Source organism: Klebsiella sp. 141240 (assembly GCF_050600805.1).
GTDB classification, from domain to species: domain Bacteria; phylum Pseudomonadota; class Gammaproteobacteria; order Enterobacterales; family Enterobacteriaceae; genus Klebsiella; species Klebsiella aerogenes.
The window spans coordinates 1-55,704 of the sequence record NZ_JAQIRK010000017.1; the positions used below are offsets into that span (position 1 = coordinate 1).

Here is a 55,704-nt window from a genome sequence, read left to right on the forward strand (position 1 = left end):
TGAGTAAGCAGAGATATTCCGGCATGGGCATTCTTCAGGCTATAGCCTTACAGGATCAATCACCACCTCCCTAGGAGGTGGTTTAGGGATGACAAGAAAATCACTGCCTGTCAGGCAGTGATTTGCATAACGCGCTAAAATTTTAGTGTTATTTTCTGCTTTATACTTTATTGAGTCGTTTAATTCTAAATCCTTTACTTACTTTAACAATGTTTCTCTCTATCAATATATAGAAGATATACCCTGAAACAACGGTAAATATCGTAGCTATGAGAAAGACGAGCAAACCACTCAAGTTAAAGCCTAGCTTTACCATTATTTTAGTTATCAGCGGAATTGAGAACACTTGGACCAGGTAGATTGAGTATGAAGCATTACCAATCTCCGTGAAAACATTATTTTTCACATCACTACAAAGTACAGCAACAAACACAATAAAAAATGAAATCCCCCCCGCAAATAAAGGTCTTTCGATGGAGTATAAATCAACTGGGATTGATAGAGAATAAAATAAAACCATCCCGATTAACGTTGTTACAAGGAGTAGCCTGATGTTGGCCTGGATTGATGATATTCTTTTGCTGGTATAGTATGCAATGATACCAAACGCAAACTCCATAGAAATGGGTTTAATTACCCCCAGGATAGATAGCACAAGTATTATTCCGACAAGAGAAATTATTTTAATATTGTGATTTTTAATAAATAAACACAATGAAAAAATAGCATAAAAAAACATTTCTAACTCAAGACTCCAACCAACGTACAGAGTGGGGTAATTGAAGCCTAAATAACTACTAACAAAAAACAATGATGCAATATTTTGATATGTTGTATATATCGTATCCCTAAATATTTCTGGCATGACCGATTGAATTAATATCAATGTGACAGTCATCATCCAGTAAATGGGGATTATTCGCAACACTCGATCTTTCGCAAAAACATAAGGGGATTTTCTTTTATTATCATCTATCATCGCCATAATAAACCCAGAAATAACAAAAAATATATCAACCCCCAAAGCCCCCCACCTTCCTATTAACGTATGGTCTACAAACCCAAACCCATATTTATTGACTATACCGACAGAATGATATGCTACCACCATTATTACAGCTAAAGCCCTTAGCATTTGTATGTTATTAATCATTTGACCATTCCATTTTATTCAACCACATTATATTTATATCCTTTTCATATAGCACAAGAAATAAATTGTCACAAGGAAAACATAAAAATTTCATCTGCAATGGAATTTGCAGCGTTGACATCATGAATGTATGATGATTCGGAAGTCTCCAATTATCGTTAAACAGGAATTTGAATGGGAACGAATGTTGCGTAAAGGACCTGGCAAAAGGATGAAGAGTTTCTAATTAGGAGAGGAAACAAAATATAGATATGAAATCAAAAAAACACAATACAAAACAAAGAGTTTTAGTCACTATCCTGTCTCCAGCATTAAATGTAACATCGCTATCAAGACAAATGCCACAACGACGAAGAATACAACGACCTGAAGCCACATCATAAAAAACTCGCTAAACAACACTTCATATTCTTAACTAATGAAATAAATAATTCATAATTCCATTTACACCTTATTAATTCACAAATTAATTATCTTCGGGTAAATAAAAAGTTATCGTCTATATCATCGACGGAATCGATGTTGTTCTTGGCGGTATGCAGGTTATCGGAGGTTTTGGAATAACGGCTAGCTCATTAATGACAGGAAACGTTATTGGCGTTATTGCTGGTACAACATTGATGTTTCATGGCTTTGGCGCAATAGCTGAAAAGTTAGATGGTGTTAATTTTACAGAAAAATATTATGAAGATGCATCTCAATTTTTAGGATTTAGTAGAGAGTTGGGAAAGCTTTCATATCAGGTAGTCGATCTTCCAACCTCTTTTATGGCCTTGTCAAACTTACCTTAAAACCAGAAGCGTGGCGCTTATTTTATTTCACTGGACCAGATTTTTACCGAAAAGTAACAGCCATGAGTAAGCCAGTCATGGCGATAAAAGGGATATCATCAACGGTAAAAGGGATACAGATAGGTAACACGATGTATGAAGTTAAAGATAGATGACTATCTTTTCTTTAGATACAATTTATATGCCTTGAGAGCCACAGGAAGCGGAGTTAGTTTGTAAACCACTAAAAAACCGAATAATAAAATAAAAGAATATGCAAAATGATTAGTGGTTTTATAATTATAAACCCAATGGATGACCACTATAAAAATAATAAAAAAACCTAAGACTCCAGCCCACAGTCTTTTGCGAAGTTCATCGATTAAATCAAAGTAGTTTTTGTTTTGGCTTTCTTGTCGCGTCAGGATTTCACGTAAGCGGGCAATCTCTTTATCGGTGAGGCCATGTTCACGAAGATCATCTTCTGTTAGCTGCTTTCCCACGTCAGGCTCCTCCATGCTGGTTATATATTTGTCCAACGTTTCCGACTGAACATACCCATTGCGTTGCTCAGCCAAATGCTCAGATATAATGCCACTGCCGGGGTTACCACAGTCTGTGGAATATTGCCCCTGAAGTTGCCAGGGGTCAAGCGCGCGCGTTCATACCCTACAACGGTTTCACGCCTGATCCGCCAGAATGCTGTCAGTTCAAAGGAAAAACGTCACGCTAGCGCCCCGCCTTCATCCTCCCAACGGCAGACCATATGGTACAACTCCCGCTCGTCGTATTCATCGTGGAATCTATTCACAACAACCTCCGGACGATTGTTAGACACGATCTAAGTTTAGTTGTTGGTAAGGAGGGGGCATATCAAGAAGAGTAAAAGCGGCGATTACTCGCTATCCTGTCGCCAGGTTTCATGAAACATCGCTATCGCAACAAAAGCTAAAACGACAAAAAATACAACGGTCTGAAGCCACAGCATAACGCCTCCGCGGAGCAAAATTTGCGCAGATTATTTGCTACAGAGCCGAGAAACGATAGTGAATTACCATCCAAATTTAAATTTTCACCTTACCCCGATAACACAAAAATGCCTCTCTTCTGGCTGACAAGCCGGTAGTTCGGGCTAAGCCAACACTAAGGCCACCATCGTCGCTATCGCTCCCCAAAAGACCAACAGACCGAGAAAAATCCCAATCCACACCTTACGCCGCAATTGATGGTCTACTTTTTCGGACATCTGCTATTCCAAATTAGAATTATTTTGGCAAGACCATACAGTTTGTAGTGGTAGTAGTCAGATCGTTTGTATCGATCGATGAACTGCTATTGATCTGCATCCCCTATCAATTGTAGTGATATTTCAGGATCATTCATTCACCGGTTGATGGGTCCAAATCAAGGTAGAGGCGAGCAGTTTTTTGCCGTTGTCGCCGTAAATAGACAAAACCGCCAGCGTTAAGCATAGCGGTTTGCACGAAGAAATTGCGCCGAGATTTTATGACTAAACCGGCATATTCATAATATGACCATTCAAATTTTGTAACTTATCAGGACCGTCCAAGAGCACACCAGACAACAGTTAGTTACACACAACGATTTCCCCCCACCTCCCAAGCTCATCTAAGTTTGGATGCGCTTTCATGTCCCATATATGCCCTATTCACATTACCGGGAAATCATCATCTACCTGAGTTGCGCAGTTGGTAATGAAGGTCACTACACTGGACACCACAATATCGTTAAGTGCTTCCCCTTCGATAGCTTCCCCCTCCCTGGTGATTAGCGAACGGCCCATTACTTTTGTGAAGTCTATTTTCCCGTCGTAAGTCATCATCACAGTACTATCTGGCGCGGTCTTCATTGATACATCGCAGATAAGATCGACGGTTAACGCCCTCACGGTGTAATCAGTCGCCGACGAAGGATAATCCATCAGATAACTCTCCCATGTTACGCATCAGCCAGAGGCTGGCTTTCACCCTCCGAAGTTGACTTGTCCACAAAGTAGAGCTGATTGTCTGAGAATGCTCTATAGCTCGTTGAGTGCTGGTTTTATATACAGTCATTTTGATGTATTTTAAATTAAAGACATGAAACAAAAAACGTAATTTATTGTTTTTATTATCTTTTTTTTGGTTATCTTTTCATGCTATGGAGCTATGAAATAAAACTGGTATTACAACATCATATTTGTGATCCAAGTCATTTACATTTTATCAATACCGATTTATCTCAAAAAAATTGTACTACAATTACACATTAAGAAGAATATTCATATCTATATGATACATAAAGATAAAAATGAATTTACACACACCTTTTTAGCCATTATATTTACATATTCATACATAAAATAATTATATTTACTCGTTTTTACACACATACTGGTGGAGCAAATGAAACACATAAAAGAACTCGACGGCCTACGTGGTCTGATGGCTCTTTGGGTCGTTGCCGGGCATGCTTATGAAGCAATCCCACCTCTTTCAGGCATGATCCCTATGACCCTAATGAATGATTTCGCTGTGGATGTTTTCATCATTCTTAGCGGCTTTGTGATCTTTAACTATTTAAACAAAAACCCTTTAGTGCCTTACAAAAAATACATACAGCAGAGAGCATTAAGATTATTTCCAATATATTTAGTTGTTATGGCCTTAACAATTTCAAGCATATATTTCTATAGAGATATATTGGTCACGTCACCGTTATCACCATCTACTGACTTTAGGATCCATCAAATAGACACCTTTCTTGACAATATGATTCAACACATTGTCCCGCATCTATTCCTCTTGCAAGGTATTGTCCCTGAGAAAATGTTACATCTCTCCGGAACAACGATTGTTGGTCAGGCATGGAGCGCTTCTGTTGAGTGGCAGTTCTATCTGATTGCCCCGCTGCTTTTTATGATTTGCAATAAGGTAATACAGTCCCCAACTGTAAAGAAATCCATCATCATAATCATCTCAATTTTTTTATTCTTAGTAATTAGCAGGATGATTAACAACAAGGCATTCATTGGGACTGGTGCAGCGGCATTTTTTATTGGCTTTATGTCATTTTACTATCTTCGTGATATTTTTCCAAAAATAACAGACCGCAACATAATTCTAACTTCCTTATGCCTGTGCGTTGCAATAATTCTTATTTTGAAGAAAGATTGCATTGGTTATCTGATTTGGATTATTGTATTCTCTGCGACATTAATTAAAAGCAAAAGAGAAAAAGATAACATCATCACAAAAATATTCATCAACAATCTATCTCAGACCATTGGAAAAGTTTCATATTCAGTATACATGGTTCACATGTTAGTTATCTACATCATTCTTTATACAATGACTTCATTGCAGCTACCTTTAAACATGTATTTTATGTTAGTTCCCCTATCGATTGCATTATCTCTAATTATTTCAGTTTACACATATAAGTTCATAGAACGACCTATGATGAATTTAGGTAAAAAAGAAAAAATAGCTCACAATTAAGAACTTCCCTCACCCGTTGATGGGTGAGGTTTTCATATTACAAAATTCTAATAAACAGCATTTGCAGAAAGTCCGAATCCGCTCACCGAGTGACGGCTTTTCATCTGAAAAGATGTAATCGAAATAGCTCTGCTCAAGTGCAGTTACCGAATCGGCAATAGCGTACAGCGTGGCAACATCGATGCTGACCACATCCTACTTACCTATAACCACCCATTCATGCCGTTCGGCGTCGGTAAAGAAACGGCCCGGACACAGCATGTAGTCAATCTGGCCAGTAGCGCGAACATAGTTGATGGTGTGACGCTGAGCGAGCCTGTTGTATTTATGCTCGCGGTTGCGCGCCCTTTAATAGTCACTTTGGCACTCGTATCGTCAGGATAAACAATATTGACGCGGGTGTTTACCGCATCAACCAGCTCCTGGACATCCTTACTGGCGACGTAACAACAAACGACACCAACAAACTCTTCGATACCGTGGCCGCACAGAGAAATAACTGGCTGCCCGGTCTCTCTGTTGAACTTTGGTGCGCCAAACTCATCGGTAGGCAGGCGATGTGGTAAAACTCATGCTCCACCGGCGGACACTGCACTGTGAGCAGTAATCGACCGTTAGCATAATGATGAACTTCGGTATGTGTCCGAACCATTCATGCATCTGCTGTTCCATTCTGGCTTTCTGCCAGCCGCCGGCGCGAAGCATTACGACATCTCTCTTCAATATTCCGGCCTTATCCAGATTGTCCAGCCCCAGCGCAGAGTAAAGCTTCGCGTTTAACTCCAGACTGGCCTGCCACGTGAACGGTACTGTAGTGACACGCAATAGGATAATACTGACAAAGAATAGATATTATATAGAGTTATCACACTAAACCGGCATATTCATGATGTCCTGATAGGCCGCCACCAGCTTATTGCGCACCTGCACACCCATCTGCAATGAAACTGAAGATTTCTGTAAATCGACCATCACATCATTGAGGCTGATGCCCGGCACGCCCAGCTCGAAGTTCTGCGCCTGTTGACGCGCGGCCTGCTGGGTATCGCTGATTTTACCCAGCGCGGCGGTCAATTCACTGGCAAAACTGACTCCCTGCGGTACGCTATTCTGCCCGTTATTTCCCGCCTGAATCGCCATCGCCTGCATCTGTTGCAGTACGCCTTCAATACCCTGAATCGACATCTTTTCCTCAATACTATCGTGATCGCCAGGCGCTATTTCACCCTGTACTTCTCCAATGCTGCACACCCTAACACAGCGATTTTTACTTAAAGCGGTTAATTAGCTGCAAAAAACCCGGCTTATCGGGCAATCAGAATCATCTGATAAGACGAATAATGGCCTGCCCAGAAATGGGAGCGCCGCTATTGAGAAAAGATGTGTATCAGGGAGTCTGTTTTGTCACATAACGCTATCCATACCGTTCGTCAGCACGCCAGCGCGCGTCGCCGCCTGAACGCCAGCGAAGGATACCGCCAACCATGAGTGCCTCGTTATCCGCCGGCGAAAGCCGCGACAACGGCCTGCAGGCCATCTGGAGCCGTCTGCGCGCCAATCCAAAAATACCGCTGCTGGTCGCCGCCTCCGCCGCTATCGCCATTATCGTCGCGCTGCTGCTGTGGGCGAAAAGCCCGGATTATCGCGTGCTGTACAGCAATCTGAACGATCGCGACGGCGGCGCTATCGTCACCCAGCTGACGCAGATGAACATCCCCTACCGCTTCGCCGAAAACGGCGCGGCGCTGATGATCCCGGCGGAGAAAGTGCATGAAACCCGCCTGCGTCTGGCGCAACAAGGGCTGCCGAAGGGCGGCGCCGTTGGCTTCGAACTGCTGGATCAGGAAAAATTCGGCATCAGCCAGTTCAGCGAACAGGTTAACTATCAGCGCGCTCTCGAAGGCGAACTCTCACGCACTATCGAGTCGCTGGGGCCGGTGCAGAATGCGCGTGTGCACCTGGCGCTGCCGAAACCCTCGCTATTCGTCCGCGAGCAAAAATCCCCTTCCGCCTCTGTCACCCTGACGCTGCAGCCGGGTCGTGCGCTGGATGATGGCCAAATCAACGCTATCGTCTATATGGTATCGAGTAGCGTCGCCGGCCTGCCGGCGGGCAACGTCACCGTGGTCGATCAGGCCGGACGCCTGCTGACGCAGTCCGACGGCACCGGACGCGACCTCAACGCCTCGCAGCTGAAATATGCCAACGAAGTGGAAAACGGCTATCAGCGACGCATTGAAACCATCCTGGCGCCGGTGGTCGGCAGCGCCAACGTTCGCGCTCAGGTGACCGCGCAGATCGATTTCGCCTCCCGCGAGCAGACCGACGAACAGTATCAGCCGAACCAGCAGCCCGAGAAAGCGGCGATCCGTTCGCAGCAAACCAGCAGCAACGAGCAAATCGGCGGGCCGCAGGTGGGCGGCGTCCCTGGGGCGTTATCCAACCAGCCGAGCGCGCCGGCCACCGCGCCGATTGAAACCGCTAAACCGGCGGCCAATAACGCCAACAACGCGACCAACACCCGTAGCGCCGCGGCCAACAGCGGCCCGTTAAGCACCCGACGCGACGCCACCACCAACTACGAACTCGATCGCACGATCCGTCATACCCAACAAAAAGCCGGGACGGTGGAGCGTCTGTCGGTCGCCGTGGTGGTGAACTACAGCCTCAACGCCGACGGCAAAGCGCAGCCGATGAGTAAAGAACAACTGGCGCAGATTGAAGCGCTGGTGCGCGAAGCGATGGGCTACTCCAGCACCCGCGGCGATAGCCTGCAGGTGGTCAATACGCCGTTTACCGACAATCAGATGACCGGCGGCGAGCTGCCGTTCTGGCAGAGCCAGGCGTTTATCGATTTGCTGCTCGAACTGGGACGTTATCTGCTGGTACTGCTGGTCGGCTGGGTATTGTGGCGCAAGCTGATTAAGCCACAGCTGCAGCAGCGTCAGGCCGCACAGCAAGCCGCGGTCGCCGCCGCCAGCGCGCCGGTCGCTAAAGCAAACGACAGCCATAAACCAAGCAATGAGGAGCTGGCGCTGCGTCGTAAATCGCAGCAGCGCGTCAGCGCAGAAGTCCAGAGCCAACGCATCCGCGAACTGGCGGATAAAGATCCGCGGGTCGTCGCTCTGGTAATCCGCCAATGGATGAGTAACGAACTATGAGCCTGACCGGAACCGATAAAAGCGCCATTTTACTGATGACGCTGGGCGAAGACCGCGCGGCGGAGGTGCTCAAGCACCTCTCCTCCCGCGAAGTCCAGCTTTTGAGCGGCACCATGGCCGGCATGAGCCAGGTCTCGCATAAACAGCTCGGCGAGATCCTGTCTGAATTTGAAGACGATGCCGAACAGTTCGCCGCCCTGAGCGTCAACGCCAGCGACTACCTGCGATCGGTGCTGGTGAAAGCGCTGGGCGAAGAGCGCGCCGCCAGCCTGCTGGAGGATATCCTCGAGTCCCGTGAAACCACCTCCGGGATGGAAACACTCAACTTTATGGAGCCGCAGAGCGCCGCCGATCTGATCCGCGATGAACACCCGCAGATCATCGCCACCATCCTGGTACACCTCAAGCGCGGCCAGGCGGCGGATATTCTGGCGCAGTTCGATGAGCGCCTGCGCAACGACGTGATGCTGCGTATCGCCACCTTCGGCGGCGTACAACCAGCGGCGCTGGCGGAGTTGACCGAAGTGCTCAACAACCTGCTCGACGGCCAGAACCTCAAGCGCAGCAAAATGGGCGGAGTGCGTACCGCCGCCGAGATTATCAACCTGATGAAAACCCAGCAGGAAGAAGCCGTTATCGACGCGATGCGCGAATACGATGGCGAGCTGGCGCAGAAGATCATCGACGAGATGTTCCTGTTCGAAAACCTGGTGGAGGTCGACGATCGCAGTATCCAGCGCCTGCTGCAGGACGTGGACAGCGAATCGCTGCTGATTGCCCTGAAGGGCGCCGAACAGCCGCTGCGCGAGAAGTTCCTCAAAAACATGTCCCAGCGCGCGGCCGATATTCTGCGCGACGATCTCGCCAACCGCGGGCCGGTGCGCATGTCGCAGGTGGAAAACGAACAGAAAGCGATTCTGCTGGTGGTAAGACGGCTGGCGGAGAGCGGCGAAATGATCATTGGCGGCGGCGAGGACACCTATGTCTGATCGCATTAATTCCATGCCCTGGCAGCCCTGGTCGCTCAACGACCTTGGCGACGCGGCGCCGGCTTTCGAACCGCCGCTACCGACGCTGGATAACGAAGCCTTGCAGCCTGACGCTCAGGCGGAACTGCAGCAGCAGCTTGCCGCCCTGCGCCTACAGGCCGAGCAGCAAGGTCAGCAATCCGGTTATGCCGATGGTCAGCAAAAAGGCTATGAAGCTGGATTTCAGCAGGGGCTTGAGGAGGGTCGCCAGCAGGGACTGCTGGAAGCACAGCAGCAGCAACAGCCGTTGACCGACCACTGGCAGCAGCTGGTGAGCGAGTTTCAGCACACCCTTGACGCGCTCGATTCGGTCATCGCCTCACGCCTGATGCAGCTGGCGCTGACCGCCGCGAAACAGGTGCTTGGCCAGCCTCCGGTCTGCGACGGCACCGCCCTGCTGACGCAAATTCAACAGTTGATCCAGCAAGAGCCTATGTTCAACGGCAAGCCGCAGCTGCGCGTACACCCGCAAGATTATGAGCGCGTTGAGCAGCAGTTAGGCACCACCCTCAGCCTGCACGGCTGGCGGCTGCTGGCGGACGGCGATCTACACCCCGGCGGCTGTAAGGTCAGCACCGAAGAGGGCGATCTCGACGCCAGTCTCGCCACCCGCTGGCATGAATTGTGTCGCCTCGCCGCGCCGGGAGCGCTGTGATGACCGCCCGTCTCGGCCGCTGGCTGAATTCGCTTGAAGCGCTGGAACAGCGTATCGCCCGAACGCCGACCGTGCGACGCTACGGTCGGCTGACCCGCGCCACCGGCCTGGTGCTGGAAGCCACCGGCCTGCAGCTGCCGCTCGGCGCGACCTGCCTTATCGAACGCGACGGCGGCGACGGTGTGCAGGAAGTGGAGAGCGAAGTGGTCGGCTTTAACGATCAGCGGCTGTATCTGATGCCGCTGGAAGAGGTCGAAGGGATTGTGCCGGGAGCGCGGGTTTACGCCCGCAGTGCGGCGGACGGCCAGCACGCCGGTAAACAACTGCCATTGGGCCCGGCGCTGCTGGGACGCGTGCTCGACGGCGGCGCCAGGCCGCTTGACGGCCTGCCCGCGCCGGAAACCGGCTATCGCGCGCCGCTGATTACCGCGCCGTTTAACCCGCTGCAGCGTACCCCTATCGAGCAGGTGCTGGACGTCGGCGTGCGCACCATCAACGGCCTGCTGACCGTTGGACGCGGCCAACGTATGGGACTGTTCGCCGGCTCCGGCGTCGGTAAAAGCGTACTGCTGGGCATGATGGCACGCTACACCCAGGCCGACGTTATCGTCGTCGGCCTGATCGGCGAACGCGGCCGGGAAGTCAAAGACTTTATCGAGAATATTCTCGGCGCCGAAGGCCGCGCGCGTTCGGTGGTGATCGCCGCCCCGGCAGATGTATCGCCGCTGCTGCGCATGCAGGGCGCCGCTTACGCCACCCGCATCGCTGAAGATTTTCGCGATCGCGGCCAGCACGTGCTGCTGATCATGGATTCGCTCACCCGCTATGCGATGGCGCAGCGCGAAATCGCGCTGGCGATCGGCGAACCGCCGGCTACCAAAGGCTATCCGCCCTCGGTATTCGCCAAACTGCCGGCGCTGGTTGAACGCGCGGGCAACGGTATCAGCGGCGGCGGTTCGATCACCGCCTTCTATACCGTACTCACCGAAGGGGACGATCAGCAGGATCCGATCGCCGATTCGGCACGCGCGATCCTCGATGGTCACGTGGTGCTGTCCCGACGGCTGGCGGAAGCCGGTCACTACCCGGCTATCGATATTGAAGCCTCGATCAGCCGCGCGATGACGTCGCTTATCGATGACGAACATTATCGCCGGGTACGCACCTTTAAACAGATGCTGGCCAGCTTCCAGCGCAACCGCGATTTGATAAGCGTCGGCGCCTATGCCGCCGGTAGCGACCCGCTGCTGGATAAAGCCATTACCCTGTATCCGCAAATGGAGACCTACCTGCAGCAGGGAATTTTCGAGCGCTGCGGTTATGACGAAGCCTGCCAGCAGCTACAGCAGTTGATTGTATAACGCCATCGGAGACGCCACGCGATGAAAGCACAGTCCCCTTTGATTACCCTGCGCAATCTGGCCCAGGAGGCCGTTGAACAGGCGGCGCAGCGCCTGGGTCAGGCGCGTCAGGCGCAACAGGCCGCCGAGCAACAGCTGACGATGCTGCTTAACTATCAGGACGAGTACCGGCAGAAGCTCAACAGCACCCTTTCCGGCGGCATGGAAAGCTCCCGCTGGCAGAACTACCAGCAGTTTATCGCCACCCTCGAACAGGCCATCGAACAACAGCGCCAGCAGCTGCTGCAGTGGGGGCAAAAGGTGGATCACGCCGTGAAGCAGTGGCAGGACCATCAGCAGCGGCTGAACGCCTACGATACCCTGCACACGCGCGCGCAAAACGCCGAGCTGCAGTTGGAAAACAAACGTAATCAAAAATTGATGGATGAGTTCGCGCAACGCAGTACACAAAGGAATACCGCTTCATGAATCTCAATGCTTTGCCCGCCCTTAGCCTGCCCGGCGACGCTAGCGCCCTGCCGGATCTGGCGCTCGATGACGTTCAGCTGTCGTCGGCCTTCGCGCAACTGCTTGGCGCGCGCTTCACGCCCGCGCCAAGCGGCACGCTGCCGCCCGCTGCGCTGAGCGTCGACGATGAAAGCGCCCCGCCGCTAAGCCGTAACCAGCTTAACCAACTGCTGGCCGCGCTCGGCGAACGCGGCGCACTGCTGGTCAATGCGCTACCGGCATCGGCGGAAAACGCCGTCGACGCGACAGTGAAAAAAGAGGATGCCGACCCGGATACGCCGCCGCTCAGCGAGGCTAAAACCGTAGATCCGGCGACGCTGCAGGCGCTGTACGCCATGCTGCCGGCGACAATCGTCGCTCAGCCGCCGCAGACCGCGCTACCGCAGGATCAACAACCTGCGCTTACCGGCGATAAAGCCGCGCTCCGTATCGGCAACGCGACTACTCAGGATATCGGGAATCTGCCGCCAGGCGAGCCGGCGGCGAAATTGCAGCCGGGCACGGATCCCCTTAGCGGACAAAATCTGCCTTCCCCTGTCGCGCAGGCCGCGACCACGCCGCAGCACGATATGGCCGAACGCCCGGCGGAGAATACTCCAGCGCAGCCAGCCGCCGTCGCTTTCGCCGCCGCCAGCCCCAGCCAAAGCGCTACGCCCGCCAATGCGCTGGTGACCGCGCCGCCGACACCGCAGCTTAATGCCCAGCTCGGCAGCCCGGAATGGCAGCAGGCGCTGAGCCAGCAGGTGCTGATGTTCCATCGCAACGGCCAGCAGAGCGCCGAACTGCGCCTGCATCCGCAGGAGCTGGGCGCGCTGCAGATCACCCTACAGCTCGAGGATAAACAGGCGCAGCTGCATATCGCTTCCGCACACGGTCAGGTACGCGCGGCGGTCGAGGCGGCGATGCCGCAGCTACGTCACGCGCTGGCGGAAAGCGGAATCAACCTCGGTCAGAGCAGTGTTGGCGGCGAGGCGACGCCGCAGTGGCAGCAGCAAAACGGTAATGGTGAAGGCCGCGCCAGCTACGCTGAACGCCATGGCGGCGGCAGCGATGCCGCACCGATTGAGCCAATCAGCGCCCCGGCAGCCCTGCAGCGAATGGCCAACCACCTCAACGGCGTCGATATTTTCGCCTGAGGACGCTAAACGGCCAATCTGGCCCCCATTTGCCCGTTTATTCCGGCTATTGCCTCGCGCATTAGCCGCGATAATACCTTTATATGTCATACGTGCGGCGCCGCCGCGCGTGATGCCCGTCAGCAACGCGGCGGGCGGAACAACAGGAATTTGATTTGGCTATGTCTCAAAACTCCCTTCCGGCAACCGCGCCCAAACGCCCCTTACTGATCATCCTGCTGACGATCGTCGCCGTGGCCGCCTGCGCAGCCGCAGGCTACAGCTGGTGGCTGCTGCAACAGCGCGACAGCGGCGCGCAAACCGCCATCGAAAAGGAAAAACCGCCCGCGCCGCCGGTATTTATGCCGCTCGATACCTTCACCGTCAATCTGGTGACCCCGGACAACGATCCGGACCGCGTACTGTATATCGGCCTGACGCTGCGCCTGCCGGATGAGGCAACTCGCCGTCAGCTTAATGATTTTCTGCCGGAGGTGCGCAGCCGCCTGCTGATGCTGCTCTCGCGTCAGGAGGCCGGTCATCTGGCCAATGAACAAGGCAAGCAGCAGCTGGTCGCGCAGATCAAAGAGACGCTGAGCGCGCCGCTGGTTAAGGGACAACCGAAGCAGGTGGTCAGCGATGTGCTGTTCACCGCCTTCATACTGCGGTAATCACCATGGGCGATAGCATTCTTTCACAGGCAGAGATCGACGCCTTGCTCAACGGCGACAACACGGGCGACGAGCCCGAGACGGTTGTCGGCGGTAAAGAGAGCGAGGTTAAGCCTTACGATCCGAATACCCAGCGCCGCGTGGTGCGTGAACGCCTGCAGGCGCTGGAAATTATCAACGAGCGTTTTGCCCGGCAGTTCCGCATGGGATTGTTCAACCTGTTGCGCCGCAGCCCGGACATCACCGTCGGGCCGATTAAAATTCAGCCGTACCACGAGTTTGCCCGCAACCTGCCGGTGCCGACCAATCTTAATCTGGTACACCTGAACCCGCTGCGCGGCACGGCGCTGTTCGTCTTCGCGCCGAGCCTGGTATTTATCGCCGTCGATAACCTGTTCGGCGGCGACGGGCGTTTTCCGACCAAGGTCGAAGGCCGCGAATTCACGCCCACCGAACAGCGGGTCATCAAACGCATGCTGCGCCTGGCGCTGGACGCCTACGGCGACGCGTGGAGCGCAATCTATAAGATTGACGTCGAATACGTGCGTGCGGAAATGCAGGTCAAATTCACCAACATCACCACCTCGCCGAACGATATCGTGGTGACCACGCCGTTCCAGGTGGAGATTGGCGCGCTAAGCGGCGAATTCAATATCTGTATTCCTTTCGCCATGATTGAACCGCTGCGTGAACTGCTGACCAATCCGCCGCTGGAGAATTCCCGCCAGGAAGATAGCCAATGGCGCGAAACGTTGGTCAAGCAGGTGCAGCACTCTGAGCTGGAGCTGATTGCCAACTTCGTCGATATCCCGATGCGCTTATCGAAAATACTTAAGCTGCAGCCTGGCGACGTTTTACCGATAGATAAACCGGATCGCATTATCGCCCATGTCGACGGCGTGCCGGTGCTGACCAGCCAATATGGCACCTTAAACGGGCAGTACGCCCTTCGTGTTGAACACTTGATTAACCCTATTTTGAATGCTCTGAGTGAGGAACAGCCCAATGAGTGATCCTAAGCAACCGTCTGGCGCAGGAAAGGAATCCGTAGACGATCTGTGGGCTGATGCGCTTAATGAACAGCAGTCGTCTGAAAAATCCAGCGCCACCACCGATGGGGTGTTCAAATCGCTGGAGGCCCAGGATGCGCTCGGCAGCCTGCAGGATATCGATCTGATCCTCGATATTCCGGTGAAGCTGACCGTTGAACTGGGGCGCACCAAAATGACTATCAAAGAGCTGCTGCGCCTGTCGCAGGGATCGGTTGTCGCGCTGGATGGCCTGGCGGGCGAACCGCTGGATATCCTGATCAACGGCTATCTGATAGCCCAGGGCGAAGTGGTAGTGGTGGCCGATAAATTCGGCGTGCGCATTACCGATATCATTACCCCGTCCGAACGTATGCGTCGGTTGAGCCGCTAATGACCGCCCCCGTTACCGTGCAGGCCAGCCAACCGGTTACCGAACCGGCAATATCCGGCGGCTCGGCGCTCATGCAGGTGAGTAGCGCGCTCGGCGCGATTCTGCTCCTGATCCTGCTGGCCGGTTGGCTGTTCCGCCGCCTCGGCTTTGCGCCGCAGGCGCGCGACAGCCGGCTGCTTAACCTGCGCGCCAGCTGCCAGGTTGGCCAGCGCGAACGCGTGGTGGTAGTGGAAGTCGATAATACCCTGCTGGTGCTGGGCGTTACCGCCCAGCAGATCACCCCGCTTCATCAATTTCCGGCCCCGCCGCGCGATGAAGATACCGCAGGGGCAAGGCCTGCGAACGACTTCCGCCAGCTGATGCGCAACGTCCTCAACCGCCCGGAAAAATAGCCATGTTCCCTACTTTGTTCGCTTGCCTTCGCCGTCGGGCGCCGTGGCTCGCCGCCGCGTTACTGCTGCTGAGTCCTGCCGCCTTCGCCCAGCTTCCGGGGCTTATCAGTCAGCCGCTGGCCAACGGCGGCCAGAGCTGGTCGCTGCCGGTGCAGACGCTGGTGCTGCTGACCTCGCTGACCTTCCTACCGGCGATGCTGCTGATGATGACCAGTTTTACCCGCATCATCATCGTACTGGGCCTGCTGCGCAATGCGCTGGGTACCCCCTCCGCGCCGCCGAACCAGGTAATGCTCGGGCTGGCGCTGTTCCTGACCTTCTTTATCATGTCGCCGGTGTTCGACAAGGTCTATGAGAACGCCTACCTGCCCTTTAGTCAGGATAAAATTGGTCTCGACACAGCGCTGGATAAAGGCGCGCAGCCGCTACGCGAATTTATGCTGCGCCAGACCCGCGAAAGCGATCTGGCGCTGTACGCTCGTCTGGCCAACCAGCCGCCGCTGGCCGGGCCGGAGGCGGTACCGATGCGTATTCTGCTGCCCGCCTACGTCACCAGCGAACTGAAAACCGCTTTCCAGATTGGTTTTACGGTGTTTATTCCGTTCCTGATTATCGATTTAGTGGTCGCCAGCGTGCTGATGGCGCTGGGGATGATGATGGTGCCGCCGGCGACGATCTCGCTGCCGTTTAAGCTAATGCTTTTTGTGCTGGTGGATGGCTGGCAGCTGCTGCTGGGCTCGCTGGCGCAGAGCTTCTATTCCTGAACCGCCGGAGAACAATCATGACGCCAGAATCCGTGATGGCCATTGGCACCGAAGCGATGAAGGTCGCCCTGGCGCTGGCCGCCCCGCTGCTGCTGGCGGCGCTAATCAGCGGGCTGGTGGTCAGCCTGCTGCAGGCCGCCACCCAGATTAACGAAATGACCCTGTCGTTTATCCCCAAAATTCTCGCGGTAGTGGCGACGATTATTATCGCCGGGCCGTGGATGCTGAACCTGCTGCTGGACTATATGCGCACGTTATTCAGCAACCTGCCTAATATTATTGGCTAGCCGTGATCCCCTTTGACAGCGCCCAGCTTAGCGAATGGCTCAGCCAGTATTTCTGGCCGCTGCTGCGTATTCTGGCCCTCATCAGCACCGCGCCGGTGCTGAGTGAAAAGCAGATAAGCAAAAAGGTGAAAATCGGCCTCGGCGGCCTGATTGCGATACTGATCGCCCCAACGCTGCCCGCCAACGCGATCCCCATTATCTCTGCTGCCGGTTTATGGCTGGCGATTCAGCAGATCCTGATCGGCGTGGCGCTGGGGCTGACGATGCAGCTGGCTTTCGCCGCGGTACGCCTCGCCGGCGAAGTCATCGGCATGCAGATGGGGCTATCGTTCGCCACCTTCTTCGACCCCAGCGGCGGCCCCAATATGCCGGTGCTGGCGCGGCTGCTGAACCTGCTGGCAATGCTGCTGTTTTTAAGCTTTGACGGCCATCTGTGGCTGATCTCGCTGCTGGCCGACAGTTTCCATACCCTGCCGATCCAGAGCCAGCCGCTAAACGGCAACGGTTTCCTGGCGCTCGCCCAACTGGGTTCGTTAATCTTTATCAACGGCATGATGCTGGCGTTACCGCTGATTTGTCTGTTGCTCACGCTCAATATCGCCCTGGGTCTGCTCAACCGCATGACGCCGCAGCTATCGGTATTCGTGATCGGGTTTCCGGTAACCATGACCTTTGGCATTATGACCCTCGGCATGATGATGCCGATGCTGGCCCCCTTCTGCGAACATCTGTTTGGCGAAATGTTCGATCGCCTGGCGGCCGTTATCGGCGGTATGACGTTTTAACCCTGCCGTTATTTCCCTCTTTTTCGCCGGACAAAATGGCAATAAAACCCGTTTACTGGGATAAAAGCCTGGAAAAACGTTTTTATTGCTACTAAGGTCCGAATATTCATAGCGGCTTGAATTAAAAAATAGCCACCCTACAATAAAGCCTGAATTTAATTGTTAGTGAATTTTATTTTTTAGAAAATCAAAACCTCGGGAAACGCAGAATATTTTCCTGCGTGGGTTTAGTGCATCTTTAATAAAATAAGGAGCGACATCATGATTAAGGCGAAAGGTAACCGTATAGCACGGCGCGTATTAGGCCTACCCCACTGGGAAAGTAACCGATTTAAAATCGTGCTGGCCGACACCGCCGCTGGCGGAAAATGGAAAGTGGTGAAGAAAAAGAAATAACTCTGACTGGCAATTGAGCCATCCGCAACATAATTGCACATTGCTGTAGCCCCGGTAAGCGCTAGCGCCACCGGGGATTTTGAGGCCACCAATACCGGCAGTTTCAGCCAGCATGGTGAATAAATTAAAGGCAGGCCGCACTGTTATTGGTTTGCAACTTTTTTAATGGTTTTTCCCGGACGCGGCGCGTTGCGCCTTCTCCGGGCTACCAAATCGCAAAGCGCAGTAGCCCCGGTAAGCGGCAGCACCACCGGGGATTTTGAGGCCACCAACACCGGCAGTTCCGTAGGTCGGGTAAGGCGCTAGCCGCCACCCGACAAAAAAGTACCGCGGGTAGATGCTGTGAATATTTTCCGCCCTACGTAACTCAAACTTATTCAATGACGATTAATACGCTAAGCTTTTCATTACGGAAAGAATGCGCTCTTCTCCGCGAAGCCCTATTGCATTTATCAATGCTCTATCAATTTTATCGCTGACAAGAAAATAAAGCATTTCCATATTATTGTTGTAGAGTGCCAAATATAACTGAGGCGATATATCTCTGAGTTTTCTTGCAGAAATCGCTGCCGTCTGAACCTTTCCATAAAGAGATGCGGCTGTCACTACCACAAAACTGGATCGGTTAAGTTGCATCATGACATCATTTTTGAAATTAAATGAGTTAACAATGATGATAGATAAAGCATTTGCAATTGCGCCCCTTGTTAGCAATCCACTTCGATAACTCGATAGACCTTTTGCAAGACTGATATCAAGATATTTTATCTCACTCACTTTTAAATATTTAAGTTCTTCCTCAATATACATTCTCATCATATCTGCAATGATATTTTTTCTTTTATATATCTCGTAAATACATTTTATGAAACGGATATCCTCTTCTGATAATTCCGAGCATATGGCCTTATACTCATCCAAAAGACATGTACTGTACCATGTAGCCCTCTCTAAACCAGATCGAACATCTTCCAGGACACTGATACTATTCTGTTGAACACCTCTTACAGCACGGTCGAGTGCTATAGCAGCATCCCTGTCGGTTTCCATTCTAAATTTGACCATCGAAGATATAGACATTGCCTGAATTCCCTTTTCATGATAAAAACACGAGGTGTAATTAGCACCATATCATGAGGAATGAATTATGAAGAAATGGATTTTTATTATTTTTTCTTTCATCCTATCATTTATCATCCTGGTTACCCTGATGTTTGAATTAGCGTTTCGCCTATTAAAGGCTGATGAAGTTATCAACTTTATGGAAAAATCAGTTTTTATCGATTCGTTTAATTCATGGTTTATCTTTTTGGTTATATTATCATTCATAGGCGCTATTATTATCAGCAGCGTGGTATTTTTAAAGATTAAAAAGGTGCTGTAATGTCCTGTTTATCTTCTTTTTTTAAAGAAATAATTAACGACCTTAAAGTTTATGTCATTATCATTTCTCTTTTTACATTTTATTACTTTGCAATTCCAGAATATTGGTTTCTATGCAGTATATTTACAATAATCATTTATGGTGTTATTAAAATAGTTATAGCCTCAAGGAAAAGTAATAAAGGTGCTATTAAATGATGATCTTACTTTTGGTCGCATTCACTGGCAGCCTGCTCAGAATAATAACTTACCGCATCTTACCCTGACTTATAAATAAAATCACACAGCACGACGCAACGCCCGAATTCCTTTTCCAGTCTGACGGCGCAGCAACGCCAGCAGCGTTGACACCTCCGAATAACCCACGTCAGCGGTAATCGACTCTATATCTTTCCCCTCGGCAAGCAGCTGCTTTACTCGTTCGATCCGCAATTGCTGAAAAAAAGCCAACGGTGATTTACCCAGCGCGGCCTCCGTTCTGCGCTGCAAGGTGCGTGGATGCACGTTAAGCGCACCGGCGGCCGCCTGCAGGGAAAATCCCTGCGCCAGATGCGCACGCGACCAGTGCTCAAAGCGGTTTATCAGGGCATCGGCATGCTGAGGATAACCTGTCGGCGAGCGGGAAACCTGAGGTTGGCGGGTACCACCCGCCATCGCTGTTATAAGCAAATCCGCAAGCGGCGGGCTGCTCTGGCGAATCAGCCACAGCGCCAGCTCCACATGACCCATCATAGCGCCGGGAAGGATTGGCGGCGCCGCATTGAGCCATGACGTTGTGGCGGCCTGCTCATTGAGCAAACGGCTATCAGCCAGGATGAAGGTATTTAAACAGGCCGCGGCAATTTTAACGCCGTTCTTCGCCATGTTTTGCAAAAACCGCTTAGCGTCAGCAATATCGTGCCAGCCATCCGGTGGCGATTGTCGTGCGTGAACGTTGAGCGCCGGTACCACAATCCAGTCAGGAGAATCCAAACCCGATACCTGATGGGCAGGAATACTCAGCCCATGGGCTGATTTAACCTGCCCGGTCATTGCAATCATCTGCACATCAAAGCGAGAAATATTCATGCTCTGGCGTCGCGCCATATCATTAGCCGCAGCGAACGTATCCAGCAACGTCGCTAAGCCGGTGTCGAAAACGCCATCCAGAGCCAGAATATTTATCTTCATGTCGTTAATGGTATTGAAATTGTCATTTTTGCATATGGTTCTATTTTAACCTTAGCCATAGACTTTCCTCTATCGTTATTAATCACCAGAGCCTATTGCCATGAAAAATAACCCCGAACTGATTATCCTTACGTTAATTTGCCTGCTAACGGTTATGATGTGGATCCCCTATATTATTGCCAGAGCCACGCGTGCTAACGCCGCGTCCGCAGCGGGGAGTGCTCATTCGCTGTCAACCGGTCCAGCGCCCTGGGTGCAGCGTGCGCAAAAGGCGCATGCCAACGCGGTAGAAAACCTCGTTATTTTTGCCCCGCTGGTGGTGGTCGCCTCGTTGCTTAACGTCAATAACGCCATAACGTTAATTGCAGCTTCAATATTTTTGCTCGCGCGCATCGTCCATTATATTGCGTATACCGCCGGGATCCCCGTTATCCGAACGCTCGCCTTTCAAACCGGTTTTGTCGCGACGGTTACTATTGCGATAGTTATTTTAAGTTCGGTTTTTTGAGGTTAAAAACTCCCGGCATCCGCTGCCAACGCCAGGCTTTGTAGCGCCGTCTTCAGCCATTTGGTTGCTCCTCGCTGCCCGCCGCGTTTATGGGAATAGATCTTCACGGTGAACGGGCTTATGGTGAACGGCAAAGGAAAAATCGCGATCGGGGCGGCATGAAGGAACTTCTCTGCGGCATAACGAGGAATCGCCATTAACAGATCGCTTTGCGCCACAATAAACGGCGCGCTGAGCATTGAGGGAGTTTTGAGCGCTATTTGCCGCGTATAGCCTAATTCCTGCAAACGTAAATCCAACACCCCCTGCTTTTCGTTCCACGGCGTGACCACCAGATGCCGCGCGGCGAGATAATCCGCCAGCGTCAGCGCCGTGCGACGGGTATGGCTAATAACCACATACTCATCCTCAAACCAGTCAATTTCGTCCAGTTCATGATGCCGGATATCTTCAGCGGTGCTGAAGCCCAGCGCCAGATCCACCTCCCCCGCCAGCAGCTCCGTCAGTGCCGGGCTATGTGGCAAATAACGGAGCTCAAAACGCAGGCCCGGCGCTTCATGCTGCAGCTTTTGCATCAGCGCAGGGAAAATGCATAACGCGGTGAAATCGGTAATGGCTATCTGGATCCGCTCTGTGCTGTCGGCGGCACTAAATTCCGGCTGTCGCGTGAGTTCCTGATTAAGTAATTTCAATACTGAAGCGATGGAGGGCGCGAGCTGAGTGGCATAGACGCTCGGGCACATCCGATGCCCTTCGCGAAAAAACAACGGATCGTTCAGCGCCACGCGCAGCCGTGACAGCGCGTGACTCAACGCGGAGGTACTCATCGCCAGCTCATCGGCGGCGAGACGAACGGAACTGTGGCGATAGATGGCATCAAAAACGAGCAACAGATTGAGATCGAGGCGTCTGAGCGCCGGATGCATAATATTCATCATTGGGTGATTTCATTGCACTTAATTCTTCTGACAATACCCCCTATGCTTAGCGTCATCAATATCGTTAACGTGTGAAAACGACAGGAAAAATGATGAGTATTACGATTAGACAGGCCCGTGCGGATGACGCTTCTGCCATCTACAATATGATTTATGAGCTGGCGGTGTATGAAAAAGCCCCGCAGGAAGTGGTTACCACCCCCGAAGAGATCCGCGAAACCCTGTTTGGCGACGACAGTAAGACCGAAGCGCTGATCTGCGAAATTGACGGTAAAACGGCGGGCTATGCCGTGTTCTTCACCAGCTATTCAACCTGGCTCGGACGCAACGGTATTTATATGGAAGATTTGTATATCTCACCGGATTATCGCGGCCAGGGCGCGGGTCGAGCGCTGCTAAAAACCATTGCCCGGTATGCGGTTGCGCGACGCTGCGGACGCCTTGAGTGGAGCGTGCTGGACTGGAACCAGCCGGCCATTGATTTTTACCTCAGTATTGGCGCCGCGGCGCAAAGCGAATGGGTCCGCTATCGCCTCGATGGCGAAGCGCTGTTGAAATTTGCAGAGTAAAGCCGTATTTCCCCGTCAGGGGCTTACGTTTGCAAAATGATGTGGCTGGAAGGTGCAGGCATGGCTGAGCTACGTAGATCGCAGTGGGGACTTTACTCTGCCTGGAGATATCAAACCAAAGCCATGACGGTTAACTGCCGATATAATTAGTATCCCGGAAGAATTCTATCAGCGCATGGTTCGTTTTGCCGGGATACTTACAATACCATGTACAACAGGCGTTACCGTACCTTCGCATAAATCGCTTTTCTCCCCTCCCCTGCGGCTAAAAAGAACATTTCCTCCACGGGAAGTTAGTAACCCATTGTTACTATGCTGTTTTAGCCCTCTCGCCTCACAAAAACAGATCACGCATTTGACGGATGGATACTACTGACGCATACACAAATACCTGTGCTATTCAGTGAGCGGGTTATTTTCCGCGTTCAGGGCAATAATAAAATAAGGAATCAATTAAGATGATGATATCCCGGAGATCGCTTATCGGCAGCGCCATTGCCAGCAGCGCGCTAATGGCCGTAGCGAGTGGACGTGCGTTTGCGCAAAATTCGCCAGCGCAGGCGGCCGACAATAAGCCGAAGCTGCCTGCGTCAGCGTCGCCGATTTTGCTAAAGAACATCGTTATTGGAACGGCAAGCGCGCCAACGGATGTCCTGATTGCCGAAGGCAAAATAGACCGTACGGGCCACGCCTTATCCGCCGCGAATGCGCAATCGATAGATTGCACGGGTTGTCTGCTGTTACCCTCTTTCATTGATACCCACGTCCACCTCGACAAAACGCGCTTCGGCGCGCCGGAGCGTCTACACCATATCGCCACCGCCAGCGTAGCGGAACGAGCGGCCAACGAACGCAAACTGCGCGTAGAGCTTAAACATGACCCCTACCTTTATGGCTCCAACCTTGTACGGCAGATGGCGGCAATGGGAACGACGCATCTGCGTAGCCATATCGACATCGACCCGCTAACTAAGCTGTCCGATGTTGAAGCGCTGATGCGCATTCGTGAGGATTTTAAGGGCTACATGAGCATGGAGTTCGTCGCTTTTCCGCAATCCGGGATTATTAAATCGCCAGGCGTTGCGGATTACATGGCTCAGGCGCTGGATATGGGCGTGGAATACATCGGCGGCCTCGACCCGCAGGGTTTTGATAACGACCGCAAAGGCCACCTTGATGTCCTCTTTGCCCTGGCGGAAAAGACCGGTAAGCCGATCGATATTCATTTGCACGAGCCGGGTCAGATGGGGCTGGCTTCCATCAAAGAGATTATTGTTCGCGGCAAGGCGCTGGGGATGAAGGATAAAATCACTCTCTCGCACGCGTTTTCACTCGGACAAATATCCGAAAGCGAACTGAACGCCGTTCTGGCCGACATGGCTGACTTAGGCGTCCGCGTTATCGGCACGGCTCCGGGCAATGTCGCATTCCCGCCTATCGAACCACTATTAGATGCCGGAATTCTCTACGCTGCGGCGAACGACAATATTCAGGATATGTGGTCCCCCTGGGGAGATGGCGATCAGCTACAACGTGCGAAAACGTTCGCCTACAGCGCCAATTACCGTGCAGATGCGCCGCTGATGCGCCCCTTCGAGATGATAACGCGTATTCCGGCCCAGCATATTAATCTGCCGAACCACGGGCTGGAACATCTGAAGGAAGGTAACGCCGCCAACCTGGTGGTGCTGGAAGCCAGCGACGTGCCGGCAGCGGTGTTATACACGCCGCCGCGCAAGCTGGTATTGAAAGACGGAATTATTATTGGTCGTGACGGTAAGAGCGCGATACCGCAGAAAATCTGAGTTCAGGGGACAATCTGCTGCGGGCCGATCGCATTTTCTGGCGGCCCGCAGCGGATCACCCCGGCATGAGATTGAACGGTTAGCAATAATCGGGTAGCATCCGCTCTTTCGGATAAAGAAAATGTCTGTTACCGATTCACTTCTCGCTTTTTCCCTTGCTGCGCTTTTGCTTACCCTGACTCCCGGCCTGGACACGGCACTCATTTTGCGCACCGCCTGTGCTGAAGGTGGTAAAAAAGCATTTCAGGCGGCGCTGGGCATTGATACTGGTTGTTTCATCTGGGGAGCGATTGTCGCACTGGGCCTCGGCGCCCTGCTGGCGGTTTCAACGTTGGCTTACACGATTCTGAAAATCGGCGGAGCCGCCTATCTGAGCTGGCTTGGCATACAGCTTCTGATGCGGCCTCGTTCGTCTTTCAACCACGATAATGGCAGCGTAGCTTCACACAACAACTGGTTTATCAGAGGGATGCTTGGGAATGTGCTTAACCCCAAAATGGGCATATTCTATATCTCGTTTTTGCCTCAGTTTATTCCTGCCGGGCACTCCCCTTTACTATGGACATTTATCCTGGTCAGCATTCACGTCACGATTGGCACTCTCTGGTCAGTGACGCTTATCTTATCCACGCATTTTGCTTCAACCATCCTGAAAAAAAGCAGCGTTGTTAGCATCATGGACAGAGCAACCGGCGGTTTATTTTTGTGTTTTGCGGCTAAACTGGCTATCAGTTCGAGATAATCCTGGCCGATAAATGATGCCCATCTCTGGCATCGCTCGGGAGAGATGCTTTACGCGAGAAACGGAAGCTGGAACTGCCGAAGCCATGCCTATTCACCCGTCCTCTTAGCGCAGACTCCTGCGCTTAACATCAGGCTGGAAAATTTCCCATGATATGTGCTTGATGGTTCAGGGTTTCTTTTATGTTATCGACTCTGACCTTCCTGATATCTGAACTGCGCGAAGATCCATAACGTAAAATCACCTGCTTTAAGTGACTGAATCACGCCAAATACCGATAAGGTCAAGAAGTGAGTAGCACAGGGTCGTCCATTCACGCTCTGAAACCATTTATGAACATCATATTGCAGAGGATTTAATGGTTGTACATGCATATTTAAGAGCAGGGGTAACAGCAAGGGACCACTTAACTCATACCAGATTTACCTAACAAAGAAGAGCAATTGAATCACATGCAGCACATTATCCTTATAAAAATAGACAAATAGTTTATTAGATCGAATATTAGATTATTCCGAGATTAACATCTTATTTGTGCAATATGAAATCCTGCAACCATCAGAGCCGACAAATGCACTCTGCATCAACTAGTTATGTATATACACCACACAATTCAATGCTTTTTAGCCCCCTTGAAATTCAACGGCTTAAATAAGCAATGCTATGTAACTCTAAATACTAAACGAGTTGTATAAAAAAGTAATGAACCTAAACTTTTGCATTAGGCGATTCAATGGATAGATGATTACCAATCAAGGTAAAGACACTTGCTGTTAAATGCGAGTCATCTGCTGCATTAAAAAAAAACCGCTATTGATATTAATCAATGGTGCAGGTATGCGTCTTAATAAATATGGTACATCTCTTAGATCAGCATTCCTATAACAGTCATAACGAGAGAGGTTTTTCATTTAAGTATTTTTAATCAAAAAAACATGTAATGTCTACCGTGGATGTTTCAACTCTGCTTTATGATAAAAACAACCACAACACATCTATAAACTAATAAATTTAAAATGAAGAGGTTTAAATGAGAACATCTAATATTCTGTATGTTATAGCTGGCATTATCTTCATTATGTCAACAACGACTTACGCAAGCGAAAAAGTACCGAAAGGTGCGTTAGTTGTTCGTTACGGCGCCGCAAATATGGATGAGAATTATGAAAATCAGGATGGATACCCTGATAATTTGCAAAATGTTTCGGCTCTTTGCTCCCGAAAAGACTCTGGCGCGAACCAGGATTTAGTAAATGAGTTAATAGGCTCGGATAAGACCCGAAAGAGCATCTGGAAAAAAGCTGGAGCGACTAAAGCCTCAACTTTAATAAATAAAAATGCCAAAATTGAATCAGACCCGCTACCAAAGAATCCGAATCATTGTTTAATCAGTAACATTAGCTTAGCGAATATCAAAGGGACATGGGTTATTTATGTTAACCCCCCAGAGTTAAGTGTTCATGGACAATAACTCGCGGTCTTAAAAGAACTGCATTTATTGGTATAGAACAAATGATGGGTAGATATATGCCACGGGTTATCATGATTGGACTCTAATGTGTATCTACTATCAATTCAAAAAAAACACTTCACTAATTACGGAGGGGATATGCATTACTGAAAGATGTAATATGCTTATAAACATATATAATTAATGTGATTATTTTTAATTCGAGTGTTTCATTTTCAGCATAAGCGAAGGCTCAAACTATATGGCTAGTAATTTAACAAATAACTTGTCATGTAAGGTTATATCATCATCTACATCTAACCTAAATCAAATGTTTTCATGTTGATTTCATTTGATGTTTAGGAAAAACAATATTATAGGAGTTTGCTATGTTCAATGAAAATGCAGTACAGTCGGCACATGAATATTTCAGAAAAATTTATGATTTAAAAGATGCTGAGATTCTTTCAGAGGATCTTCCGCTTGTTCAAGGGCTTTCTAAGGAGGGCGCTGTTCAATATCAAACATATCAATTTAATGATGCTCCAGAAGCGTTGAAGGAACAGGTCAAAGTAGGCCGTTTATTAATGGAACGCTTCGTAGGTGTAGCCAGTGCAGCTGTTAATAAAAAGGCACCCAGTAGCACCGACAAGTATAATTTCGAGCAATGGCAAGAAGTCACTAAGCATCTTACTAATGCGTTTTTCACAGATCCTGTTTCAGGTGACAGAAGTTTAAATACGTCAGTACAAGGTATTGAGATTGCCAAAAGTGTAATTAACTTTGCATGTAACGTTATAGCAGGCGATGTTACAGCCTTCGCAAATTTCCTGAAGGGATTTGGTGACGGCCTCAGTGCACAAATGAGTAAAACGCAAGCTGCCTATAATTATTTATATGCATATTCTACTCATGATTTATTCAAAGATCAAAGCGGTAACGTATTTTACAAACCTAGCTTTCTTGTATATGGAACTTACTTTAGCCAGGAGCAAAAGAAAATATCTACATCCTGTGCTTCATATAATGAAGTCAACCTTAATTTTGGTGTAAACACAATCGGCGGGACATTTAAAATTGAAGAATACATGAGCAATGATAAGTTTAAGGCATCAGTCGATGATTTTCTGGATAAATTTGAAGGAAAATCAATTAAAGATACAGATTCATACTTTGACGGGATATTTAATAACTCATCCCCTTCTGCATCTTATCAATACAAAAAGTCAGAATAAGCCTATTTACCCAATCAAGGGAGATGATTGACTTATTTAAAAGACTATAAGAGAGTAGGCATTATTTGCCTACTCTCTGTTTTTACAAAAAGCACGTCTCCGGCGTGTAAAAAGAGTCTGCTGCGATATGCCTGCTATACCAGCATTCGCTGACGGTAAAACGTGTACCAGCAAATACCTATCAAAGTAATGAGCACCATGAAAGTACGCTCGCCGTCAGATACAGCCCAATGCCATAGGCCAGGTGCGCGAGCAGGCTCAGCGAACGCGCCAGCCACGGTCGGGGAGTCCGTGAGGCCGCGACGCCAAAACCAAATGCGGGCTGCAGGATCAAGAACGGCGCCAATAAGGTTACGACCCCTGACAGCAGCGCTGTCGCCAGAGTGGGGGCATAAAACCAATCGGCGCCGCTCAACATAAACGGCACAGCCGCAAAAGCGATACCGATTAAATAATGGCATAACCAGCCGGTAAAACGCTCTCCGTGTAGCGGAGGGGTTGCGGTGATGGTGTTATGTCGCACTGTCCCCCGCGCAAGCCATAACGCCCAGCGACCGACCAGCGCATAGTTCAACGGCGCAATCTTGAGTATATGCTTCTGAAAGAGCGACCATAAATCCATGACTAACGTCGCGCCGATCCCCGTTACTAAAATTTGCACAACAACCATGATATTCAATTTCTTCTTCCTTTTTATGCGTCAATGCTACTCTGTCGACGAGTGTGCAACTTAAAGCGAGGTTCAAGTCAATCATGAAAGAACTGGATATCAGCGAGGTCGCGGCGCTTTCCGGCATTGCGCCTTCAGCGCTGCGGTTTTATGAAAAGAAAGGCTTAATCAAGCCGATCGGTCGCCATGGTCTGCGAAGGCAGTACCATGAAAATGTGTTGAGTAAGCTGGAACTGATCGTGCTGGGACAGGCCGCCGGTTTTTCGCTTGCGGAGATAGCCGAGATAGTTAACGCTGACGGCAAGATAGCGATTGATCACCAACGCCTTGAGCAGCGCGCGCAGGAAATTGATAACACCATTCGTCGGTTACAGCTGTTAAGCCAGGGGCTAAAACACGCTGCCCGCTGTACTGCGCCGGAACATATGCAATGCCCTGAATTTAAAAAAATTGTGGCAAAGGGCATTAGATTGTTTAAATAAACACTCCAGCACTATGGCTTGATGGATGAGAATTAGCGCATCGAGGCGCAAACCATTATCGCCACGCCTTGTTCTGGAGTACCACCCTGTAGCCATCTGGATCAACGAACGTTTGGCCATTGATATCCCAATAAGGGTTAAAAGAATTCGTCAAATTAAAGCCTGCTTCGCGCATTCTGGCGCAAGCATCTAACCACCCTTTCTTATCCGGGTAATACAGCACGAGTAGATCCTCCTCCGTCTGCAAGGGTTGTACTGGATGATATTGGCACCAGGTGAATTCTATATGCCAGCCCAATCCCTCTCGCCCTAACATTATTCCATCAAAACCATCGTGATCGTTAAATTCAGCAATTTTGTGTAAGCCCAATCCTTGACAGTACATCAAACAGGACCTTGCAAGATCGGTGACGGGTTTGGCGATACGCATATGAGTAAACATCCGGAATTCTCCTTGAGAGGATATGGTGTGAAGGTTGGGATCCGGTTTGAGTTTACACGCTATGAGGTGGTGAATTTGTCGCTGAGAGCCCCCCACTTCCGCCTGATAAAAAAAGGGCACCTCACCCCGCGTACACAGAGAGAACGGGATGACGTGCCAAGGTGCTAAATGAAAAAGTGATTATTTGTGATTAGCGATTCATCTGAAACAGAGACATGCCCTGCATATCGCTGAAAGTTTTATAAGATGCCTGCAGCGCCGCCTGCTGCATAAAATAAGAAGAGATAGATTCCGCAAGGTCAGCATCGGTCAGGGCGCTCATCTGCAGCTGGTTGGTCATATCACGCTCTTTACCGATGCTATCGAGCTGATCCATTTCCTGCAGCTGGTTGCCCAGCTCGGCGCGCACGCTCAATACCTTGTTGTAGGAGTTATCGAGGCCGCGATTAGCCTTCGCCAGCGCATCGTTCACCTGCTGTTTGGTGGCGTCATCGGCCCCCTGCAGCGGCGTTTTCAACGCTTCCAGCGCAATATCGATACTGGCGAACACATCGGCGACCGGCGCGCTGCCGTCCGGCTCCGGCTTCGGATTGCTGGTCAGCGCCATAAATACCGAATTACCGGTATGGCCGATGGTCATCGTACGGTTGGCGTCAACCTTCTGTTCCACGGTTTTATCGCCGCCCTGATAGCTAATCTTGCCGTTAGTATCGACAAACGGCGGCTTATCATTCTCATAGCCGCCAAACAGGTAGCGTCCGTTGCCGTCGGTACTGTTGGCCTGGTTCAGCAGTTGATCCTTCAGCCCCTGTAGCTGGGTCGCCAGCGAATCGCGGTCGTTATCGCTCTCGGTGCCGCCGGCGTTAACGATCAGCGCCTTGATATCAGAAATCGTCGAGGTGGCTCCGGAAAGCACGGTCTCTTCCATCGATACGCTCTGGCGGGCGAAAGTACGCGCCAGGGTGTACTGATTGTTCTCGGCCTGCGATTGCGACAGCATCACCGCGCGCGATGCCGCCAGCGGATCGTCGGAGGGATTAATCACCTTCTTGCCGGTTGAAAGCTGCTCGGCGGCCTTCATAAACAGCGACTGATTGCCGGTGATGCCGGTCATGTTCTGTTGGTACATCATGCTGGTGCTCATGCGCATGCTGTCAGTTCCTCAATACAATCAACGAATATTCAGCAGCGCGTCGAACAGCGAGCTGGCGGTCTGGATCACCTGGGCGTTCGCCATGTAGTACTGCTGGAAACGCAGGAGCTCGCCATACTCTTCGTCGAGGTTTACCCCGGAGAGCGACTGCTGTTGACGGGCCAGTTGGGTGACGATACTGGACTGCGATTCGCTGCTCACCTTCGCGGCGGCGGTCTGGTTGCCCACGCCGCTGACGATCCCGGCGTAGGCGCCGCTAAGCGTCGCTTTGCCATCCACCAGGTTTTTGGTCTGCAGATCGAGCAGTTTTTTAGCGTTATCGTTATCGCCGCGGCCGCTGTCATCTTTACCGGCGGCGGCGATTTTCGCTGAATCGGTAATCGCCACTTTCAGGTTGCCCGCCACGTCGCTGACCGGCTTCACCGTAAAGCTATCTTTCTGCTGCGGGTTGCCATCAATACTGACTTCGAGTCCATCAAAGCTCAGCGTCGGGTTACCGTCTGCATCTTTACCGGCGGTGGCGTTGACTTTGACGTTGTCCGGCAGACGGCTGACCTGCCAGTTGGCGCCGTCATACTCCACGCGGTAGTCGTTGGCTTTTACCTTGCTGGTATCGGTATACGAGACCGACAGCGAGGCATCGCCGGTATTGCGCGTATTATCAACCACCCGCGCGCCGCTGAAGCTGAAGAAATCGCCCCCCTGCTCACCGTTGAGATCGAAGCCCTCGCGGTGCTGTTGGTTAAAGCTATCGGCCATCGCCAGCGCCAGTTGGCCGAGCTGATTGCGCACGCCGTCCAACGTCTCGCTGCGAAAACGCAGCACGCCGCTCAGGCTGCCGCTGGTGATTTGCCCTTCCGGTACTTCGCTGGCGCCGCTGCCGCGGTTATAGCCGAGAGTCAGGCGCGAAGGGTCGCTGCTGGAAGGGATCGCTTCCACCTGATAGCTGTTGTTGCCCTGCACCAGGGTCAGGCCGTTGGCGAAGGAGACGGTATAAGCGTCGCCGTCCTGCTGGGTTACCTGAACGCCCACCAGTTGGTTGAGTTCGCTGACCAGCTGATCGCGCTGATCGAGCAGCGCGTTCGGTTCGCCGCTGGCGCTGCCGCGCAGGCGGGTAATCTCATCGTTAAGACGGGCAATCTGCTGGCTATAGCTGTTAATCTGCTGGGCGGTGTCGTTAATCTGCTGATTAACGCCGCTGTCCATGTCGCGCAGATATTTATCGGTATTATTAAACTGGTTGACCAGGCCGTTAGCCTTACCCAGTACCGTCTGGCGCGCCGCGTCGTCGCCGGCGTTGCTCACCAGGTTCTGCAAATTGGTGAAAAAATCCTGCAGGCTCCCCGAGAGGGTATTAGTTTTGCTGGCCAGCAGGTTATCGATCTGCGAAATCTTTTCGTAGTAGGCGTTCTGCGAACCGGCCGCGCTCTGCGCGCCGCGCAACTGGTTAGTGATGAACTGGTTATATTCGCGGTTCACGCTGGTCACGGTCACTCCGTTACCGATAAAACCGTTCATAGTGGCCAGGCCGCCGTTTTGGGCCAGAATCGCCGTCTGCCGGTTATAACCCGCTACGTTGTAGTTAGAGATATTGTTGCTGACGGTACTGAGCGCCACCTGCGCCGCATTCAGTCCGCTCATCGCCGTATTGATTAAGCTATTGGACATCAGGGTTCCTTATGCTGCCAAGTCAATTCGCTCAGCTTGCCCTTGTTATCGGTCAGAGAAGTAAAAACTTGAGTAAATCTGCCTGCAAAATTCCGCAGCCGCTTTTATGCCGGATGGCGCTACCGCTTACCGGGCTACAGCACTGTGCGATGTGGTAGCCCGGACAAGGCGCGACCTTCGAACCTAGAACAGATCGTTAATATCCGCGGCATAGGCTTTCACCGCCTGCGCCCCTGCGTGCTTCATCTGCTGAATCACGCTGACCAGCTTGCTGGCGTATTGCGGGTCGGTGGCGTAGCCCGCGCGCTGCAGCTCGTGCGCCGCCTGCTCCGGAGTGGACGCTTCGGCAACCGAGGCATAGCGCGGGTTGTTGGTCAGCAGCTTGACGTAATCAGCAATCGCCGAGAAGTACGAATCGTAGACACGGAATTTGGCCTTCACCTTCTTCGCCACGCCCTGTTCAAACTCAGTGGTGGTGATCTCGGTAACCGGCCCCTTCCAGTTGCCCCCGGCTTTAATACCAAACAGGTTGTAGCTCGGCGAGCCGTCGGCGGTCGGGATTTCGCGCTGCCCCCAGCCGGATTCCAGCGCCGCCTGGGCGACAATCAGCTGATGCGGGATCCCGCTGCGCTCACTGGCGGCGCGCGCCGGCATTGACAGACGGGCAACGAAATTGCCGTTGTTGAGCGATAGCGGCGCGGCGACCGGCGGCGCTTTCGGCACCGCCCGGCGGATCATCTGCTCCAGCGCCTGATTCGGCAGCGTCTGCAGCACCTCATTATCCAGCGCCATCGGCGCGGTGCCCGCCGTTTCGCTGGGGACCGCGTTGGCGTTGCTCATCTGCTTGACCATCATGTCGGCCAGCCCTAATCCCTTTTGCGACATCTGCTGAGCAATCTGCTGATCGTACATCGAGGTGTAGAGCCGGGTCTGGTCGCTGCTGAGTACGCCATCCTGTGGTAGCGCGGCGCGCATGCTCTTTAGCATCATCTGTACAAACATGCCTTCGACCTGCTGCGCCACCTGCTTGAGGTTGCCCTGCGGATCGGCGGCGGCATCGCGCTTCAGGCTGTTCAGCGCCTGGGCGTCATAGGCGGCGCCCGACATCGCCATAACATCGCTGGCCATTAGATAATTTCCAGTTTGGCGCGCAGGCAGCCGGCGCTTTGCATGGCTTGCAGAATCGACATCAGGTCGATTGGCGTCGCTCCCAGCGCGTTCAGCGCGCGCACCACGTTGTTGAGGTTGGCGCTGGCGTTGATTTTCTGCAGTGAACCGCCCTGCTGCTGCATTGAAATCTGGGTATTTGGCGTTACCACCGTCTGGCCGCCGCCAAACGGCGTCGTCGGCTGGCTGACGCTGGTTTGTCTATCGACCACCACCGACAGGTTGCCCTGAGCCACCGCGCAGGAATCAAGGATCACCTCGCGATTCATCACCACCGAACCGGTACGCGAGTTGATGATCACTTTGGCGTCCATGGCGCCAACGTTAACGTTGATATTCTGGATCTCGGCGAGGAAACGCACCTGCGAGCTATTGCCCTGCGGCACCAGTACCTGAATGGTACGCGCATCGAGCGGCGATGCGGTGCCGCCGCCGCGCTGGCGATTAATCGCATCGCTAATCTGCTGCGCGAGGGTGAAATCTTCATCATTGAGCTGCAGGTTGAGCACCCCACCGCTGCCGAACGTGGTCGGCAGTTCGCGCTCGATGGTGGCGCCGTTGCTGATGCGTCCGCCGGCCAACTGATTGACCTGTACGCTGCTGCCGCCCGCCGCCGCGCCAGCGCCGCCTACCAGCACGTTGCCCTGGGCCAGCGCATAAACCTGGTTATCCACCCCTTTGAGCGGCGTCATCAGCAAGGTCCCGCCGCGCAGGCTTTTGGCGTTGCCCATTGATGAGACCACCACATCGATATTCTGCCCCGCGCGCGCGAAAGGCGGCAGCTTCGCCGTGACCATCACCGCGGCGACGTTCTTAAGCTGCATGTTGGTGCCCGGCGGCACGGTAATACCGAGCTGCGATAGCATGTTGCTCAGGCTTTGGGTGGTAAACGGCGTTTGCATGGTCTGGTCGCCGGAGCCGTCGAGCCCCACCACCAGGCCGTAGCCGATTAAGGCGTTATCGCGCACGCCCTGTACCGTCACCAGATCGCGAATACGCTCCGCCGTCGCCGGTAAGCTGGCCGCGCCGATTAATAGCGCAATGATGAGTTTTTTAACCATGTGAATCTCTTTTCAGTAACAGCGCCAATGGCCCGCTCATTAGTACGGGGAGACGTTGAGGAAGAACCGCTGCAGCCAGCCCATCGTCTGCGCTTCATTGATGTAGCCGTTGCCGACATACTCGATGCGCGCGTCCGCCACCTGCGTTGAGGTAACCGAGTTGCTACCGCTGATGGTGCGCGGGTTAACCACCCCGGAGAAGCGGATGAACTCGGTGCCCTGGTTAATGGCGATCTGTTTTTCCCCCACCACGTGCAGGTTGCCGTTGCTCAACACCTGATTAACGGTGACGGTAATGGTGCCGTTGAAGGTGTTATTGGCGTTCGCCCCGCCTTTACCGCCGAAACTGTTATCGCCGGAAATATCCATATCGGCGCGGGCGTTGCCCAGCAGGCCGTCTAAGTAGCGCGGCGCGGTGGCGACGCCAAACTTGCTGGAACCGTTACGGCTGGCATTGGCGGAAGAACTCTTGCTGGCGCTGACGTTTTCCTGCAGCACAATAGTCAACGTGTCGCCAACATTGCGCGGGCGGCGGTCTTCGAACAGCGGCTGATAGCCGTAGTTCATCGGCTGCGCAGCCTGAAAAATTGAGCCGTTCGGTACCGGCGCGGTCGGCGGCGCGGGCTGCGCCGAGGTCGAACCATCGACCAACGGTTTATGCGGAATGTACGCGCAGCCGCTCAGCGTCAGCATCACCATGCCCGCCAGCAAGCGTTGTCCCTGGCGCGGCAGGGTGGCCATCGAATGTGTGGTTACCACGGGGTATCGCCTTTGTTACACCAAAAAAGCGACGGGCGCGGCAGGCGACGCCCGTCATCAAACATTACAGTTGGGTCAGCTTCTGCAGCATCTGATCCGACGTCGAAACCGCTTTGCTGTTGATCTCATAGGCGCGCTGGGTCTGGATCATATTGACGAGCTCTTCCGCCACGTTGACGTTCGAGGTCTCCACATAGCCCTGGTAGAGCATACCGGCGCCGTTCAGACCCGGCGTGCTCTCATTCGGCGCGCCAGAGCTCTCCGTTTCCTGGTACAGGTTCTCGCCCACGCTTTCGAGGCCGCTGTCGTTAATAAAGGTGGTTAACGTCAGTTGCCCGACCTGCTGGGCGGCGGTCTGCCCCTGCTGGGTGACGCTCACGATGCCATCGCGGGCGATGGTAATGGTCAACGCGTTGGCCGGAATAGTGATCGCCGGCTGCACCTGGAAGCCGCTGGCGGTCACCAGTTGGCCGTTCTGATCGATCTGGAACGAGCCGTCGCGGGTGTAAGCCTGGCTGCCGTCCGGCAGCAGCACCTGGAAGAAGCCCTGGCCTTTAATCGCCACGTCTTTGCTGTTGTTGGTCTGCGACAGGTTGCCCTGGCTATGCAGACGCTCGGTGGCGACCGGGCGCACGCCGGTACCGATCTGCAGGCCGGAAGGCAGCGTGGTCTGCTCGGAGGACTGCGCCCCCGGCTGGCGCATGGTCTGATACAGCAGATCTTCAAACACCGCGCGCTGGCGTTTAAACCCGTTGGTGCTGACGTTCGCCAGGTTGTTGGCGATCACGTCCATATTGGTCTGCTGCGCATCAAGACCGGTTTTCGCAATCCATAAAGAGGGAATCATTGGTTATTTCCTTTGGCCGCGGGCCGACTGGCTATCAGCTTACTGACAGCAGAGAGTTCGCCCGCTGTTCGTTCTCATCCACGCTGTGGATGACCTTCATTTGCATTTCAAAGCGACGGGCGTTGGCGATCATATCGACCATGGTCTCCATCGGCTTGACGTTACTGCCCTCCAGCACGCCCGGCATGACCCGCACCTGCGGGTCGTTGGCCAACAGATTGCCGCGGCGCTGCTGGGTTTCCGGGGTCAGGCGGAACAGGCCGTCATCGCCGCGCATTACTTCGCGCGCGTCGGCTTTCACCAGCTTCAGGCGGCCAATTTGCGCGATGGTGTTCGGCGGATCGCCGGGGTTCAGCGCCGAAATCGTGCCGTCGGCGGCGATAGTGATTTCCGCCGACGGCGGTACCTCAATCGGCCCGCCGTCGCCCTGCAGCGGCATTCCCTGCACCGTCAACTGACCGTTAGCTGAAACCTGAATGCTGCCGTTGCGGGTATAGGCTTCGCCGCCGCCCGGCAGGCTGAGTGCCAGAAAACCGTCCTGCTGCAGCGCCACGTCCAGCGGGCGCCCGGTGTAGTTCAGCGCCCCCTGGCTCATATCGGCGCCCGGCGTCGAGGCCGCCACCAGCGTGCGGGTGGCGAGGCTCGGCCCGTCAACCGGCACCGCGCGTAGCGCGGCGAGCTGGGCGCGAAAGCCCGGCGTCGAGGCGTTGGCGAGATTGTTGGCGGTAATCGACTGTTGCTCCAGCGTCTGGCGCGCGGCGCCCATCGCGGTATAAATCGCGTGATCCATAACTCAGTTCCGTTAGCGCAGGCTGACCAGCGTCTGCAGGATCGAATCCTGCGTCTTGATGGTCTGGGCGTTGGACTGATAGTTACGCTGGGCGACAATCATGTTCACCAGCTCCTGGCTCAGGTCGACGTTGGACGATTCCAGCGCGCCGCTGGTCAGTTTGCCAAAACCGCCGCCGCCGGAGAGTCCCACGCGTGGCTGGCCGGAGGCGCCGGTCTCCTGCCAGACGTTATCGCCCTGCGACGCCAGACCTTCCGGGTTGGAGAAGTTGGCCATCACAATCTGCCCCAGGACCTGGGTCTGCTGGTTGGAGTAGATACCGACGACGGTACCGTCATCATTAATCTGGAAGTTGGTGTATTCGCCGGCGGCATAACCATCCTGCGCCACTTTACTCACCGAATCGCTACCGACGTTCTGCTGCATACTACCGGCGAAGCTAAGCGTGAAGTTCTGCGCCGGTGCGCCGTCTTTCGCGCTCATCGGAATGGTCATGCTGAACTCGCCCGCCTGGCCGTTAACGCTCACCAGGTTGCCGCTGGTATTGAACTCCATGGTGCCCGCGCTGACCGCAGCCGCGCTGCCGTCCTGGGTATAGACCTGCCATTTGTTATCGTCGGTTTTCACGAAATAGGCGTTGATGTTGTGGGCGTTACCCAGCGAATCGTAGGCGGTGATGGTGTTGACGTAGTTGTAGCTATCCTGCTTCGCCGGGTCGAAGGTTTTGTTCTCCGGCACTTTATGCGTGGACTTCAGGTTGGCGACCATTTCACCGGAAGTCGACGCTTTGGCGTTCATCATCCCTTCCGGAATGCTCAGCGGTACCGGGTTGGCGCCCTGCTGAATGGTCGGCGGCGTGCCGGCGGCCGGATAGCCGGTAAGCTGCAGCCCCTGCATATTGGTCAGATTGCGGTTTTCGTCCAGCTTAAACTGACCGTTGCGGGTATAGAAAATACCGCCGTCTTTATCCTGCATGCGGAAGAAGCCGTTGCCGTTGATCGCCACATCCAGCGCGCGGCTGGTGCCGGTGGTGGTGCCGCCTTTAAAGTTCTGGGTGATCCCGGAAACTTTAACCCCCAGCCCGACCTGCGAACCGGCAAACATATCGGCGAACGACACGCTGCCGGATTTGAAACCCGCGGTCGCGGAGTTAGCGATGTTGTTGCCAATCACGTCGAGATTGGTGGCCGCCGCGTTTAAGCCGCTGACTGCCTGAGAAAAGGCCATGTTACTCTCCAAATATTTAGGGTATCGATAAAATCCAGATGCGAATTACAGGATCTGCCGCACTTCCTCGAGGCTGGCGTTACCGGCCAGGCCGAGATCCAGCTTCGCGCCGTTGCTGTCGTTAATCACGCCGTTAACCATGCCGAAGTGTAGGCTGCGCGCCACCAGTTGCTCGCCGTTGCCCTTGGCGTTAATCGCCACTTTATAGGCGCCGTCCGGCGCGGCGGTACCATCATCCAGCGAGCCGTCCCAGGTGAAGGCGTGCACACCGGCGGTGAGGCCGCCAATCTCAATGGTCCGCACCACCTGGCCGTTGGCGTTGGTGATGGTTGCCGTGACCTGATCGGCGGCGCGCTCCAGCTCGACGCCAAACGGCGTGGTGCTGACCTGCCCTTCTTTACTGCCGACCAGAATGTTATTACCCGGTACCATCACGCCGTGGCCGATCAGCGCGCTGGCCTGCAGCGACTGGTTGCTGTTGATCTGCCCGGAGATCGCGCCAAGGGTGGTGTTGAGTTTTTCGATGCCCTGTACGGTATTAATCTGCGCCAGCTGCGAGGTCAGCTCGTTGTTCTGCATCGGGTTGGTCGGGTCCTGATTTTTCAACTGCGCCACCAGCAACGTCAGGAAGCTGTTATGCAGATCCTGGCTGGTGCTGCTTTTGCTGGCGGAATCAAGAACCGCGTTATTGGTCGATTCATTGGTGGTTGCGGCGATAGCCATCGGGATCTCCGGTTACTGACCCAATGTCAGGGTTTTCATCATCATCGACTTAGTGGTGTTGAGCACTTCGACGTTGGCCTGATAGCTGCGGGAGGCGGAGATGGTGTTAACCATTTCACTCACCACATCGACGTTCGGCATCCGCACATAACCCTTAGCATCAGCCAACGGGTTGCCCGGTTGATAAACCATCCGCGCGGGCGCCGGGTCATCGACCACCTGCGAGACGCGCACGCCGCCGGTCTGCTGCCCTGGCGCCGCGGCCACTTCGAACACCACCTGCTTCGCGCGATAGGGTTCGCCATCCGGGCCGGTGACGCTATCGGCGTTGGCCATATTGCTGGCGCTGACGTTCATCCGCTGCGACTGGGCCGAGAGCGCCGAGCCGGAGATATCAAAAATATTGAGTAAAGACATTCGCCTTATCCTTGTTGCAGCACCGACATCATCCCTTTGATCTGACCGTTGAGCAGCGTCAGGTCGGTCTGATATTTCAGGCTGTTGTCAGCGAAGTTGGTGCGTTCGCGATCCATGTCCACCGTGTTGCCGTCCATCGACGGCTGGTCCGGCACCCGGAACAGCAGATCCAGCTCCGGCGGCTGCATGGTTTGCGCCGGAATATGGCGCGCCGCCGTCAGGTTAAGCGCCATGCCGTTGCCGTTTACCCGCCCCTGTTGCAGGACTTTATTCAGTTGGCTGGCGAAATCGATATCCCGCGCCTGATAGCCCGGCGTGTCTGCGTTGGCGATATTGGCGGCCAGTATTTCCTGGCGCTGGGCGCGCAGGTTCAGCGCCTCCTGGCCAAAACGCAGAGCAGCGTCCAGTTTGTCGAGCATGCTCCCTCCGCAAGGTTAGAATTTGGAGCCGACAGCATAAACGCCCCCTGTGCCAACCTATCGCGGGAATAGGGGCAAAATGGGGCGCTATTTATCTGTTTAGTCCCTCGGGGCAGCCGTTACACTTAACCCCTTTCCGGGTGGCGTGAGGGGAACGCGATGAAAAGTAAAATCCTGCTGGTCGGCCTGCTGTGCAGCCTGAGCGCCCGCGCCGACACGCTGGCGACGCAAATCGAAAGCTTCATTAAAAGTAAATTCAACGATAATGCCGTACAGGTGAAAGTGCTGGTGCGCACGCCGCCCGCTCAGTGGCCGCCGTGTGAATTACCGCAGCTGTCGCTGCCGCCCAATGCGCGAATCGGCGGCAATATCAGCGTCTCCGCCCGCTGCGGGCAGGAGCGGCGGTTTATTCAGACCCAGGTGCAGGTATTTGGCCGTTATCTGGCGGCGGCGCGCGGTATTAGCGGCGGAACGCCGCTGACCCCAGCGGATGTGGTGCTAAAATCAGGCAGGCTCGATACCCTGCCGCCGCGTACGCTGACCGACAGCAAAAAAGCGCTGGGCGCCGTGACGCTGCGAAATATCAGCCCAGGCCAACCGCTGACGCTGTCCATGCTGCGTCGCGCTTGGGTGATCAAAGCCGGTCAGCCGGTACAGGTCATGGCCGAGGGCGATGGCTTTAGCATCAGCGGTTCCGGTAAAGCAATGAATAACGCGGCAGCCGAAGATAGCGTGCGCGTGCGCATGGTTTCCGGCAAAATCGTCAGCGGTATCGCCGGGGAGGATGGCGCCATCCGTATTACGTTATAAAAAAGTAAAGGTTTGCCAGCCCCTGCCGATAACCCCATTAGAAACCCATTTTGGAGATGGACCATGAGTATCGATCGCACCCAGCGGTTACAGCCGGTTTCCACGGTGCAGCCGCGTGAAACCCCGGCCGACAACCCGCTTCAGCCGCGTAAGGCCGCCGCGGCGGAAACCGCCGTTAGCGCCACCAAAGTGAAACTGAGCGATGCGCAGGCGCGGCTGATGCAGCCAGGCACCCAGGATATTGATATGAACCGGGTCGAGGCCATCAAACAGGCGATTCGCAGCGGCGAACTGAAAATGGACGCGGGCAAAATCGCCGACGCCCTGCTGCAGGATGCGCACAACGATATCCAGCGCCTTGCCGGTAGCAAAACAGATAAGGCCTGATGATGGACAGATTACGCACTCTGCTGGATAAACTGGCGGAAACCCTGCGGGCGCTGGATGACGTGCTGGCGCAAGAGCAACAGTTGCTGTGTGCGGATGAACTGCCCGGCGTAGCGCTGCAGCGCGTCACCGATAGCAAGAGTCAACTGCTGGCGACGGTAGCCTGGCTTGAACAACAGCGTCCGGCGCTGGAAGCTAACCTTGCGCTACGCGCGCCTTACCCCGGCCATGAAAGCTTCGGCGAAAGCTGGCGGCAGATCCAACAGTTAAGCCAGAGCCTGCGTGAAAAGAATCAGCATAACGGCCTGTTGCTCAATCAACAGATCGCCCATAACCAGCAGGCGCTGGCAATTCTTAGCAAGAATAATAAATCGCTGTACGGGCCGGATGGCCAGTCGCGCGCCGCGAGTCTGCTGGGCCGTAAAATCGGCGTCTGAATTCCTTTCTCTGTATTTCCCCAATGGCGACGGTTACCCGTAGCGCCGTTTTTTGTCAGGTGGCGCTACGCTTACCTGACCTACGCCGGCATGTGATCTGTAGGCCCGCGCAAGCGTAGCGCCGCCGGGCAATAACCGCGGATAACGAGCCATTTTCGCGCCGGATGGCGGCTGCGCCTTATCCGGCCTACGGTCTGTATTAATACAAAACTTTCCCCCGCGACTACTGATAATTAACGATAACCTGATTGGCAATCGCCCGCAGCGGCGGGTTTAACGGCCCGCGGGTCTGTACGGAATAGACAAACCGCAGCGGCCCTTCTGCCGCCTCGCCTGCCAACGCGTGGCTGGTACCGCTGGCGCTGGTCAGCGGAATACAGCGATTCAGGCTACACAAATGCACCAGCAGCCCCGCCGGCTCCGCTGACAGCAGACGATAGCGCCAGCTAACGGTCTCGATGCGCGCATTGCCGCCGGGTAGCGTATTGGGCGGCAGCAGCGCGGAGGAAGAATCACTCATCCCACCCTGTTCAAGAGTGACGCCGGGCCCTTCGGCAATCCATGAGCCCGACGCCGCGCCGGCGGCAACCGGCAATAAAAGGCACAATAAAGGAAGAAAGCGCGTCATCAGGCCGCTCCAATGGTTGAGGTCATGCGAATCTGGCGATCGTCGTTGATCTCCAGGTTGGAAAGCACCGCCATCTGCGGCAGGCTACGACGCAGGAAGCGTGCCAGTAGCGGGCGCAGCGCGTGGTTAACCAGCAGCACCGGCGGCGCGCTGAGCATCTCCTGGCGCTGCAGCGCCTGCCGCGCCTGCTCAAGCAGGCGGTCGGCAAGCCCCGGTTCGAGACCGCCGCCTCCCTGCAGCGCCTGTAGCAGCAGTCGTTCCAGTTGGGTATCCAGGCCGATAACCTGAATTTCGCCGTTGCCGGGGAACCACTGCTGGGCAATGGCCCGCCCCAGCGCCACGCGCACGACGGTGGTCAGCTCGTAAGGATCGCTTTGCGTCGGCGCATGCTCCGCCAGCGTCTCGATAATGGTACGCATATCGCGGATCGATACCCGCTCGGCCAGCAGGTTCTGCAACACCTTATGCAGCGTGGTCAGCGACACCACGCCCGGTACGAAATCTTCGGTCAGCTTCGGCATCTCCTGCGACACGCGGTCGAGCAGTTGCTGCGTCTCCTGGCGGCCAAACAGTTCGCTGGCGAACTGGCCGATGAGGTGGTTGAGATGGGTTGCCACCACCGTACTGGCCTCCACCACCGTATAGCCCTGGATTTGCGCCTGCTCGCGCAACGCGCTATCGATCCACACCGCCTCCAGACCGAAGGCCGGATCGATGGTTTTATCCCCCGCCAGCTCGCCGATGGCATTGCCGGGGTTAATCGCCAGCCAGCGCCCAGGCTGCGCTTCGCCGCTGCCAATTTCCACTCCTTTCATCAGAATGCGGTAGCGGGCGGGCGCCAGTTCGAGGTTATCGCGAATATGCACCACCGGCGGCAGATATCCCATCTCTTGGGCGAATTTCTTGCGGATCCCGCGGATTCGCCCCAGCAGCTCGCCATTTTGCTGAAAATCGACCATCGGGATTAGCCGGTAGCCCACTTCCATACCCAGCGGATCTTCCAACTGGACATCGGCCCAGCTGGCTTCCGCGGCCTGGGTGTTCTCCTGCACTATGGGTTCGTCGGCGGCTTTCGGCGCCTGTTTTTCACGGCCGCGCAGCCACCAGGCCAGCCCGAGCAGCGCGGCGGTAAACAGCAGGAAGACCAGGTTCGGCATCCCCGGCACCAGCCCCAGCAGCCCAAGTACCGCGGCACACAGCAGCATGACCTTTGGGTTATTGAATAGCTGGCCGACCATCTGTTCGCCGACATCCTGATCGGTCGCCACCCGGGTAACGATGACCCCGGCGGCGGTAGAGATCACCAGCGCCGGAATCTGCGCCACCAGCCCGTCGCCGATGGTCAGCAAGGTGTAGCTTTCCGCCGCCGCGCCCAGCTCCATACCGTGCTGCACCACGCCGACCAGCAGTCCGCCGACCACGTTAATCACCATAATCATTAACCCGGCGATGGCGTCGCCGCGGACAAACTTGCTGGCGCCGTCCATCGAACCGTAGAAGTCGGCTTCCTGCGTGACTTCGGCGCGGCGTTTTTTCGCCTCTTCTTCGCCGATAAGCCCGGCGTTCATGTCGGCATCGATCGCCATTTGCTTACCCGGCATGCCGTCGAGCACGAAACGCGCCCCCACTTCGGCGATACGCCCGGCGCCTTTGGTGATAACCATGAAGTTGATCAGTACGAGAATGATAAACACCACGATACCGATGGCGAAATTACCGCCGACCAGGAAGTGACCGAAGGCCTCCACGACCCGCCCCGCGGCGGCGGCCCCGGTGTGCCCTTCCATCAAAATGATGCGCGTCGAGGCGACGTTGAGCGACAGGCGCAGTAGCGTCGAGAACAGCAGAATGGTCGGAAACGCGGCGAAGTCCAGCGTGCGCTGGGTAAACATCGCCACCAGCAGCACCATGATCGACAACGCGATATTGAAGGTGAAAAGCAGGTCGAGAATAAACGCCGGCAGCGGCAGCACCATCATCGACAAAATCAGCAGGATCAAGATTGGGCCTGCCAGCACCTGCCATTGTGTATCTTTAACATTCCCTGGCAAACGCAGCAGGGAGGCCAAATTAGCCATCAGAGTCACTCTCTTTTGCAAAATCCAGTGCTTCCGGCACCGGTAAACGTTGAGGTTTTTTCGGGATCAGGCCGCCCTCGCGCCGCCAGCGGCGCAGCTGATAAACCCAGGCCAGCACTTCGGCGACCGCGGCATAGAGGGTGGCGGGAATATGCTGGCCGATCTCGCTATGGCGATAGAGCGCGCGGGCCAGCGGCGGCGCTTCCAGCATCGGGATACGGTGTTGCGCTCCCAGTTCGCGAATGCGCAGCGCAATCTCCCCCGCCCCTTTAGCCAACACCTTCGGCGCGCTCATTTTTTTATCGTTGTACTGCAGAGCCACGGCATAGTGGGTCGGGTTAGTGACTATCACGTCCGCTTTCGGCACATCAGCCATCATCCGTCGCTGGGCAATCGCCCGCTGCTGTTGGCGGATCCGCCCTTTAACATGCGGGTCGCCTTCCTGATCTTTGAATTCGTCGCGAATATCCTGTTTGGTCATCTTCAGCTTTTTGAAGTGGCTCCACAGCTGATAAAAAACGTCAAATGCCACCATCGGCGTCAATCCGAGCACCACCAGAAATCCGCAATAGAGGATCATCTGCAGCGCATTGGCCAACGCGTCGAGCGGCTGTTGGGTCATCAGATGCAGCATCGCCGCCCAGTTGTGCCACAGGTACAGCCCGGTTACCCAGCCGACCAGCGTGGCTTTGAGGATCCCTTTTAACAGCTCCGCCAGCACCTGAGTGGAGAACATGCGTTTCAGACCAGAAAGCGGATTCAGCCGTTTAAGATCGAATTTGAGCGACTTGGCGCTGAATAAAATGCCGCCAAGCAGCATTGGCGCGGCCAGCGCCACCAGCACCAGCCCGGCCATTACCGGCAGCAATGCCAGCACCGCCTGACGCAGCAGCATTCCCAGCTGGCGCAGCATTTGTTTGTCATTGCTGACCATTCCGTGGTCGAAATGCAGACCCTGCGTCAGCATCTCCGCCAGTTGGCGAGTGATATTGCTGCCGGACATCAGGATAATGGCGAGCCCGGCCACCAGCATCAGCACCGAGGTCAGCTCGCGCGAGCGCGGGATCTGGCCCTCTTCACGCGCCTTCTCCAACCGGTGGGCGGTGGGGGCCTCGCTTTTTTCCAGATCGCTGTCTTCCGCCAAGCCTGCAGTTCCTGTGTCGGGAGGGTAAAGAATGGCGGTCAGCATGCCAAAAAAATGGCGAAGTCATTGGCGGAACAACGGCGAAAAAGAGGGGTTATTTCATGGATGAGGGAAAGGCGGCAGGGGCGCAGCATCCTGCGCCCCGCCTGGTCAGAAACCGAGACTATCGAGCAGATCGTCAACCTGCGCCTGGTTGGCGATGACACCGACGCCGTTCTGGTCAAGCTGCGGGCCGTTGAGCAGGCTATCGTTGGCCCGTTTCTCTTTCACCGGCGGTTCCGGAATGTTTTCCATCAGCACCATCAGCAGCTGCTTTTCAATTTCCTGCACCACGTCCATCATGCGCTTGATAACCTGACCGGTCAGGTCCTGGAAATCCTGCGCCATCATGATTTCCATCAGTTGGGCGTTGGTAAAGGAAGTATGGCCCGGCACCCGATCCAGATACTCACGGGTGTCGGTCACCAGCGCGCGCGCGTCGTCCAGTTCGATCGGATTAGCGAACCACTCATCCCAGCGCGATTTTAGCGCGCTGGCGCCGGACTCCAGTTCGGCCTGGCGCGGCTGCGCCGCCTCCACGCAGCTCAACGCCCGTTCCGCCGCCTGCGCCGTCATGGTGACAACGTAATCAAGACGGTCGCGGGCATCCGGGATCGCCTCGGCCGCCTGGGCAATCGCCTGATCGAGCCCCAGCTCGCGCATGCTGTCGCGCAGCATGCGGGTGAGCTGGCCGATACGGGAGATTATCTCTCCCGCGGTCGCTGCATCGCTGGCAGGCATTGGAATCTCTCTCATCGCCCTCTCCTTACATGCCCAATTTTTCGAAAATCTTGTTGAGCTTTTCTTCCAGCGTCGCCGCCGTAAAAGGTTTCACCACATAACCGCTGGCGCCTGCCTGCGCGGCGGCAATAATATTTTCTTTTTTCGCTTCCGCCGTCACCATCAGTACCGGCATCGCCGCCAGCGCGGCATCGGCACGAATGGTTTGCAACAGTTCCAGACCGTCGACGTTGGGCATATTCCAGTCGGAGACCACGAAATCAAAGCTGCTGGCCCGCAGCTTATTTAGCGCGTCTGCGCCATCTTCCGCCTCTTCGACGTTGTTGAAACCGAGCTCTTTAAGCAAATTTCTGATGATACGACGCATGGTGGAAAAGTCGTCGACGACCAGAAAACGGAGATTCTTATCTGCCATTACTACCCCTGAACAGTGTCATTTTTAACTCACGTCACACCACGCCGCCGGGACATCCCGGCGGCGTGAAATTAAATTCGCAGCGCCTGGCCGCCGGCTATCTGCGCCAGCATGCGTTGGCTCATGCGCTCCAGCTCAACCACTTCGCTGACCCCGCCGCTGGCGATGGCCTCGCGCGGCATGCCGAACACCACGCAGCTCGCTTCGCTCTGCGCCAGGGTATAGGCCCCGGCGCGATGCATCTCCAGCATTCCCTGCGCGCCATCGTTGCCCATGCCGGTGAGGATCACCCCCAGCGCATTGCGCCCGGCGTGGCGTGCCACCGAGCGAAACAGCACATCCACCGATGGGCGATGGCGATTCACCGCCGGGCCGTCGTGCAACTTGACCTGATAGTTAGCGCCGCTACGCGCCAGCTCCAGATGGCGATCCCCTGGCGCGATATAGGCGTGTCCCGGCAGCACGCGTTCGCCCTCTTCCGCCTCTTTCACCGTGATCTGGCACAGCTTATTCAGCCGTTCGGCGAACGAGCGGGTAAATCCCGGCGGCATATGCTGGGTGATCAGCAGCGCCGGACTGGTGGCCGGCAACGGTTGTAGCACCTGACGAATCGCTTCGGTGCCGCCGGTGGAAGCACCAATGGCGATCAGCTTCTCGCTGCTCAGCAGCGGTCCGTGGCTTAAAATGGCCGGCGGCTGGTCATTGGCGCGCTGCGGCAGCCGCGCCCGTGCGGCGGTACGGATCTTTTCGCCTATCAGTTCGCTGTAGGCCAGCATGCCTTCGCGGATCCCGAGCTGCGGTTTGGTGACGAAATCCACCGCCCCCAGCTCCAGCGCGCGCAGGGTAATTTCCGAACCTTTACCGGTCAGCGATGAAACCATCACCACCGGCATCGGCCGCAGGCGCATCAGCTTTTCGAGGAAATCGAGGCCGTCCATGCGCGGCATTTCGACGTCCAGCGTCAGCACCTGTGGGTTAAATTTTTTGATCAGATCCCGTGCGACCAGCGGGTCCGGGGCCACCGCCACCATCTCCATATCGGCGTGGCCATTGACGATCTCGGTCATCAACTGGCGCATCAGGGCCGAATCATCAACACATAACACTCTGATTTTACTCATTACTTCTCCTTGGTCAGCCCATACACGGTCTGTCCACGCAGGTAGAAATCCCGGCTGATCTGGCTGAAATTCTCGGAGTGACCGGCAAACAACAGCCCCCCCGGTTTAAGCAAGGGGACAAAGCGGCGCAGGATGCGTTCCTGCGTCGGTTTATCGAAATAGATCATCACGTTGCGGCAAAAAATCGCGTCGAACGGCCCCGGCAGCGCCCACTCCGCCGCCAGCAGATTCAGCGGCTGGAAGTTGACCCGCGCCGCCAGCTCCTGACGCACGCGCACCAGCCCCTGATGCGGCCCGGTGCCGCGCAGAAAATAGCGCTGCATCTGGATTGGCGTCAGAGTGCGCAGATCTTCATGGCGATAAATCCCCGCTTCCGCTTTCTCCAGCACCTGGGTGTCAATATCGCTGGCCCAGACCTGGCAACTGCCCGCACGTTCCCCGAGCGCATCACCGAGCGTAATGGCGATGGAATAAGGTTCTTCGCCGGTCGAGGCGGCGGTGCTCCACACGCTATAGTTCCCGGGACGCGAGCGCGCATGCTCCGCCAGAATCGGAAAGTGGTGCGCCTCGCGAAAAAAGGCGGTCAGGTTGGTGGTCAGCGCATTGATAAACGCCTGCCACTCGGCGCTGTGCGGGTCGCTTTCCAGCAGCGCCAGGTAGTCGCCGAAATCATGAATGCCCAGCAGACGCAAACGGCGCACCAGCCGGTTGTACACCATCTCGCGCTTATGCGCCGCCAGCACGATCCCGGCACGCTGATAGATAAGCTGGCTGATGCGGCGAAAATGCGCGTCGGAGAGCGGCAGACGCTGAGCCATCTGCGCCAGCGCCGATCCGCTTTCACGCGCCGCGGTTGATGTCGTCTGCTTCATGCCGACTCACCGGCAAAATACGAGCGGTTTATGCGGTTTGACAATCCAGGGTCTCCTTTACCGTGGATGAGGTTTCCGGCGCGACGAAGTTGTCGTCCGCCAGACGGAATACCGCCACTGCATCGGCGAGGGTAATCGCCTGCTCTTCCAGCGCAGCGGCGGCGGAAGCCGATTCCACCACCAGGGCGGCGTTCTGTTGCGTCACCTGATCCATCTGGGTAACCGCCTGCGTCACCTGCTCGATGCCGCGGCTCTGCTCATCGGAGGCGGAGGCGATTTCGCCCATGATGTCGGTGACCCGGGTGACCGAGCGCACGATGTCCTGCATGGTGGCGCCGGAATTTTCCACCAGCACCGAGCCGTGTTTGACGCGGCTAACGGATTCGTCGATCAGTAGCTTAATTTCTTTTGCCGCCTGGGCGCTGCGGCTGGCCAGGTTGCGCACTTCACCGGCAACCACCGCAAAGCCGCGCCCCTGCTCACCGGCGCGCGCCGCCTCCACCGCCGCGTTAAGCGCCAGAATATTGGTCTGGAAGGCGATGCCGTCGATGACGCTGGTAATAGCGCCGATTTTTTGCGAACTGTTGGCGATGTCGTGCATCGTGGTAACCACGTCATCCGCCAGCTCGCCGCCTTTGGCGGCGGTGGAGGAGGCATCACGCGCCAGCTGCGATGCCTGGCGGGCGTTATCGGCATTCTGTTTTACCGTCGCCGTTAGCTGCTCCATACTGGCGGCGGTCTCTTCCAGCGAAGCCGCCTGTTGTTCGGTGCGCGAGGAGAGATCGTTGTTGCCTTCTGAAATCTCCTGCAGGCCGATAAGAATCGACTCCGCGCCGTCGCGCACCGCACCGACGGTACCAATCAGCGACTGTTGCATGCGCTGCAGGCTGGCAAATAGCTGGCTGATTTCGTTGCGGCCATAGACCTCAATCGGTGCGGAAAGATCGCCGCTGGCGATACGTTCGAAATGGCCGCGAATAATATTCAGCGGCTGCACAAGCATGGTTCGCAGCCACCACATCGCGCTGAGGGTGACCACCAGCAGCATCAGCACCGCCCCGGCAACCAACCAGATTGACCAGCCATAGGCCTGCTGGCTGGAGGCACTGGCTTCATCGGTCGTCGCCTTCGCCAGCTGCAGATATTGCACAAAGTCGGCCTCGAAGCGGTCCTGTATTTTCTGCGTCGGCTGGTCCATAAAGGCCTGCAGGTTGCGATTTTCGAGGAACACGATCAGTTCGCGCAGCGCGCCGCGTAGCTTTTCGTAGCTTTCACGCGTGGCATCGGCCAACTGCTGCTCCTGCTCATCCACGCGAGGCGTGTCGAGGAACTGGTTAAAGTAGAGATCGGCTTTTTGCAGCGAGCTGCGGGCGCCGCCCATCAGCGCATCCACCTGCTCCTGCGGCACCTTCAGCGCCGCGCGGGTACCGGCACGGTTAAGGGTATTTCGCGCCTGTAGCAGCGATACCCAGCTGAGGCTAAGCGCATCGCGCTGCTGGCTACTGACGGTAATACGTTCAAGATTGTGGTTGTCGGCGCGCAGCGCGACGTAAGAGAGCCCGGTGCTGATCAGTTGCATGATGCAAAAGGAGATCAGCAGCAGGAAAAGACTGGTAGAGATACGGATTCGGTTAAACATAGCAATCTCCTTGGTAGCCGGTCTTGGCCGGCTTACAACGCAAGAGAGGCCGCCGCGTGTAGGGATGCGACGGCCGGTACCCGTTAGAACGTCTCCCAGTTATCCTGGTAGTCGCTGGCGCTGGTTTTTTTATGCGTAGCGATGGCGGCAGGCGCGGTTTTATTGCTGACCGGCGCTTTATACTCTTCCTGCCCTTCCGACTTCAGACGGAAGACGGCAACCGACTGCGTCAGCAAGCTGGCTTGCTCTTCCAGCGCGGCGGCGGCGGAGGCCGACTCTTCCACCAGCGAGGCGTTCTGCTGGGTGACGCGATCCATTTCCGCTACCGCCTGGCCGACCTGGTCGATACCGCGGCTCTGCTCATCGGAAGCAGAGGCGATTTCGCCCATGATGTCGGTCACGCGGGTGACCGCATTGACGATGTCGCCCATGGTGTCGCCGGCGCTTTCCACCAGTACCGAGCCCATATCCACGCGGTTGACCGAGTCCTCGATCAGCGCTTTGATCTCTTTGGCCGCCTGGGCGCTGCGCTGCGCCAGGTTGCGGACTTCGCCCGCCACGACCGCGAAGCCGCGGCCCTGTTCACCAGCGCGCGCCGCTTCTACCGCGGCGTTAAGCGCCAGGATGTTGGTCTGGAAGGCGATACCGTCGATAACGCCGGTTATATCGGCAATTTTCTGCGAGCTGCTGGCGATGTCGTGCATGGTTTCCACCACGTTGGCCACCACTTTGCCGCCCTTCTGCGCAGTTTCGGAGGCGCTCAGCGCCAGCTGGCTAGCCTGACGCGCGTTTTCGGCGTTCTGTTTCACCGTCGCCGTCAGCTGTTCCATACTGGCGGCAGTCTCTTCCAGCGATGCCGCCTGCTGTTCGGTGCGCGAAGAGAGATCGTTATTCCCGGCGGCGATTTCCGATGCGCCGCTATAGATGGCATCCGCCCCCTGACGCACGCCGCTTACCGTTTCGATAAGCTCATTCTGCATGTGCTTGAGGCTGGCGGCCAGCACGCCGATTTCATTACGGCTGGTCACCGGGATAGGCTGGGTCAGGTCGCCGGAGGCAATACGTTTGATGTGTTCAATCATGCGGTTCAGCGGGCGCACCAGGATATGGTGGATGCCCATCCACACGCCGACGATCGCCGCCAGCACCACGATGATGACCACAATTAAGGTCCAGATCGCCGAGCTATAAGAGCTGTTGCTACCGTCAACGGCGATTTGGTACAGCTTGCCGTTTTGCTGCAGATAGGCGTTATAAGTCTGCTCGAAATCGTCCTGGTATTTTTGCGTCGGCTGGTCGAAGAAGGCGTTGATTTTACCCTCGCCCAGCAGCTGGATCAGCTCCGACAACGCGCCGTACAGGATGCCATACTGCTGCTTAAGCTTTTCCGTCGCCTGCGGATCCTGACGCGGGTCCTGCGGGATTTTTTCATAGGCGGCGTAGTTACGTTCGGCGCGCGCCAGCTCTTCTTTCGCTTTCGCCAGCAGCTCGTCGATAGTCGCGCCGCTGCCGATTTTGTTGGTATCCATCATGTAGCGGATCCCTGCGCGGTTCAGGGAGTTACGCGCCTGCAGCAGATCGACCCGGCTTTCACTTAGCAGCAACTGCTGCTGACGGATGGTTTGCAGAACGGTGAAGTTCTCTTTATCGCTTTTCAGCGACGAAAAAAACAGACCGCCCGAAATCAGCTGCAATGCGCCAAATAGCACCAGCACTAATAAGAGACTGGTGACGACCTTAATACGATTAAACATGTTTCCCCTTCCTGGAAGCCTGAACGGCCAGGCTTTACGTATGTGACTGAAAGGGTTATCGGCGCGCGGGAGGGGAACTTTATGCCAGGCGGGGACTATTTTTACCGGGCGCGGCAGAGCGCGCCCGGTAGATTAGTGGCTTTTGGCGACGTTATCGACCAGCGCCATCTCTTCGCTGCTGAGCAGCTTTTCGATATCGACGAGAATCAACATGCGTTCGCCGAGCGCGCCAAGACCGGTGAGATACTCGGTCGCCAGCGTCACCGCGAATTCCGGCGCCGGGCGGATCTGTTCAGCGGTGAGAGACAGCACGTCGGAGACGCCGTCGACCACAATCCCCACCACCCGCAGGCCGAAGTTAAGCACGATAACCACCGTGTTTTCATCATAAGAGACGCCCTGCTGGGCGAATTTTACCCGCAGGTCGATAATCGGCACGATCACCCCGCGCAGATTGGTGACACCTTTGATGAAATCCGGGGTGTTGGCGATACGCGTCACCTGGTCATAGCCGCGGATTTCCTGCACTTTCAGAATATCGATGCCGTATTCTTCATTACCGAGGGTAAAAATTAAAAACTCCTGACCTACCGTTTCGCCAGCCAATTTGCTGACGGTTGCTAATCCTGCCATGGTCTGCACCTGTTAATTTTATGAGATGAGTCGTTATGCGGCCGCTGCGCTCAGCAGCTTTTCCCGATTGAGCATTTGCAGCGCCGACACATCGACAATCAGCGCCACGCTGCCGTCGCCGAGGATCGTCGCCGCGGAAATTCCCGGCACTTTGCGATAATTGCTTTCCAGGTTTTTCACCACTACCTGATGCTGGCCAATCAGTTGATCCACCAGCAGCGCGTAGCGGCGGCCGGCGCTTTGCAGAATCACCACGATGCCCTGAGTAGCCTCGGTTTTCGCCCCGGCGACGTCAAACACCCGGTAGAGCTCCACCAGCGGTAGATACTCGCCGCGAACCTGCAGCATCCGCTCGCCGCCGGCCATCGGATGCAGGTCTTCGGCCTGCGGCTGCAGCGATTCCATCACCGCGTTGAGCGGCAGAATAAAGACCTCTTCATTGACCTTGACCGACATGCCGTCGAGGATGGCGAGCGTTAGCGGCAGCAAAATACGAATCGAGGTTCCTTTGCCCGCGCGGGAATGGATTTCAACGTGACCGCCCATCTCCTGGATGTTCCGTTTCACGACGTCCATGCCGACGCCGCGGCCAGAGACGTCGGTCACCTGTTCCGCGGTCGAAAAGCCCGGCGCGAAAATGAGCATTCCGACCTCTTCATCACTCATGCTGTCGCTGACCGCCAGCCCCTGCGCCGCCGCTTTGGCGAGAATTTTTTCGCGATTGAGTCCGGCGCCGTCATCGATCACTTCGATGCAGATATTGCCGCCCTGATGTTCAGCGGAAAGAATCAGATTGCCCACCTCAGACTTACCTGCCGCCAGACGGGTTTGCGGATCTTCAATACCGTGGTCGAGGCTATTACGCACCAGGTGGGTTAACGGGTCGATAATGCGCTCGATCAGGCTCTTATCAAGTTCGGTAGAACTGCCCTGTAGCGTCAGTTCCACCTGCTTATTGAGCTTGCCGGCCAGGTCGCGCACCAGCCGCGGGTAGCGGCTGAATACATATTCCATCGGCATCATGCGAATCGACATCACCGATTCCTGCAGGTCACGAGCGTTACGTTCCAGCTGGCTCATGCTATTGAGCAGATCGCCATGGGTTACCGGGTCCAGGTTACCTGAGCGCTGCGCCAGCATGGACTGGGTGATCACCAGTTCGCCGACGAGGTTAATCAACTGGTCAACTTTCTCCACCGCCACGCGAATGCTGGTCGATTCGCTGGCCTTCGCTCTCGGCGCTTTAGGCGGCTCGACGGCAGCAGGCTGCGGTTGGACGACCGGCGACGGCACAGCTTCAGCCGACGGCGATGGTTTAGCGGCAGTGGTTGGCGGCGTGGTAAAGCTGATCTGTTCCGGCTCAAGAACGAAACAGAGCACCGCGCAGATATCCTCTTCGCTGGCGGTGGTCAGCAGGGTCACCTCAAGGCTATTGTCAGTTTGCTGCGGATCCTGAACCTCGCCGAGGTTGCCAAGCTCTTCCAGCATCAGCGGAATTTCATTGGCTTTAAGCCCGGTTAAGCTCACGCGCATACCGCCGGCGATGGCCGTCGGCGCAGGCTGGGCCACGACGGGCGGCGCGGCAGGCGCGTCCTGCTGCTGCGCTTCCAGCGCCAGCTGCCGCAGCGCCTGGCAGATATAGTCAAAGCTCTCAGCGTCAGGCTGCTGCGAGGTTTTATAGGCGTCCAGTTGCTCCTGCATAATATCTTTGGTTTCCAGAAACAGATTGATAATTTCGGTGCTCAAGCGCATCTCCTCGCGCCGGGCGCCGTCGAGCAGGTTCTCCAGCAGATGGGTGGTTTCCTGCAATACGGAAAAGCCAAACGTCGCCGCGCCGCCTTTGATCGAGTGCGCCGCGCGAAAAATAGCGTTTAGCGGTTCGATATCGGGGGCCTGCGGATCCAGCTCCAGCAGGTGTTGCTCCATGTCTGCCAGCAGCTCATCTGCTTCATCAAAAAAAGTCTGATAAAAAGCGCTAATATCCATGCTCATGGGGTCACCTCAGGGTGTGAATCGCGGTTAACCGGCGCGGGCGCGACCAGCTTTGGCAGCGCATCCGGCTGGCTAATCTCCAGCGCATTGCTTTCGCCATTTTCATGTTCGATGCTCTGCTGGGTCTCTTTGTTAAGCACCAGTACGGTAATGCGGCGGTTGATGGCATCATCAGCGCCGTGCTGCTTCAGGCTCATGGTTGCCGCCATACCGACCACCCGAAGCACCTTCCCTTCCGCCAGGCCGCCGGCAATCAGCTCGCGGCGCGAGGCGTTGGCGCGATCCGCCGACAGCTCCCAGTTGCTGTAACCGCGTTCGCCGCTGGCGTAGGGGATGTCATCGGTATGCCCGGAGAGGCTTATCTTGTTCGGCAAATCATTGAGGATTGGCGCAATCGCTCGCAGGATATCGCGCATATAGCTTTCAACCTGAGCGCTCCCGGTTTTAAACATCGGGCGATTCTGGCTATCGATAATCTGAATGCGCAGGCCTTCGTCCATCATGTTGATCAGCAGATGCGGACGAAGCGCCTTCAGGCGCGGGTCTGACTCAATCAACTGATCGAGCTTGTCACGCAGTTTGTTAAGCCGTAGCTCTTCGGCGCGTTTATCCGCGGTATTGATCTGCTTGCTGACCAACCCGACTTCACGGGTCGGGTCTTCGCCGCCGCCGGGGATCGGGCTGCTTTCCGAGCTGCTTTTATCGCCGCTGGTCAGCGCCACTTTCAGCGGCGTACGGAAATATTCGGCTATTTGCGTCAGTTCCTGCGGGCTGGCGATCGCCAGCAGCCACATCACCAGAAAGAAGGCCATCATCGCCGTCATAAAATCGGCATAGGCAATCTTCCACGAGCCGCCGTGATGCGCAGGCTGGTGCGATTTTCGTTTTCTGACCAGTACCACCGGGTGATTATGTTTCATGCTTCTTCGCTTTCCGTCGCCTGCGCGGCGGGCGCTTTGACCTGGCGCACGTGCTCTTCGAGCTCAACAAACGACGGGCGCTCGGTGGTGTATAACGTTTTGCGGCCGAATTCGACGGCGATTTGCGGCGCGTAGCCGTTGAGGCTGGAGAGCAGCGTGACCTTGATGCACTGCATCATCTTGACGGTCTCGGCGCTTTTTTGCCGCAGCAGCGTCGACAGCGGCGAGATAAATCCATAGGCCAGCAGAATGCCGAGGAAAGTCCCCACCATCGCGTTGGCGATAAGCGCCCCGAGCTCTGCCGCCGGGCGGTCCGCCGAGGCCAGCGCATGCACCACCCCCATTACCGCCGCGACAATACCAAATGCCGGCAGAGAGTCGCCGACCATCGCCAGGCTGCCGGCGGGCACTTCGCTCTCCTGTTCGAAGGTTTCGATCTCTTCGTCCATCAGCGCTTCAATTTCAAAAGCATTCATGTTGCCGCTCACCATCAGGCGTAAAT

60 protein-coding genes and 2 pseudogenes (1 of these 62 only partly in view) are annotated in these 55,704 nt (G+C 54.9%); 27 read left to right on the top strand and 35 right to left on the bottom strand.

The genetic code is table 11. From position 1 onward, the window contains the following. Positions 1–160: 160 nt before the first annotated feature. Entirely contained in the window at positions 161–1,153 is a 993-nt protein-coding gene (locus PGQ95_RS21645; protein ID WP_430919273.1) for an acyltransferase family protein, read from the bottom strand. Positions 1,154–1,689: 536 nt separating this feature from the next. Between PGQ95_RS21645 and PGQ95_RS21650 the strand changes: the two are divergent. Further along, positions 1,690–2,099 (top strand): annotated as a pseudogene (locus PGQ95_RS21650) (DUF4225 domain-containing protein). Here PGQ95_RS21650 and PGQ95_RS21655 read toward each other — a convergent pair. From PGQ95_RS21655 to PGQ95_RS21665, 3 genes are all read right to left on the bottom strand, one after another. Next, on the bottom strand, positions 2,100–2,426 hold the full coding sequence (locus tag PGQ95_RS21655; RefSeq protein ID WP_430919275.1) for a hypothetical protein: 327 nt from the start codon (positions 2,424–2,426) through the stop codon (positions 2,100–2,102). A gap of 629 nt (positions 2,427–3,055) precedes the next feature. Next, positions 3,056–3,169, bottom strand: a complete 114-nt coding sequence (locus tag PGQ95_RS21660; RefSeq protein ID WP_087858076.1) for a YmiA family putative membrane protein — start codon at positions 3,167–3,169, stop codon at positions 3,056–3,058. A gap of 423 nt (positions 3,170–3,592) precedes the next feature. Further along, entirely contained in the window at positions 3,593–3,865 is a 273-nt protein-coding gene (locus PGQ95_RS21665; RefSeq protein ID WP_430919277.1) for a hypothetical protein, read from the bottom strand. Between the two features lie 463 nt (positions 3,866–4,328). On the opposite strand from PGQ95_RS21665, the gene PGQ95_RS21670 reads away from it, so the two are divergent. Further along, a complete protein-coding gene (locus PGQ95_RS21670) occupies positions 4,329–5,423 on the top strand; it encodes an acyltransferase family protein (RefSeq protein ID WP_087858078.1) in 1,095 nt (364 codons plus the stop codon). Between the two features lie 374 nt (positions 5,424–5,797). Here PGQ95_RS21670 and PGQ95_RS21675 read toward each other — a convergent pair. Continuing rightward, positions 5,798–6,131: pseudogene (locus tag PGQ95_RS21675) on the bottom strand (putative metallopeptidase); the annotation flags it as partial. A gap of 162 nt (positions 6,132–6,293) precedes the next feature. Then, positions 6,294–6,608 (bottom strand): flagellar hook-basal body complex protein FliE, encoded by a 315-nt coding sequence (fliE, locus tag PGQ95_RS21680; RefSeq protein WP_430919279.1) that lies wholly within the window; start codon positions 6,606–6,608, stop codon positions 6,294–6,296. A 299-nt stretch (positions 6,609–6,907) separates the two neighbouring features. Here fliE and fliF point away from each other — a divergent pair, with 299 nt between their 5' ends. From fliF to sra, 14 genes are all read left to right on the top strand, one after another. After that, positions 6,908–8,584 carry a flagellar basal-body MS-ring/collar protein FliF gene (gene fliF, locus PGQ95_RS21685; RefSeq protein WP_430919282.1) on the top strand — a complete coding sequence of 559 codons (1,677 nt, stop codon included), beginning with the start codon at positions 6,908–6,910 and terminating at the stop codon, positions 8,582–8,584. Next, a complete protein-coding gene (fliG, locus tag PGQ95_RS21690; protein ID WP_087858080.1) occupies positions 8,581–9,573 on the top strand; it encodes a flagellar motor switch protein FliG in 993 nt (330 codons plus the stop codon). Before fliF ends, fliG begins: the two co-directional genes overlap by 4 nt. Further along, the gene (gene fliH / locus PGQ95_RS21695; RefSeq protein WP_430919285.1) at positions 9,566–10,267 is read left to right on the top strand and encodes a flagellar assembly protein FliH; all 702 of its coding nucleotides are present in this window, start codon (positions 9,566–9,568) and stop codon (positions 10,265–10,267) included. The genes fliG and fliH overlap by 8 nt, the downstream gene beginning before the upstream one ends. After that, entirely contained in the window at positions 10,267–11,628 is a 1,362-nt protein-coding gene (gene fliI, locus PGQ95_RS21700; protein WP_213317037.1) for a flagellar protein export ATPase FliI, read from the top strand. The genes fliH and fliI overlap by 1 nt, the downstream gene beginning before the upstream one ends. A gap of 21 nt (positions 11,629–11,649) precedes the next feature. Next, the gene (gene fliJ, locus PGQ95_RS21705; protein WP_015367295.1) at positions 11,650–12,096 is read left to right on the top strand and encodes a flagellar export protein FliJ; all 447 of its coding nucleotides are present in this window, start codon (positions 11,650–11,652) and stop codon (positions 12,094–12,096) included. Beyond that, positions 12,093–13,271, top strand: a complete 1,179-nt coding sequence (locus PGQ95_RS21710) for a flagellar hook-length control protein FliK (protein ID WP_430919287.1) — start codon at positions 12,093–12,095, stop codon at positions 13,269–13,271. The genes fliJ and PGQ95_RS21710 overlap by 4 nt, the downstream gene beginning before the upstream one ends. Before the next feature lie 161 nt (positions 13,272–13,432). After that, positions 13,433–13,921, top strand: coding sequence for a flagellar basal body-associated protein FliL (gene fliL / locus PGQ95_RS21715; RefSeq protein ID WP_308958852.1), 489 nt, complete (start codon positions 13,433–13,435; stop codon positions 13,919–13,921). A 5-nt stretch (positions 13,922–13,926) separates the two neighbouring features. After that, the gene (gene fliM, locus PGQ95_RS21720) at positions 13,927–14,934 is read left to right on the top strand and encodes a flagellar motor switch protein FliM (RefSeq protein ID WP_015367298.1); all 1,008 of its coding nucleotides are present in this window, start codon (positions 13,927–13,929) and stop codon (positions 14,932–14,934) included. Further along, positions 14,927–15,343 carry a flagellar motor switch protein FliN gene (fliN, locus tag PGQ95_RS21725; RefSeq protein WP_015367299.1) on the top strand — a complete coding sequence of 139 codons (417 nt, stop codon included), beginning with the start codon at positions 14,927–14,929 and terminating at the stop codon, positions 15,341–15,343. The genes fliM and fliN overlap by 8 nt, the downstream gene beginning before the upstream one ends. Continuing rightward, positions 15,343–15,735: a flagellar biosynthetic protein FliO gene (gene fliO / locus PGQ95_RS21730; RefSeq protein WP_113374252.1), complete on the top strand. Its 393-nt coding sequence runs from the start codon at positions 15,343–15,345 to the stop codon at positions 15,733–15,735. The genes fliN and fliO overlap by 1 nt, the downstream gene beginning before the upstream one ends. Before the next feature lie 2 nt (positions 15,736–15,737). Next, positions 15,738–16,499 (top strand): flagellar type III secretion system pore protein FliP, encoded by a 762-nt coding sequence (gene fliP / locus PGQ95_RS21735; RefSeq protein WP_308958854.1) that lies wholly within the window; start codon positions 15,738–15,740, stop codon positions 16,497–16,499. Between the two features lie 17 nt (positions 16,500–16,516). Then, positions 16,517–16,786, top strand: coding sequence for a flagellar biosynthesis protein FliQ (fliQ, locus tag PGQ95_RS21740; protein WP_015367302.1), 270 nt, complete (start codon positions 16,517–16,519; stop codon positions 16,784–16,786). 2 nt (positions 16,787–16,788) lie between these two features. Then, complete coding sequence (gene fliR / locus PGQ95_RS21745) at positions 16,789–17,571, top strand: flagellar biosynthetic protein FliR (protein ID WP_430919290.1); 783 nt, start codon at positions 16,789–16,791, stop codon at positions 17,569–17,571. Positions 17,572–17,832: 261 nt separating this feature from the next. Then, entirely contained in the window at positions 17,833–17,967 is a 135-nt protein-coding gene (sra, locus tag PGQ95_RS21750) for a stationary-phase-induced ribosome-associated protein (RefSeq protein ID WP_072251507.1), read from the top strand. Between the two features lie 387 nt (positions 17,968–18,354). Here sra and PGQ95_RS21755 read toward each other — a convergent pair whose 3' ends face one another. Further along, positions 18,355–19,047 carry a hypothetical protein gene (locus PGQ95_RS21755; protein WP_430919292.1) on the bottom strand — a complete coding sequence of 231 codons (693 nt, stop codon included), beginning with the start codon at positions 19,045–19,047 and terminating at the stop codon, positions 18,355–18,357. A gap of 67 nt (positions 19,048–19,114) precedes the next feature. Here PGQ95_RS21755 and PGQ95_RS21760 point away from each other — a divergent pair, with 67 nt between their 5' ends. Next, positions 19,115–19,351 (top strand): hypothetical protein, encoded by a 237-nt coding sequence (locus PGQ95_RS21760; RefSeq protein ID WP_213317032.1) that lies wholly within the window; start codon positions 19,115–19,117, stop codon positions 19,349–19,351. A gap of 278 nt (positions 19,352–19,629) precedes the next feature. Here the strand turns inward: PGQ95_RS21760 and PGQ95_RS21765 are convergent, their stop codons facing one another. Further along, positions 19,630–20,520: a GlxA family transcriptional regulator gene (locus tag PGQ95_RS21765; protein ID WP_430919295.1), complete on the bottom strand. Its 891-nt coding sequence runs from the start codon at positions 20,518–20,520 to the stop codon at positions 19,630–19,632. A gap of 100 nt (positions 20,521–20,620) precedes the next feature. Here PGQ95_RS21765 and PGQ95_RS21770 point away from each other — a divergent pair, with 100 nt between their 5' ends. Further along, on the top strand, positions 20,621–21,028 hold the full coding sequence (locus tag PGQ95_RS21770) for an MAPEG family protein (protein ID WP_430919297.1): 408 nt from the start codon (positions 20,621–20,623) through the stop codon (positions 21,026–21,028). A 2-nt stretch (positions 21,029–21,030) separates the two neighbouring features. On the opposite strand, the gene PGQ95_RS21775 is transcribed toward PGQ95_RS21770, so the two are convergent. Then, the gene (locus PGQ95_RS21775; RefSeq protein ID WP_430919299.1) at positions 21,031–21,966 is read right to left on the bottom strand and encodes a LysR family transcriptional regulator; all 936 of its coding nucleotides are present in this window, start codon (positions 21,964–21,966) and stop codon (positions 21,031–21,033) included. 92 nt (positions 21,967–22,058) lie between these two features. Between PGQ95_RS21775 and PGQ95_RS21780 the strand changes: the two genes are divergently transcribed. The 5 genes from PGQ95_RS21780 (at position 22,059) to PGQ95_RS21800 (ending at position 27,767) form a co-directional block, all read left to right on the top strand. Continuing rightward, complete coding sequence (locus PGQ95_RS21780) at positions 22,059–22,535, top strand: GNAT family N-acetyltransferase (RefSeq protein ID WP_087858093.1); 477 nt, start codon at positions 22,059–22,061, stop codon at positions 22,533–22,535. A 458-nt stretch (positions 22,536–22,993) separates the two neighbouring features. After that, positions 22,994–24,340 (top strand): amidohydrolase, encoded by a 1,347-nt coding sequence (locus PGQ95_RS21785; RefSeq protein WP_430919301.1) that lies wholly within the window; start codon positions 22,994–22,996, stop codon positions 24,338–24,340. A gap of 121 nt (positions 24,341–24,461) precedes the next feature. Further along, positions 24,462–25,082, top strand: a complete 621-nt coding sequence (locus tag PGQ95_RS21790; RefSeq protein ID WP_087858095.1) for a LysE family translocator — start codon at positions 24,462–24,464, stop codon at positions 25,080–25,082. A gap of 1,030 nt (positions 25,083–26,112) precedes the next feature. Further along, positions 26,113–26,553: a hypothetical protein gene (locus PGQ95_RS21795; RefSeq protein ID WP_087858096.1), complete on the top strand. Its 441-nt coding sequence runs from the start codon at positions 26,113–26,115 to the stop codon at positions 26,551–26,553. 368 nt (positions 26,554–26,921) lie between these two features. Then, a complete protein-coding gene (locus PGQ95_RS21800) occupies positions 26,922–27,767 on the top strand; it encodes a hypothetical protein (RefSeq protein WP_430919303.1) in 846 nt (281 codons plus the stop codon). A 181-nt stretch (positions 27,768–27,948) separates the two neighbouring features. Here PGQ95_RS21800 and PGQ95_RS21805 read toward each other — a convergent pair whose 3' ends face one another. Continuing rightward, the gene (locus PGQ95_RS21805) at positions 27,949–28,446 is read right to left on the bottom strand and encodes a DUF2938 domain-containing protein (RefSeq protein WP_430919305.1); all 498 of its coding nucleotides are present in this window, start codon (positions 28,444–28,446) and stop codon (positions 27,949–27,951) included. 74 nt (positions 28,447–28,520) lie between these two features. Between PGQ95_RS21805 and PGQ95_RS21810 the strand changes: the two genes are divergently transcribed. After that, on the top strand, positions 28,521–28,919 hold the full coding sequence (locus PGQ95_RS21810) for a helix-turn-helix domain-containing protein (protein ID WP_430919307.1): 399 nt from the start codon (positions 28,521–28,523) through the stop codon (positions 28,917–28,919). Positions 28,920–28,974: 55 nt separating this feature from the next. Here the strand turns inward: PGQ95_RS21810 and PGQ95_RS21815 are convergent, their stop codons facing one another. The 12 genes from PGQ95_RS21815 to flgB form a co-directional block, all read right to left on the bottom strand. Then, positions 28,975–29,361 carry a VOC family protein gene (locus PGQ95_RS21815; RefSeq protein WP_430919309.1) on the bottom strand — a complete coding sequence of 129 codons (387 nt, stop codon included), beginning with the start codon at positions 29,359–29,361 and terminating at the stop codon, positions 28,975–28,977. Between the two features lie 190 nt (positions 29,362–29,551). Further along, on the bottom strand, positions 29,552–30,511 hold the full coding sequence (gene flgL, locus PGQ95_RS21820; RefSeq protein WP_087858101.1) for a flagellar hook-associated protein FlgL: 960 nt from the start codon (positions 30,509–30,511) through the stop codon (positions 29,552–29,554). 21 nt (positions 30,512–30,532) lie between these two features. Beyond that, on the bottom strand, positions 30,533–32,182 hold the full coding sequence (flgK, locus tag PGQ95_RS21825) for a flagellar hook-associated protein FlgK (protein WP_015704937.1): 1,650 nt from the start codon (positions 32,180–32,182) through the stop codon (positions 30,533–30,535). Between the two features lie 183 nt (positions 32,183–32,365). Further along, positions 32,366–33,310 (bottom strand): flagellar assembly peptidoglycan hydrolase FlgJ, encoded by a 945-nt coding sequence (flgJ, locus tag PGQ95_RS21830; RefSeq protein ID WP_113374261.1) that lies wholly within the window; start codon positions 33,308–33,310, stop codon positions 32,366–32,368. Further along, positions 33,310–34,410 (bottom strand): flagellar basal body P-ring protein FlgI, encoded by a 1,101-nt coding sequence (locus PGQ95_RS21835; protein WP_015367323.1) that lies wholly within the window; start codon positions 34,408–34,410, stop codon positions 33,310–33,312. The genes flgJ and PGQ95_RS21835 overlap by 1 nt, the downstream gene beginning before the upstream one ends. 39 nt (positions 34,411–34,449) lie before the next feature. Next, on the bottom strand, positions 34,450–35,151 hold the full coding sequence (gene flgH, locus PGQ95_RS21840) for a flagellar basal body L-ring protein FlgH (RefSeq protein ID WP_015367324.1): 702 nt from the start codon (positions 35,149–35,151) through the stop codon (positions 34,450–34,452). 82 nt (positions 35,152–35,233) lie between these two features. Continuing rightward, complete coding sequence (gene flgG / locus PGQ95_RS21845) at positions 35,234–36,016, bottom strand: flagellar basal-body rod protein FlgG (RefSeq protein WP_015367325.1); 783 nt, start codon at positions 36,014–36,016, stop codon at positions 35,234–35,236. A gap of 34 nt (positions 36,017–36,050) precedes the next feature. Then, positions 36,051–36,806, bottom strand: a complete 756-nt coding sequence (locus PGQ95_RS21850; RefSeq protein WP_015704934.1) for a flagellar basal body rod protein FlgF — start codon at positions 36,804–36,806, stop codon at positions 36,051–36,053. 12 nt (positions 36,807–36,818) lie between these two features. Further along, positions 36,819–38,033 (bottom strand): flagellar hook protein FlgE, encoded by a 1,215-nt coding sequence (gene flgE / locus PGQ95_RS21855; protein ID WP_015367327.1) that lies wholly within the window; start codon positions 38,031–38,033, stop codon positions 36,819–36,821. Between the two features lie 45 nt (positions 38,034–38,078). Next, positions 38,079–38,756 carry a flagellar hook assembly protein FlgD gene (flgD, locus tag PGQ95_RS21860; protein ID WP_015367328.1) on the bottom strand — a complete coding sequence of 226 codons (678 nt, stop codon included), beginning with the start codon at positions 38,754–38,756 and terminating at the stop codon, positions 38,079–38,081. A 12-nt stretch (positions 38,757–38,768) separates the two neighbouring features. Beyond that, on the bottom strand, positions 38,769–39,173 hold the full coding sequence (gene flgC / locus PGQ95_RS21865; RefSeq protein ID WP_015367329.1) for a flagellar basal body rod protein FlgC: 405 nt from the start codon (positions 39,171–39,173) through the stop codon (positions 38,769–38,771). Between the two features lie 5 nt (positions 39,174–39,178). Further along, positions 39,179–39,592 (bottom strand): flagellar basal body rod protein FlgB, encoded by a 414-nt coding sequence (gene flgB, locus PGQ95_RS21870; protein ID WP_015367330.1) that lies wholly within the window; start codon positions 39,590–39,592, stop codon positions 39,179–39,181. A gap of 159 nt (positions 39,593–39,751) precedes the next feature. Here flgB and flgA point away from each other — a divergent pair, with 159 nt between their 5' ends. The 3 genes from flgA (at position 39,752) to PGQ95_RS21885 (ending at position 41,226) form a co-directional block, all read left to right on the top strand. Then, on the top strand, positions 39,752–40,402 hold the full coding sequence (flgA, locus tag PGQ95_RS21875) for a flagellar basal body P-ring formation chaperone FlgA (protein WP_430919312.1): 651 nt from the start codon (positions 39,752–39,754) through the stop codon (positions 40,400–40,402). A gap of 63 nt (positions 40,403–40,465) precedes the next feature. Continuing rightward, complete coding sequence (gene flgM / locus PGQ95_RS21880; RefSeq protein ID WP_015367332.1) at positions 40,466–40,789, top strand: flagellar biosynthesis anti-sigma factor FlgM; 324 nt, start codon at positions 40,466–40,468, stop codon at positions 40,787–40,789. Between the two features lie 2 nt (positions 40,790–40,791). Further along, positions 40,792–41,226: a flagella synthesis protein FlgN gene (locus PGQ95_RS21885; protein ID WP_047739907.1), complete on the top strand. Its 435-nt coding sequence runs from the start codon at positions 40,792–40,794 to the stop codon at positions 41,224–41,226. Between the two features lie 223 nt (positions 41,227–41,449). Here the strand turns inward: PGQ95_RS21885 and PGQ95_RS21890 are convergent, their stop codons facing one another. The 13 genes from PGQ95_RS21890 to motA form a co-directional block, all read right to left on the bottom strand. Continuing rightward, positions 41,450–41,854: a flagellar protein FlhE gene (locus PGQ95_RS21890; RefSeq protein ID WP_430919314.1), complete on the bottom strand. Its 405-nt coding sequence runs from the start codon at positions 41,852–41,854 to the stop codon at positions 41,450–41,452. After that, positions 41,854–43,932, bottom strand: a complete 2,079-nt coding sequence (gene flhA, locus PGQ95_RS21895; RefSeq protein ID WP_020079225.1) for a flagellar biosynthesis protein FlhA — start codon at positions 43,930–43,932, stop codon at positions 41,854–41,856. Before flhA ends, PGQ95_RS21890 begins: the two co-directional genes overlap by 1 nt. Next, positions 43,925–45,076 (bottom strand): flagellar biosynthesis protein FlhB, encoded by a 1,152-nt coding sequence (gene flhB / locus PGQ95_RS21900; RefSeq protein ID WP_063410449.1) that lies wholly within the window; start codon positions 45,074–45,076, stop codon positions 43,925–43,927. Before flhB ends, flhA begins: the two co-directional genes overlap by 8 nt. Before the next feature lie 150 nt (positions 45,077–45,226). Continuing rightward, the gene (cheZ, locus tag PGQ95_RS21905) at positions 45,227–45,871 is read right to left on the bottom strand and encodes a protein phosphatase CheZ (protein WP_430919317.1); all 645 of its coding nucleotides are present in this window, start codon (positions 45,869–45,871) and stop codon (positions 45,227–45,229) included. A 10-nt stretch (positions 45,872–45,881) separates the two neighbouring features. Then, positions 45,882–46,271 carry a chemotaxis response regulator CheY gene (gene cheY, locus PGQ95_RS21910; protein WP_015367338.1) on the bottom strand — a complete coding sequence of 130 codons (390 nt, stop codon included), beginning with the start codon at positions 46,269–46,271 and terminating at the stop codon, positions 45,882–45,884. Positions 46,272–46,342: 71 nt separating this feature from the next. Beyond that, positions 46,343–47,392: a protein-glutamate methylesterase/protein-glutamine glutaminase gene (locus PGQ95_RS21915; protein ID WP_430919319.1), complete on the bottom strand. Its 1,050-nt coding sequence runs from the start codon at positions 47,390–47,392 to the stop codon at positions 46,343–46,345. Continuing rightward, positions 47,392–48,264 (bottom strand): protein-glutamate O-methyltransferase CheR, encoded by an 873-nt coding sequence (gene cheR / locus PGQ95_RS21920; protein WP_015367340.1) that lies wholly within the window; start codon positions 48,262–48,264, stop codon positions 47,392–47,394. Before cheR ends, PGQ95_RS21915 begins: the two co-directional genes overlap by 1 nt. A gap of 28 nt (positions 48,265–48,292) precedes the next feature. After that, on the bottom strand, positions 48,293–49,903 hold the full coding sequence (locus PGQ95_RS21925; RefSeq protein ID WP_430919322.1) for a methyl-accepting chemotaxis protein: 1,611 nt from the start codon (positions 49,901–49,903) through the stop codon (positions 48,293–48,295). Between the two features lie 83 nt (positions 49,904–49,986). Further along, positions 49,987–51,657: a methyl-accepting chemotaxis protein gene (locus PGQ95_RS21930; protein WP_047065481.1), complete on the bottom strand. Its 1,671-nt coding sequence runs from the start codon at positions 51,655–51,657 to the stop codon at positions 49,987–49,989. Between the two features lie 132 nt (positions 51,658–51,789). Next, positions 51,790–52,290 (bottom strand): chemotaxis protein CheW, encoded by a 501-nt coding sequence (cheW, locus tag PGQ95_RS21935; protein ID WP_087858109.1) that lies wholly within the window; start codon positions 52,288–52,290, stop codon positions 51,790–51,792. A 33-nt stretch (positions 52,291–52,323) separates the two neighbouring features. Continuing rightward, a complete protein-coding gene (gene cheA / locus PGQ95_RS21940; protein WP_213317017.1) occupies positions 52,324–54,282 on the bottom strand; it encodes a chemotaxis protein CheA in 1,959 nt (652 codons plus the stop codon). Next, positions 54,279–55,202, bottom strand: coding sequence for a flagellar motor protein MotB (motB, locus tag PGQ95_RS21945; protein WP_042892855.1), 924 nt, complete (start codon positions 55,200–55,202; stop codon positions 54,279–54,281). Before motB ends, cheA begins: the two co-directional genes overlap by 4 nt. Continuing rightward, on the bottom strand, positions 55,199–55,704 hold the 3' portion of the coding sequence (gene motA, locus PGQ95_RS21950) for a flagellar motor stator protein MotA (RefSeq protein ID WP_015704927.1). The gene runs 385 nt beyond the window's last position; only the last 506 of its 891 coding nucleotides appear in the window; the start codon falls outside the window, past its right edge — the gene reads right to left on this strand; its stop codon occupies positions 55,199–55,201. Before motA ends, motB begins: the two co-directional genes overlap by 4 nt.

Excerpts from the sequence above, each read along its gene's own strand:
- PGQ95_RS21645 (WP_430919273.1), bottom strand. The coding sequence starts at position 1,153 with ATGATTAATAACATACAAATGCTAAGGGCTTTAGCTGTAATAATGGTG.
- PGQ95_RS21660 (WP_087858076.1), bottom strand. The coding sequence starts at position 3,169 with ATGTCCGAAAAAGTAGACCATCAATTGCGGCGTAAGGTGTGGATTGGG.
- PGQ95_RS21665 (WP_430919277.1), bottom strand. The coding sequence starts at position 3,865 with ATGGATTATCCTTCGTCGGCGACTGATTACACCGTGAGGGCGTTAACC.
- PGQ95_RS21670 (WP_087858078.1), top strand. The coding sequence starts at position 4,329 with ATGAAACACATAAAAGAACTCGACGGCCTACGTGGTCTGATGGCTCTT.
- fliE (WP_430919279.1), bottom strand. The coding sequence starts at position 6,608 with ATGTCGATTCAGGGTATTGAAGGCGTACTGCAACAGATGCAGGCGATG.
- fliF (WP_430919282.1), top strand. The coding sequence starts at position 6,908 with ATGAGTGCCTCGTTATCCGCCGGCGAAAGCCGCGACAACGGCCTGCAG.
- fliG (WP_087858080.1), top strand. The coding sequence starts at position 8,581 with ATGAGCCTGACCGGAACCGATAAAAGCGCCATTTTACTGATGACGCTG.
- fliH (WP_430919285.1), top strand. The coding sequence starts at position 9,566 with ATGTCTGATCGCATTAATTCCATGCCCTGGCAGCCCTGGTCGCTCAAC.
- fliI (WP_213317037.1), top strand. The coding sequence starts at position 10,267 with ATGACCGCCCGTCTCGGCCGCTGGCTGAATTCGCTTGAAGCGCTGGAA.
- fliJ (WP_015367295.1), top strand. The coding sequence starts at position 11,650 with ATGAAAGCACAGTCCCCTTTGATTACCCTGCGCAATCTGGCCCAGGAG.
- PGQ95_RS21710 (WP_430919287.1), top strand. The coding sequence starts at position 12,093 with ATGAATCTCAATGCTTTGCCCGCCCTTAGCCTGCCCGGCGACGCTAGC.
- fliL (WP_308958852.1), top strand. The coding sequence starts at position 13,433 with ATGTCTCAAAACTCCCTTCCGGCAACCGCGCCCAAACGCCCCTTACTG.
- fliM (WP_015367298.1), top strand. The coding sequence starts at position 13,927 with ATGGGCGATAGCATTCTTTCACAGGCAGAGATCGACGCCTTGCTCAAC.
- fliN (WP_015367299.1), top strand. The coding sequence starts at position 14,927 with ATGAGTGATCCTAAGCAACCGTCTGGCGCAGGAAAGGAATCCGTAGAC.
- fliO (WP_113374252.1), top strand. The coding sequence starts at position 15,343 with ATGACCGCCCCCGTTACCGTGCAGGCCAGCCAACCGGTTACCGAACCG.
- fliP (WP_308958854.1), top strand. The coding sequence starts at position 15,738 with ATGTTCCCTACTTTGTTCGCTTGCCTTCGCCGTCGGGCGCCGTGGCTC.
- fliQ (WP_015367302.1), top strand. The coding sequence starts at position 16,517 with ATGACGCCAGAATCCGTGATGGCCATTGGCACCGAAGCGATGAAGGTC.
- sra (WP_072251507.1), top strand. The coding sequence starts at position 17,833 with ATGATTAAGGCGAAAGGTAACCGTATAGCACGGCGCGTATTAGGCCTA.
- PGQ95_RS21755 (WP_430919292.1), bottom strand. The coding sequence starts at position 19,047 with ATGTCTATATCTTCGATGGTCAAATTTAGAATGGAAACCGACAGGGAT.
- PGQ95_RS21760 (WP_213317032.1), top strand. The coding sequence starts at position 19,115 with ATGAAGAAATGGATTTTTATTATTTTTTCTTTCATCCTATCATTTATC.
- PGQ95_RS21765 (WP_430919295.1), bottom strand. The coding sequence starts at position 20,520 with ATGAAGATAAATATTCTGGCTCTGGATGGCGTTTTCGACACCGGCTTA.
- PGQ95_RS21770 (WP_430919297.1), top strand. The coding sequence starts at position 20,621 with ATGAAAAATAACCCCGAACTGATTATCCTTACGTTAATTTGCCTGCTA.
- PGQ95_RS21775 (WP_430919299.1), bottom strand. The coding sequence starts at position 21,966 with ATGATGAATATTATGCATCCGGCGCTCAGACGCCTCGATCTCAATCTG.
- PGQ95_RS21780 (WP_087858093.1), top strand. The coding sequence starts at position 22,059 with ATGAGTATTACGATTAGACAGGCCCGTGCGGATGACGCTTCTGCCATC.
- PGQ95_RS21785 (WP_430919301.1), top strand. The coding sequence starts at position 22,994 with ATGATGATATCCCGGAGATCGCTTATCGGCAGCGCCATTGCCAGCAGC.
- PGQ95_RS21790 (WP_087858095.1), top strand. The coding sequence starts at position 24,462 with ATGTCTGTTACCGATTCACTTCTCGCTTTTTCCCTTGCTGCGCTTTTG.
- PGQ95_RS21795 (WP_087858096.1), top strand. The coding sequence starts at position 26,113 with ATGAGAACATCTAATATTCTGTATGTTATAGCTGGCATTATCTTCATT.
- PGQ95_RS21800 (WP_430919303.1), top strand. The coding sequence starts at position 26,922 with ATGTTCAATGAAAATGCAGTACAGTCGGCACATGAATATTTCAGAAAA.
- PGQ95_RS21810 (WP_430919307.1), top strand. The coding sequence starts at position 28,521 with ATGAAAGAACTGGATATCAGCGAGGTCGCGGCGCTTTCCGGCATTGCG.
- PGQ95_RS21815 (WP_430919309.1), bottom strand. The coding sequence starts at position 29,361 with ATGTTTACTCATATGCGTATCGCCAAACCCGTCACCGATCTTGCAAGG.
- flgL (WP_087858101.1), bottom strand. The coding sequence starts at position 30,511 with ATGCGCATGAGCACCAGCATGATGTACCAACAGAACATGACCGGCATC.
- flgK (WP_015704937.1), bottom strand. The coding sequence starts at position 32,182 with ATGTCCAATAGCTTAATCAATACGGCGATGAGCGGACTGAATGCGGCG.
- flgJ (WP_113374261.1), bottom strand. The coding sequence starts at position 33,310 with ATGGCCAGCGATGTTATGGCGATGTCGGGCGCCGCCTATGACGCCCAG.
- PGQ95_RS21835 (WP_015367323.1), bottom strand. The coding sequence starts at position 34,410 with ATGGTTAAAAAACTCATCATTGCGCTATTAATCGGCGCGGCCAGCTTA.
- flgH (WP_015367324.1), bottom strand. The coding sequence starts at position 35,151 with ATGGCCACCCTGCCGCGCCAGGGACAACGCTTGCTGGCGGGCATGGTG.
- flgG (WP_015367325.1), bottom strand. The coding sequence starts at position 36,016 with ATGATTCCCTCTTTATGGATTGCGAAAACCGGTCTTGATGCGCAGCAG.
- PGQ95_RS21850 (WP_015704934.1), bottom strand. The coding sequence starts at position 36,806 with ATGGATCACGCGATTTATACCGCGATGGGCGCCGCGCGCCAGACGCTG.
- flgE (WP_015367327.1), bottom strand. The coding sequence starts at position 38,033 with ATGGCCTTTTCTCAGGCAGTCAGCGGCTTAAACGCGGCGGCCACCAAT.
- flgD (WP_015367328.1), bottom strand. The coding sequence starts at position 38,756 with ATGGCTATCGCCGCAACCACCAATGAATCGACCAATAACGCGGTTCTT.
- flgC (WP_015367329.1), bottom strand. The coding sequence starts at position 39,173 with ATGTCTTTACTCAATATTTTTGATATCTCCGGCTCGGCGCTCTCGGCC.
- flgB (WP_015367330.1), bottom strand. The coding sequence starts at position 39,592 with ATGCTCGACAAACTGGACGCTGCTCTGCGTTTTGGCCAGGAGGCGCTG.
- flgA (WP_430919312.1), top strand. The coding sequence starts at position 39,752 with ATGAAAAGTAAAATCCTGCTGGTCGGCCTGCTGTGCAGCCTGAGCGCC.
- flgM (WP_015367332.1), top strand. The coding sequence starts at position 40,466 with ATGAGTATCGATCGCACCCAGCGGTTACAGCCGGTTTCCACGGTGCAG.
- PGQ95_RS21885 (WP_047739907.1), top strand. The coding sequence starts at position 40,792 with ATGGACAGATTACGCACTCTGCTGGATAAACTGGCGGAAACCCTGCGG.
- PGQ95_RS21890 (WP_430919314.1), bottom strand. The coding sequence starts at position 41,854 with ATGACGCGCTTTCTTCCTTTATTGTGCCTTTTATTGCCGGTTGCCGCC.
- flhA (WP_020079225.1), bottom strand. The coding sequence starts at position 43,932 with ATGGCTAATTTGGCCTCCCTGCTGCGTTTGCCAGGGAATGTTAAAGAT.
- cheZ (WP_430919317.1), bottom strand. The coding sequence starts at position 45,871 with ATGAGAGAGATTCCAATGCCTGCCAGCGATGCAGCGACCGCGGGAGAG.
- cheY (WP_015367338.1), bottom strand. The coding sequence starts at position 46,271 with ATGGCAGATAAGAATCTCCGTTTTCTGGTCGTCGACGACTTTTCCACC.
- PGQ95_RS21915 (WP_430919319.1), bottom strand. The coding sequence starts at position 47,392 with ATGAGTAAAATCAGAGTGTTATGTGTTGATGATTCGGCCCTGATGCGC.
- cheR (WP_015367340.1), bottom strand. The coding sequence starts at position 48,264 with ATGAAGCAGACGACATCAACCGCGGCGCGTGAAAGCGGATCGGCGCTG.
- PGQ95_RS21925 (WP_430919322.1), bottom strand. The coding sequence starts at position 49,903 with ATGTTTAACCGAATCCGTATCTCTACCAGTCTTTTCCTGCTGCTGATC.
- PGQ95_RS21930 (WP_047065481.1), bottom strand. The coding sequence starts at position 51,657 with ATGTTTAATCGTATTAAGGTCGTCACCAGTCTCTTATTAGTGCTGGTG.
- cheW (WP_087858109.1), bottom strand. The coding sequence starts at position 52,290 with ATGGCAGGATTAGCAACCGTCAGCAAATTGGCTGGCGAAACGGTAGGT.
- cheA (WP_213317017.1), bottom strand. The coding sequence starts at position 54,282 with ATGAGCATGGATATTAGCGCTTTTTATCAGACTTTTTTTGATGAAGCA.
- motB (WP_042892855.1), bottom strand. The coding sequence starts at position 55,202 with ATGAAACATAATCACCCGGTGGTACTGGTCAGAAAACGAAAATCGCAC.